46 protein-coding genes (1 of these 46 only partly in view) are annotated in these 54780 nt (G+C 70.8%); 19 read left to right on the top strand and 27 right to left on the bottom strand.

The genetic code is table 11. The features are described from left to right. From BM424_RS15720 to BM424_RS15705, 4 genes are all read right to left on the bottom strand, one after another. Window positions 1-126 (bottom strand): transposase (locus tag BM424_RS15720; RefSeq protein WP_139274076.1); only part of this gene is annotated, 126 nt, incomplete at its 3' end. Window positions 127-749: 623 nt separating this feature from the next. Continuing rightward, window positions 750-2336, bottom strand: coding sequence for a flavin-containing monooxygenase (locus BM424_RS15715; protein WP_093418162.1), 1587 nt, complete (start codon window positions 2334-2336; stop codon window positions 750-752). After that, complete coding sequence (locus BM424_RS15710; protein WP_093418160.1) at window positions 2333-3283, bottom strand: alpha/beta hydrolase; 951 nt, start codon at window positions 3281-3283, stop codon at window positions 2333-2335. The genes BM424_RS15715 and BM424_RS15710 overlap by 4 nt, the downstream gene beginning before the upstream one ends. Window positions 3284-3325: 42 nt before the next feature. Then, window positions 3326-4504 carry an LLM class flavin-dependent oxidoreductase gene (locus BM424_RS15705; RefSeq protein ID WP_093418157.1) on the bottom strand — a complete coding sequence of 393 codons (1179 nt, stop codon included), beginning with the start codon at window positions 4502-4504 and terminating at the stop codon, window positions 3326-3328. Window positions 4505-4639: 135 nt separating this feature from the next. Between BM424_RS15705 and BM424_RS15700 the strand changes: the two genes are divergently transcribed. The 3 genes from BM424_RS15700 (at window position 4640) to BM424_RS15695 (ending at window position 5927) form a co-directional block, all read left to right on the top strand. Continuing rightward, entirely contained in the window at window positions 4640-5434 is a 795-nt protein-coding gene (locus BM424_RS15700; protein WP_093418155.1) for a thioesterase family protein, read from the top strand. Between the two features lie 85 nt (window positions 5435-5519). Continuing rightward, complete coding sequence (locus tag BM424_RS28860) at window positions 5520-5720, top strand: Scr1 family TA system antitoxin-like transcriptional regulator (protein WP_342742623.1); 201 nt, start codon at window positions 5520-5522, stop codon at window positions 5718-5720. A 3-nt stretch (window positions 5721-5723) separates the two neighbouring features. Then, complete coding sequence (locus BM424_RS15695; RefSeq protein ID WP_093418152.1) at window positions 5724-5927, top strand: DUF397 domain-containing protein; 204 nt, start codon at window positions 5724-5726, stop codon at window positions 5925-5927. 61 nt (window positions 5928-5988) lie between these two features. Here the strand turns inward: BM424_RS15695 and BM424_RS28855 are convergent, their stop codons facing one another. From BM424_RS28855 to BM424_RS15670, 6 genes are all read right to left on the bottom strand, one after another. Next, window positions 5989-6153: a hypothetical protein gene (locus BM424_RS28855; RefSeq protein ID WP_175548083.1), complete on the bottom strand. Its 165-nt coding sequence runs from the start codon at window positions 6151-6153 to the stop codon at window positions 5989-5991. Between the two features lie 370 nt (window positions 6154-6523). After that, window positions 6524-8113 (bottom strand): L-lactate permease, encoded by a 1590-nt coding sequence (locus tag BM424_RS15690; RefSeq protein ID WP_093418150.1) that lies wholly within the window; start codon window positions 8111-8113, stop codon window positions 6524-6526. 130 nt (window positions 8114-8243) lie between these two features. Further along, window positions 8244-8834, bottom strand: a complete 591-nt coding sequence (locus BM424_RS15685) for a hypothetical protein (protein WP_139274075.1) — start codon at window positions 8832-8834, stop codon at window positions 8244-8246. A gap of 79 nt (window positions 8835-8913) precedes the next feature. Then, window positions 8914-9663 (bottom strand): GntR family transcriptional regulator, encoded by a 750-nt coding sequence (locus BM424_RS15680; RefSeq protein WP_093418145.1) that lies wholly within the window; start codon window positions 9661-9663, stop codon window positions 8914-8916. Window positions 9664-9727: 64 nt separating this feature from the next. After that, a complete protein-coding gene (locus BM424_RS15675) occupies window positions 9728-10885 on the bottom strand; it encodes an acyl-CoA dehydrogenase family protein (protein WP_093418142.1) in 1158 nt (385 codons plus the stop codon). Beyond that, window positions 10882-12090, bottom strand: coding sequence for an MmgE/PrpD family protein (locus tag BM424_RS15670; protein WP_093418140.1), 1209 nt, complete (start codon window positions 12088-12090; stop codon window positions 10882-10884). The genes BM424_RS15675 and BM424_RS15670 overlap by 4 nt, the downstream gene beginning before the upstream one ends. A 364-nt stretch (window positions 12091-12454) precedes the next feature. Here BM424_RS15670 and BM424_RS15665 point away from each other — a divergent pair, with 364 nt between their 5' ends. The 5 genes from BM424_RS15665 (at window position 12455) to fabG (ending at window position 16891) form a co-directional block, all read left to right on the top strand. Beyond that, window positions 12455-13570, top strand: coding sequence for an NDMA-dependent alcohol dehydrogenase (locus tag BM424_RS15665; protein ID WP_093418137.1), 1116 nt, complete (start codon window positions 12455-12457; stop codon window positions 13568-13570). Between the two features lie 12 nt (window positions 13571-13582). Next, complete coding sequence (locus tag BM424_RS15660; RefSeq protein WP_093418134.1) at window positions 13583-14401, top strand: N-acyl homoserine lactonase family protein; 819 nt, start codon at window positions 13583-13585, stop codon at window positions 14399-14401. A 55-nt stretch (window positions 14402-14456) separates the two neighbouring features. After that, the gene (locus BM424_RS15655) at window positions 14457-14885 is read left to right on the top strand and encodes a zinc ribbon domain-containing protein (RefSeq protein ID WP_093418132.1); all 429 of its coding nucleotides are present in this window, start codon (window positions 14457-14459) and stop codon (window positions 14883-14885) included. An 84-nt stretch (window positions 14886-14969) separates the two neighbouring features. After that, window positions 14970-16139, top strand: coding sequence for an acyl-CoA dehydrogenase family protein (locus tag BM424_RS15650; protein ID WP_175548112.1), 1170 nt, complete (start codon window positions 14970-14972; stop codon window positions 16137-16139). After that, window positions 16136-16891: a 3-oxoacyl-ACP reductase FabG gene (fabG, locus tag BM424_RS15645; protein WP_217649719.1), complete on the top strand. Its 756-nt coding sequence runs from the start codon at window positions 16136-16138 to the stop codon at window positions 16889-16891. Before BM424_RS15650 ends, fabG begins: the two co-directional genes overlap by 4 nt. Window positions 16892-16959: 68 nt before the next feature. On the opposite strand, the gene BM424_RS15640 is transcribed toward fabG, so the two are convergent. Beyond that, complete coding sequence (locus BM424_RS15640; RefSeq protein WP_245775873.1) at window positions 16960-18018, bottom strand: NsdA family TPR-like regulatory protein; 1059 nt, start codon at window positions 18016-18018, stop codon at window positions 16960-16962. Window positions 18019-18119: 101 nt separating this feature from the next. On the opposite strand from BM424_RS15640, the gene BM424_RS15635 reads away from it, so the two are divergent. Next, window positions 18120-18308, top strand: coding sequence for a hypothetical protein (locus BM424_RS15635; RefSeq protein ID WP_093418125.1), 189 nt, complete (start codon window positions 18120-18122; stop codon window positions 18306-18308). Next, window positions 18305-18502 (top strand): hypothetical protein, encoded by a 198-nt coding sequence (locus BM424_RS15630; protein WP_093418122.1) that lies wholly within the window; start codon window positions 18305-18307, stop codon window positions 18500-18502. The genes BM424_RS15635 and BM424_RS15630 overlap by 4 nt, the downstream gene beginning before the upstream one ends. Window positions 18503-18637: 135 nt before the next feature. On the opposite strand, the gene BM424_RS15625 is transcribed toward BM424_RS15630, so the two are convergent. Continuing rightward, window positions 18638-19441 carry a LuxR C-terminal-related transcriptional regulator gene (locus BM424_RS15625; protein ID WP_093418120.1) on the bottom strand — a complete coding sequence of 268 codons (804 nt, stop codon included), beginning with the start codon at window positions 19439-19441 and terminating at the stop codon, window positions 18638-18640. A 140-nt stretch (window positions 19442-19581) separates the two neighbouring features. On the opposite strand from BM424_RS15625, the gene BM424_RS15620 reads away from it, so the two are divergent. Next, window positions 19582-21273 carry an AMP-binding protein gene (locus tag BM424_RS15620; RefSeq protein WP_093418117.1) on the top strand — a complete coding sequence of 564 codons (1692 nt, stop codon included), beginning with the start codon at window positions 19582-19584 and terminating at the stop codon, window positions 21271-21273. A 96-nt stretch (window positions 21274-21369) separates the two neighbouring features. Here BM424_RS15620 and BM424_RS15615 read toward each other — a convergent pair whose 3' ends face one another. The 4 genes from BM424_RS15615 to BM424_RS15600 form a co-directional block, all read right to left on the bottom strand. Further along, window positions 21370-22347, bottom strand: a complete 978-nt coding sequence (locus tag BM424_RS15615; RefSeq protein WP_175548111.1) for a glutathione S-transferase family protein — start codon at window positions 22345-22347, stop codon at window positions 21370-21372. A gap of 41 nt (window positions 22348-22388) precedes the next feature. Beyond that, the gene (locus tag BM424_RS15610; RefSeq protein ID WP_217649718.1) at window positions 22389-25565 is read right to left on the bottom strand and encodes a carboxyl transferase domain-containing protein; all 3177 of its coding nucleotides are present in this window, start codon (window positions 25563-25565) and stop codon (window positions 22389-22391) included. Between the two features lie 63 nt (window positions 25566-25628). Beyond that, complete coding sequence (locus BM424_RS15605; RefSeq protein ID WP_093418112.1) at window positions 25629-26936, bottom strand: M1 family metallopeptidase; 1308 nt, start codon at window positions 26934-26936, stop codon at window positions 25629-25631. Next, the gene (locus BM424_RS15600; RefSeq protein WP_245775872.1) at window positions 26933-30817 is read right to left on the bottom strand and encodes a Pls/PosA family non-ribosomal peptide synthetase; all 3885 of its coding nucleotides are present in this window, start codon (window positions 30815-30817) and stop codon (window positions 26933-26935) included. The genes BM424_RS15605 and BM424_RS15600 overlap by 4 nt, the downstream gene beginning before the upstream one ends. Window positions 30818-31467: 650 nt before the next feature. Between BM424_RS15600 and BM424_RS15595 the strand changes: the two genes are divergently transcribed. Continuing rightward, entirely contained in the window at window positions 31468-32019 is a 552-nt protein-coding gene (locus BM424_RS15595; RefSeq protein ID WP_093418107.1) for a snapalysin family zinc-dependent metalloprotease, read from the top strand. 58 nt (window positions 32020-32077) lie between these two features. Here the strand turns inward: BM424_RS15595 and pptA are convergent, their stop codons facing one another. From pptA to BM424_RS15580, 3 genes are all read right to left on the bottom strand, one after another. Then, a complete protein-coding gene (pptA, locus tag BM424_RS15590; protein WP_093418104.1) occupies window positions 32078-32305 on the bottom strand; it encodes a tautomerase PptA in 228 nt (75 codons plus the stop codon). Between the two features lie 45 nt (window positions 32306-32350). After that, window positions 32351-33979: an AMP-binding protein gene (locus tag BM424_RS15585; protein WP_093418102.1), complete on the bottom strand. Its 1629-nt coding sequence runs from the start codon at window positions 33977-33979 to the stop codon at window positions 32351-32353. 98 nt (window positions 33980-34077) lie between these two features. Next, the gene (locus BM424_RS15580) at window positions 34078-34992 is read right to left on the bottom strand and encodes a helix-turn-helix transcriptional regulator (protein WP_093418099.1); all 915 of its coding nucleotides are present in this window, start codon (window positions 34990-34992) and stop codon (window positions 34078-34080) included. A 412-nt stretch (window positions 34993-35404) separates the two neighbouring features. Between BM424_RS15580 and BM424_RS15575 the strand changes: the two genes are divergently transcribed. Then, the gene (locus BM424_RS15575) at window positions 35405-37783 is read left to right on the top strand and encodes a molybdopterin cofactor-binding domain-containing protein (RefSeq protein WP_093418096.1); all 2379 of its coding nucleotides are present in this window, start codon (window positions 35405-35407) and stop codon (window positions 37781-37783) included. A gap of 11 nt (window positions 37784-37794) precedes the next feature. Continuing rightward, window positions 37795-38271: a (2Fe-2S)-binding protein gene (locus BM424_RS15570; RefSeq protein WP_093418094.1), complete on the top strand. Its 477-nt coding sequence runs from the start codon at window positions 37795-37797 to the stop codon at window positions 38269-38271. 430 nt (window positions 38272-38701) lie between these two features. Here BM424_RS15570 and fdhD read toward each other — a convergent pair whose 3' ends face one another. Both fdhD and BM424_RS15560 read right to left on the bottom strand, forming a co-directional pair. Then, entirely contained in the window at window positions 38702-39541 is an 840-nt protein-coding gene (fdhD, locus tag BM424_RS15565; RefSeq protein ID WP_093418317.1) for a formate dehydrogenase accessory sulfurtransferase FdhD, read from the bottom strand. A gap of 19 nt (window positions 39542-39560) precedes the next feature. Next, complete coding sequence (locus BM424_RS15560) at window positions 39561-41852, bottom strand: FdhF/YdeP family oxidoreductase (RefSeq protein ID WP_093418092.1); 2292 nt, start codon at window positions 41850-41852, stop codon at window positions 39561-39563. Window positions 41853-42206: 354 nt separating this feature from the next. Between BM424_RS15560 and BM424_RS15555 the strand changes: the two genes are divergently transcribed. Continuing rightward, window positions 42207-43412, top strand: a complete 1206-nt coding sequence (locus BM424_RS15555; RefSeq protein WP_093418315.1) for a molybdopterin molybdotransferase MoeA — start codon at window positions 42207-42209, stop codon at window positions 43410-43412. A 108-nt stretch (window positions 43413-43520) separates the two neighbouring features. On the opposite strand, the gene BM424_RS15550 is transcribed toward BM424_RS15555, so the two are convergent. Genes BM424_RS15550 through BM424_RS15535 form a run of 4 tightly spaced genes read right to left on the bottom strand, consistent with a single transcriptional unit; the run spans window position 43521 to window position 47835 of the window. Beyond that, complete coding sequence (locus BM424_RS15550; protein ID WP_093418089.1) at window positions 43521-44879, bottom strand: Nramp family divalent metal transporter; 1359 nt, start codon at window positions 44877-44879, stop codon at window positions 43521-43523. Between the two features lie 26 nt (window positions 44880-44905). Continuing rightward, window positions 44906-46057 carry a sialidase family protein gene (locus tag BM424_RS15545; RefSeq protein ID WP_093418312.1) on the bottom strand — a complete coding sequence of 384 codons (1152 nt, stop codon included), beginning with the start codon at window positions 46055-46057 and terminating at the stop codon, window positions 44906-44908. Window positions 46058-46062: 5 nt separating this feature from the next. Then, the gene (locus tag BM424_RS15540; RefSeq protein ID WP_093418087.1) at window positions 46063-46824 is read right to left on the bottom strand and encodes an HpcH/HpaI aldolase family protein; all 762 of its coding nucleotides are present in this window, start codon (window positions 46822-46824) and stop codon (window positions 46063-46065) included. 27 nt (window positions 46825-46851) lie between these two features. After that, complete coding sequence (locus BM424_RS15535; RefSeq protein ID WP_093418084.1) at window positions 46852-47835, bottom strand: aldo/keto reductase; 984 nt, start codon at window positions 47833-47835, stop codon at window positions 46852-46854. A 167-nt stretch (window positions 47836-48002) separates the two neighbouring features. Here BM424_RS15535 and BM424_RS15530 point away from each other — a divergent pair, with 167 nt between their 5' ends. From BM424_RS15530 to BM424_RS15515, 4 genes are all read left to right on the top strand, one after another. Next, a complete protein-coding gene (locus BM424_RS15530; RefSeq protein ID WP_217649717.1) occupies window positions 48003-49169 on the top strand; it encodes a four-carbon acid sugar kinase family protein in 1167 nt (388 codons plus the stop codon). Beyond that, window positions 49166-50158, top strand: a complete 993-nt coding sequence (gene pdxA / locus BM424_RS15525; RefSeq protein WP_093418081.1) for a 4-hydroxythreonine-4-phosphate dehydrogenase PdxA — start codon at window positions 49166-49168, stop codon at window positions 50156-50158. The genes BM424_RS15530 and pdxA overlap by 4 nt, the downstream gene beginning before the upstream one ends. 5 nt (window positions 50159-50163) lie before the next feature. After that, window positions 50164-50922, top strand: coding sequence for a DeoR/GlpR family DNA-binding transcription regulator (locus BM424_RS15520; protein WP_093418079.1), 759 nt, complete (start codon window positions 50164-50166; stop codon window positions 50920-50922). A gap of 313 nt (window positions 50923-51235) precedes the next feature. Further along, complete coding sequence (locus tag BM424_RS15515; RefSeq protein WP_245775871.1) at window positions 51236-52231, top strand: polyprenyl synthetase family protein; 996 nt, start codon at window positions 51236-51238, stop codon at window positions 52229-52231. 49 nt (window positions 52232-52280) lie between these two features. Here BM424_RS15515 and BM424_RS15510 read toward each other — a convergent pair whose 3' ends face one another. Together BM424_RS15510 and BM424_RS15505 are read right to left on the bottom strand one after the other, a co-directional pair. Beyond that, the gene (locus BM424_RS15510) at window positions 52281-53543 is read right to left on the bottom strand and encodes a family 43 glycosylhydrolase (RefSeq protein WP_093418076.1); all 1263 of its coding nucleotides are present in this window, start codon (window positions 53541-53543) and stop codon (window positions 52281-52283) included. Window positions 53544-53712: 169 nt separating this feature from the next. Continuing rightward, window positions 53713-54780: the 3' portion of a damage-control phosphatase ARMT1 family protein gene (locus tag BM424_RS15505; protein WP_217649716.1), read on the bottom strand. The gene runs 75 nt beyond the window's last position; 1068 of the gene's 1143 nt are visible here — the last part of the coding sequence; the start codon falls outside the window, past its right edge; it ends in the stop codon at window positions 53713-53715.

The following is a 54780-nucleotide window of genomic DNA, read 5'->3' as shown; positions in this document are numbered from 1 at the left end:
GACCACGTACAGGATCGCGTCAACGATCTCGCGGCGGCAGTGTTTGGTTCGACGTCCGCCTCGACCGGCCAGCCATCCTGGCGTCGGTAGCAGCGGCTCAATGACCGCCCACTGCGCCTCGCTCATGTCCGAGGGATAGCGACGTGACCTGCGTGAAGGGCGATGCGAGGTGGCCAGCAGGCAGCATTGCCCACCCCGCGCGTGAACCAGCGACGCATTCGGGCACGATGACACCTCGGGACTCCTCGGTAGAGCGGATGACTAGGCATCAACCGATCTACCAGGAGTCCCTTCTCATGCCCGCACCCACCCACCACCCAAGATCAAGTTCAGGAACAGGCTCTCACGAATCACGAAAAAGCGCCTCGATCTGGTGAGTTCACCAGCATTCTCCAGACCTACAGGGAGATCGCCAGCGAACGCCTGGTGATTCTTGGATGCGCAGGAGTCGGCAAAGCGGTCCTCGCGCACCGCCTCATGTGCGACATCCTCCGCGAGCTCGAACCCCGCGACGAGGCACCCCCACCGGCCCGATTCCCGTTCGTTTCAGGCTCAACGACTGGAATCCCGCGCAAGCGAAGCTACGGGACCAGGTCTGCCACGACAAGATCCGGCCACACCTCGCCCACCATCACAAGACCGGCTAGGCCGCGCCTCGTCAAATACCGCAGGTTTCGACCGGTCAAAAACTGCGGTATTTGACCGGTCAAAAACCCCGGTTTTCGTCTTGAGTGGCTCGATCGGGTGGATCAGGTGAGTTCGAAGCCGTGGTAGTGGGAGATGGCGATGCCGTCGCAGTACTGCTTGTAGGTGCCGACGCCGCCGGCGAAGGGCATGAAGATGCGCTTCTTGCCGGGGATGTTGGCGCCCATGTACCAGGAGGCCGCCCGGGGCATGAGGGTGAGGTCGGCGACGTCGTTGGTGGTGGTGACCCAGTTGTCCTCGGCCGCCTGGTCGGGTTCCATGCGCTCCAGGCCGTGCTCGCGCAGGTGTTGCAGGGCGTCGGTGATCCAGTCCACGTGGTACTCGATCGAGGTCATCATGTTCGACAGCACCGACGGGCTCTGCGGACCGGTGATGGTGAACAGGTTCGGGAACCCCGCCGACATCAACCCGAGGTAGGTGCGCGGACCGGCCGCCCACTTCTCGCGCAGCGTCGTCCCACCGCTGCGGATGTCGATGGCGTTGAGGGCGCCGGTCATGGCGTCGAATCCGGTGGCGAACACGATGACGTCCACCTCGTGCTCGGTGTCGCCGGCGACGATGCCGCGCTCGGTGATCCGCCGGATCGGTTCCTCGTTGATGTCCACGAGGGACACGGTGTCCCGGTTGAACGTCTCGAAGTAGCCGGTGTCGACGCACATCCGCTTCGTCCCGACCGGGTAGGTCGTGGGGCTGAGCTTGGCGGCGGTGACCGGGTCGTCGACCTTCGCCCGGATCCGGGCGCGCACGTACTCGCTGGCGGCCTCGTTGGCCTCGGCGTCGCGCAGCAGGTCCTGGAAGGTCTGGGTGTAGCACAATCCGCCTTCCAGCCAACGCCTTTCGAATTCCCGCTCGGCGGTCTCGGGATCGGTCTCGACGTACCAGCCGGCTTCTTCGTCACCGCACTGGCGGCCGGTCTTGGCCAGCCGGCTCAGCTCGCGGAACTCCGGGTAGTGCTCGCGCACCTCGCGCAGCCGTTCCCGGGCCGGTCCGTTGTGGGCCGGGATCGCGTACGACGGGGTGCGCTGGAACACCACCAGGCTCGCCACGACCGGCGCGATCGCGGTGATCGTCTGCAGCCCGGACGACCCGGTCCCGATGACGGCGACGCGCTTGCCGGACAGGTCCGCACCCTCGTGCGGCCAGCTCGACGTCCAGTACTGCTCGCCGCGGAAGTCCTCCCGTCCCGGGAACTCCGGTTTCGACGGCACCGACAGGCATCCGGTCGCCGCGATCACGAACCGCGCGGTGCTCGTCGTCCCGTCGTCGGTGGTCACCGTCCACCGGTTCGCCTCGTCGTCCCAGTCCAGCGCCTCGACCCGGGTGTTGAACGCGATGTCGCCGCGCAGGTCGTGGCGGTCGGCGACGTGCTGGGCGTAGGCGAGGATCTCCGGCTGGGCGGCGTAGATCTCGGTCCAGTCCCACTGCTGCTCCAGCTCCGGGTCGAACGAGTAGGAGTACTCGATCGACTCGATGTCGCAGCGCGCACCCGGGTAGCGGTTCCAGTACCAGGTCCCGCCGACGTCTCCCCCGGCCTCGACGCCGCGGACGTCGAAACCCGCCCGGCGCAACCGGTGCAGCTGGTACAGGCCCGCGAACCCGGCCCCGATGACGATCGCGTCGTGATCGGTCATGCCGACTCCTCCCCGAAGCGCGCGACGAATTCGTTGACGTGCTTGGCGACCAGCTCCAGCCCGGTCTCGGCGCCGGGCAGGATGTTGACCATCTGGAAGTAGCCGTGCATCTGCCCCTCGGCCTCCTCCAGCGCCACCGGGACCCCGGCGGCGCGCAGCGCTTCGGCGTAGGCGACGCCCTCGTCGTGCAGCGGGTCGAGCTCGGCGACGTAGACCAGCGCCGGTGGCAGTCCCTCGTGCGTCCCGGCGCGCAGCGGGGAGGCGTCCGGCCGCCGCCGCGCGCTCTCGTCGGGCAGGTAGTGACCCCAGAACCACAGCATCGAGTCCCTGCGCAGCATCAGCTGGTTCTCGGGCACGTGGTAGGACGGGCGGTCGAGGTCGCAGTCGGTCACCGGGTACACCAGCACCTGGTAGTCGATGCGCGGCCACGCCTTCTCCCGGGCGCGCAGGGTCATCACCGCGGCGATGTTGCCGCCCGCGCTGTCCCCGGCCACGATCAGCGGGGCGCCGGGTGGCGCGAGCTCGTCGGCGTGCTCGGCCGCCCAGGCCAGTCCGGTGAAGCTGTCGTCGATCGCGGCCGGGAAGGGGTGTTCCGGCGCCTTGCGGTAGTTGACGAGCACGACGGTGGAGTTCGTCAGGTTCGTCAGCTTCCGCGCGAGGTGGTCGTACTGCAGGTCGATGTCACCGATCACCCACCCGCCGCCGTGGAAGTAGATGAGCACGGCCTGCGGCTCACCCTCGGGCCGCAGCACGCGCACCCGGAACGAACCGCCGTCGCCGTCGAGCTTGAGGTTGCGCACCGACCCGACTTCCGGGCCGGGACCGCTGACCCCGGACAGGATCGGCCCGCTCATCCGGGCCACGGCCGGGGTCGACTCGTGCATCGGGGGGTCGCCGGATTCGGCGAGTTCGGCGAGGAAGGCTTGGGAGGCGGGTTCCAACGACATCGCGCGTTCTCCTTCGAACCTCGATCACGTCGGTGCGTCCGGTCAGCTGTCGGCGACTTCCTTGGCGTACTTCTCCGTCATGTGGTCGACCGCCGCGAGCTGCTGCTGGGCGTGCCCGCTGCGGGTGTCGCGGGCGCGCTGCTTGGCGCGCACGGTCGATTCGTGGTGGCTGATGCCCGGGCCCTGGAAGTGCGGCATGACGTCCTGGGCGATGAGCTCGTAGGAGCGCCGGGTGGCTTCGGGATTGGCCCACTCGTGCGCGAGCAGCAGCATCGCCCCGAACCCGCCGGACTGGTCGGCGAGCCGCTGCACCTGCGCGCGGGCGTCCTCGGGGGTGCCGATGGCACCGATGCCGGCCTCGTTGATGAAGTCGATCATCTCCCGGATGTTGGTGCCGTCCACTGCCATCTGCGGGAACGCCGCCACCTTCTGGAAGTAGGTGAACCACTGCTCGATGCCGTACTCGACGTCCTTGTAGGCCTGCTCGCGGGTTTCGGCGATGTGCATCAGGCCGACCAGCCGCCACCCGGATCGGTCCGGCGCGGGCTGGCCGAAGTGGGCGGCGCGTTCCTCGACCACGTTCCAGTGGTGGGCGAGCGCGTCGAAGCCCTCCTGGGTGAGCGTGGCTCCGATGGACAGCAGCCCGGTGCCGTGCCGCCCGGCCAGGCGCGGGCCGGTGGGCGAGGCGACGGCCGCGACGGCGATGTCGAAGCGGGGTTCGGTGTAGGGCCGCAGCTGCAGCTGGGCGTCGACGAGCTTGTGCGTCGGGGTCTGCTCGGTGACGGTCTCACCGGCCAACAGCCGCATGATGATGTCGAAGTTGATGTCGAGCAGTTCCCGCGTGTCGGTCGGGTTGAGCCCGATCATCGCCGAGTCGGTGGGCAGCGATCCCGGCCCCACGCCGAGCATCGAGCGACCCCTGGTCAGGTGATCGAGCATCACCATCCGGTCGGCCACCCACAGCGGGTTGTGGTAGCTGATCGAGGTCACGCCGGTGCCGAACTTGAGGTGGCGGGTGCGTTCGGCTGCGGCGGCGATGAAGATCTCCGGCGAGGCGATGATCTCGCTGCCCGCCGAGTGGTGCTCGCCGATCCAGGCCTCGTCGAAGCCGACGTGGTCGAGGTGCTCCATCAGCTTCAGGTCGCGCTGCATCGCCAGCGTCGGGTTCTGTCCCGCTGGGTGGAAGGGTGCGAGGAAGACCCCGAAGCGCATTCTGCTCATGACCGACTCCTTCGTCAGCGATCAACCCGACCTGCGTAATCCAGGTCACATCATCGGTTGTTCCAACGCAAGACGTCCGCCCGCGCGGATTCGCGCAGCATTCCGGAACTCGTCCGGACAGGTATTGTTCCGCGCATGCGTTCATTCGCCGAGGCAACGGCACTGTCCGAGCTCCGCGCGGGCGTTCACACCGCCGCGCTGGACAGCGAGTGGTCGATCGGGAAGAACCCGCACGGCGGCTACATGATGGCGCTGCTGACCAAGGCCGCGCTGCGGACCGCGCAGCGGTCGCACCCGCTGGCCGTCAGCGCCCACTTCCTGCGCTCGCCCGACGCCGGGGAGGTCGAGCTGCACACCGAACGGGTCAAGCGCGGGCGCCTGTTCAGCACCGCCCACGCCCGCCTGGTCCAGAACGGCAAGGTCTGCATCGAGGCCACCGTGACCGCCGGCGAGATCTCCGACGCCGCGCACCAGTGGGAAGCCGCGCAGCAACCCCCGATCAAACCGATCGACGAGTGCCCCGACCACCGGATGCCCACCGACGGCGGACTCCTCGGCCACCTCAACCTGCGCCTCGACCCGCACTCCACCGCGTTCCTGCGCGGCGAGACCGACGACGGCGAGGTGCGGGGCTGGATGGAGCTCACCGACGGCACCGACTTCGACCCGCTGACGCTCATCGTCGCCGTCGACATGCTGCCGCCGACGGTGTTCGGCCTCGGCCAGAGCGGCTGGTGCCCGACCGTCGAGCTCACCTACCAGCTGCGCGCCCTCCCGGCCCCCGGCCCGGTCGCGGGCTACACCCGCTGCGACGCGCTCAGCGCCGACGGCTGGTTCAACGAGGACGCCGCCGTCTACGACTCCCGAGGCCGCCTCGTCGCCCAGAGCCGCCAGCTCGCCCTCTCCGGCACGGCGCTGAAGAACCGCTGACTACTCCCCCGGCCGCCCGGACAGCACTCGCACGCACTCCAGGCACGACGGCGCCAGTATCCAGTCCATTTCGGACGGTTGAGCCATCGCAGGGCTGAGCTGCCCGTTCACGTTGCTCTGGATCGAGAAGGCGCGCACGACGATCGCCTACGTCGAAACCATCACGGGCGCGGACTACATCAAGTCCGTGGGCGCATATACCCTGGCGTTCGATCAAGCCGAAAACGATTCAGTCTCGCCGGACGACTCGCGAAAGCTGATCGAAAACTACCTGGGTAAGGACTAGTACGTGAGCAACCCGACCAACTCCCCGGCGTGGCGGAAGTCCAGTCGCAGCGGTGGCGCGCAGCAGTGCGTCGAGGTGGCCACCAACGTGCCCGGCTCGGCCTTCATCCGGGATTCGAAGCTGGGCGAGGACTCGCCCGTCTTACGCACGTCGCCGAAGAGCTTCGCGGCGTTCCTGGACGCGATCAAGGACGACCGCCTCAGCTGAGCCCCGACACGACGACGGCCCGCGATCGGATTCCGATCGCGGGCCGTCATGCGTCAGCGCCTCAGTCCTCATCGTCGGGCTTGGCGTGGTTCGGGACGCCGGGGTTCGGGTCCCGGGAGAGGTCGATCAGCGGGTCCACGCCGGCACCCTCGGGCCGGGCGTGGTTCGGGACGCCCGGGTTCGGGTCGCGCGAGAGATCGATCTCCGGGCGTTCGTTGTCGGACATGCATTCCCCCTGGTGGCCGGGAAGGCGCTCGCGGCGCCGGTTCTCACCGCCCCAGGATGCACGTTCCCGCCCAGCGGAGGTCAACCAGGTCCCGCGCTCACCGGCCCGGCACCCCTCGCGGACATCGCCTCACGGGCCGGACAGCGGTGATCACCCCATCGAGCGATGGTTTTTCGCTCGTGTTTTCGATTCCCGCCGTGCACAATGGGGAACATGCGTTCGACACCGCTGACCACCGCCAACCGCCCACTCATCCGGGAGGTGATCCCACGACCACGCACCGCAGACACCGATCTCTGAACCGCCAACGACATCCACGGCCCCGCGAGGGCTTGCTGCTTGACAACTTCAGAGTGGGAAAACCGGCCCGCTACGGCACCATCCAGGCGAGGACCGGCAGGGACTGCAGGTAAGCGAGCGCGCACATCGCCACCAGGAACACGACGCTCCACGGCAGGACCCGCCGGAAGATGTCGCCCTCCTTGCCGGACATGCCGACCGCACCCGCCGCGATGGCGAGGTTCTGCGGCGAGATCATCTTGCCGAGCACCCCGCCGGAACCGTTGGAGGCCGCGGCCAGGACCGGGTCGATGCCGACCTTGTTCGCGGCGGCGACCTGCAGCGCGCCGAACAGCGAGTTGGACGAGGTGTCCGAGCCGGTCACCGCGGTGCCCAGCCAACCCAGGATCGGGGCGATGAGGGCGAAGATCCCGCCCGCGCCCGCCATCCAGTTGCCCAGGGTGGCGGTCTGGCCGGAGGCGTTCATGACGTAGGCGATGGCCAGCACCGACATCACCGTGACGATCGGCCACTTCAACTGGACGTAGGTGCCCAGGTAGCGGTCGAGCGCGTCGCGGCCGCTGATGCGGATGGCGGCGATGCTCAGCAGTCCGGCGATCAGCAGCAGGCTGCCGGCGCTGGTGAGCCAGTTGAACTTGAACTCGGTGAGCGACAGCTCCTCGCCCGCCGCGTTGGCCACGTGCAGGCCCGGCCAGTTGAACTTCACCGTCACCGCGTCCAGCAAGTCGCTGACCGGGCCGATCTGCGCCACCACGAACACCGCGATGATGATCAGGTACGGGGCGTAGGCGCGGGCGATCACAGCACGGGAGTCGGCCTGCGCAGCGGCCTCGGACTCGGCGGCGCCCTGCGGGGTCCACACCTTGAGCAGCAGCACGGTCGCACCCGCGGCGACCAGCGATGCCACGATGTCAGCCAGCGGCACCGAGATGTAGTTCGCGGCGACGAACTGGGCCAGACCGAACGTGATGCCGCAGGTCAGAGTCGCGGGCAGGGTCTCGCGAACGCCCTTGAGGCCGTCGATGATGCCCACCAGCACGATCGGGACCACCACCGCCAGGATCGGGGTCTGGCGGCCCGTCATCGCGCCCAGCTCGGACAGCGGCAGGTCGGTGACGCTGGCCAGCGTCACCAGCGGCGAGGCCAGGGCGCCGAAGGCGACCGGGGCGGTGTTGGCGACCAGGGCGACGACCGCCGAGGTGATCGGCGAGAAGCCCAGCGCCAGCAGCATCACCGTGGTGATGGCGACCGGGGTGCCGAAGCCCGCGAGGGCTTCCAGCAGCGCGCCGAAGCAGAAGGCGATGATCACCGCCTGGATCCGGCGGTCACCGCTGACGCGGGAGAAGGTCCGCTGCAGGACGTCGAAATGCCCTGTCGTGACGGTCATGTTGTAGACCCAGATCGCGTTGATCACGATCCACAGGATCGGGAAGAACCCGAACGCCGCACCCAGCGTCGCCGACAGCAGCGCAGGGCCGACCGGCATCGGGTAGACCAGCACCGCGATCGCCAGCGAGACGACCAGGGCGATCAGCGAGGCCTTCCACGCCGCCATCCGGACCAGGCCCAGCAGGAGGAACAGCACCAGCAGCGGCAACGCGGCGGCCAGCGCACTCCATCCCAACGAGCCGAACAGCGGATCCAGGACCTGTTCGTACACAGCCACTCCCTCGGGGCATCGAACCGTTCCGGCGCAACATAACGGCCCGTTCACCCGAGTCGAGTCACACGACTACAACAAAACCCGGCGGATCCATCGTCCGTTTCGGCCCGCTCTGGGAGTGCTGGACTCAGAGCTTCTGCTGCAGGCCGTGACGGACCCGATGCCCGAGGCGCTCACCGATCTGCCGGGTGAAGTCGTCCGAGAGCTCGGGCCAGTTCCAGAACGTGAGCCCGACCCGGCCGAGAGCCAGAGCACCGTAGCCCCAACGCCAGTCGTTGAGGTGCGAGCTCTGCCCGCAGACGCGACACCCGACCTCGGCCGCACCGCCCTCGTCCCACCGCTGCGCTGCCGCGATCAGTGCGCGGATCTGCGGATCGTCCTCGTACTCCAGCGACTCCATGTCGAAATCGCCGAACACGCGGTCGCAGCGCGGGCACTCCGCTGGACCCGGCTCCCCTTGGCCCGGGTAGAACACCGTCCGGCCGACGTGGATCTCGACACCGTCCATGCCCGCCGGGTCGGCGTCGACCTCCCCGTCCTCCAGCGCGCGGGTGAAGTGGGAACCCGGCCGGTGTCCGGGAGTGCTGATGGCGCAGGGCGTTTCCTCCGGCACGATGATGCCCAGGTCGACGAGCCATCGCTTGAGCTTCTCGGCGGTCTCCGCCTCCTCGCTCTCACCGACCTCGACGTCAGCGATCCACTGGAAATGATCTCCCATGACCGGCGACACTACCGCCTGCCGCTCGTCGACCACCCGTGATGATCGAACCTGCCGGGGGAATAGGGGTTGGTTCGGGTCAGTGGGTGCTGCGGCGGAGCTTGACGCGGTAGGAGTACTGCTCGGGCAGGAAGTGGTTGATGGCCAGCTCGACCGGGTGCTGGTCGGTGGTCAGGTAGATGCGGTCCACGCGCAGCAGCGGATCGCCGATGGTGCAGCCCAGCGCGTCGGCCAGGGGTTTCTCCGCAGCGGCGGCGGTGATGCTCTGCTCGGCTTCGGCGATGGGGTTGGACAGCCGGGTGTCGAGCAGGCCGATGATGGTGGCGTCGCTGACCGCGCCCTTCTCGGTCAGCTCCGGCACGTCGGCGAGCACGGCGGCTGCGGCGGGGTGCAGGTGAACCGCGGTGTGGCAGAAGGCTTCTCCGTCGTGGGTGCGCCGGAACACCACGGTGTGCACGGCGTCGCTGTCGAGCCGGAGCCTGCTGGCGGCGTCGACGTCGACGCGGCGCCGCAACGGCCGCAGCACCTCCAGCTGGGTGTCCAGCGACAGGCCCATCAGGTCCTCGATGGACCCGAACTGGCGCAGGTACTGGCCGTCGCGGGGCGCGGCGAACGTGCCGCGCCCGGGCACCCGGTAGACCATGCCCTCGGCCACCAGGTCGTGGAAGGCGCGGCGCACGGTCTGCCTGCTGACCCGGTGCTCGGCGGCGAGCTCGGCCTCGGTGGGCAGCCGCGTGCCGTCGACGTAGCGGCGCTGCAGGATCGCCTCGCGCAGTTCGCGGGCGAGAACCTTGTACGCCGCTTCGCCGGTCTGGTCCTTGCTGCTCATCGCACCTCGCCGCACCCGTGGGATCACGGGCGATTGTGTCACCTGACGGCCCGTGGCGTCCGGATCACGCGTCGAGGCCGCCGCGGGCGATCAGCTGGGAGCTGATGACGTTGCGCTGGATCTCGTTGGTGCCCTCGCCGACGATCATCAGCGGCGCGTCCCGGAAGTAGCGCTCCACGTCGAACTCGGTGGAGTACCCGTAGCCGCCGTGCACCCGCACGGCGTTGAGCGCGATCTCCATCGCCGCCTCGGAGGCGAACAGCTTGGCCATGCCCGCTTCCATGTCGCAGCGCTCGCCGCTGTCGTAGCGCTCGGCGGCGTGCAGCACCAGCTGCCGGGCCGCGGTGTACTGGGTGGCCATGTCGGCGAGGTGGTTGCCGACGGACTGGTGCTTCCAGATCGGTTTGCCGAAGCTCTCGCGTTCCTGCGCGTAGCGCAGCGCGTCGTCGAGCGCGGCGCGCGCCACCCCGAGCGCGCGCGAGGCGACCTGGATGCGGCCGATCTCCAGGCCTTTCATCATCTGCGCGAACCCGCGCCCCTCCTCGCCGCCGAGCAGCGCGTCCGCCGGGGCCCGGTGGTCGGTGAACGACAGCTCGCAGCTCTCCACGCCCTTGTAGCCGAGCTTGGGCAGGTCGCGCGAGACGGTCAGGCCGGGGCCGTGCTCGACGAGGATGATGCTGATGCCCTTGTGCCGGGGTTCGGCGGCGGGATCGGTCTTGCACAGCAGGGCGATGAGCTGCGAGCGGCGGGCGTTGGTGATCCAGGTCTTGGATCCGTTGATCACGTAGTGGTCGCCGTCGCGGCGAGCGCTGGTGGTCAGCGCCTGCAGGTCGGAGCCGCCGCCGGGTTCGGTCAGTGCCATGGTCGCGCGGATCTCGCCGGTGGCCATCTTCGGCAGGTAGCGCTGCTTCTGCTCCTCGGTGCCGAAGGTGTGGAGGAGCTTGGAGACCACGGTGTGCCCGCCCATCGCCCCGGCCAGGCTCATCCAGCCGCGCGCCAGCTGTTCGGTGACCTGCGCGTAGCAGGGCGCCGACACCGCGACCTCGCCGTAGGGCTCGGGGATGGCCAGGCCGAAGATGCCGAGCCGCTTCATCTGCTCGATGAGCACCTCGGGGTAGTCGTTGGCGTGCTCCAGGTCCCGGGCGACCGGGCGCACGTCGCGGTCGACGAAGTCGCGGACGGTGTCGACGATCGCCTGCTCTTCTTCGCTGAGGGAGCTCACGCGGTTTCCTTCTTCTCGGTTCCGGGGAAGTGTTCGGCCAGCAGTGCCGACGCGCTCGTCCAGTCCACTTCGGACAGCAGTGCTTCAGCTCCGCAATCGGCGATCTTGGCGGCCAGGTCCGCCTCCGACGGTGGACGCCCGGGCGATCCCGGAGGCAGTTCCAGGGAGGCCTCGCGGCTCGTGCCGTCGCGCAGCCGGAGGCCGATCTCGACGCGGCCGTCGAGGAGCCAGTCACCGCCCGGGGTTTCGTCCACGGTCACCTGGCGCACGAGCCGCTGCGCCTCTGGCCTGGTCACGGCCTCGTCGGTGAAGCTCCCGAAACCGGGGTGCGGGTCCAGCAGGGCCGCCGCCACGGCGTACTCCATGCTGAACTTGCCCTGCAACCCGGTGTTCGGCCGGTGGTGGATGAGCGGCTGCACGGTCCCGGCGGGCGTGCGCACCCGGATCTCCTCCACGGCCGCGGCCTCGACGTCGGCGAGCTGTTCGCGCAGCGCGCTGATCGGGCGTTGCAGCGCGTAGCAGCAGGGGAACATCTTGATCGCCAGCCCACCCGGCACCGCCGGGCCGGTGACATCAACCCGGTCCGGGTCCCCTCCGACCAGCCGCAACCAGGCGTCCAGCGCCGTCGGGTCGGCGGTCGCGCCGGCGGCGGCCAGCCGGGCCGCGCGCACGCCCGCCTCGGCGGCGAAGCCGACCTGCAGCGATTTGCCGGAGGTGCCGAAGGCCCGCTGCACTCCCCCGGCGGCCGGAACGGCCAGCGCCATCGCCGTGGCCAACCGCTCGGCCGGCAGCCCGAGCACGATCCCGGCGCACACCGCGGCGGCCGGGGCGCCCGCCGTGCAGGTGGCGTGCCAGCCGCTGCTGTAGTGCGACCAGCCCAGCGCCACCCCGATCCGCGCCATCACGCCCGCCCCGGCCAGGTAGGCCCGGGCGTCGCCACCGGCCGCCAAAGTCGCAGGCACGCACACCACGCTGATGTGGGTGGTCGATTCCATGTGCAGGTCGTCGAAGTCCAGCACGTGCCCGACGGCGGCCCAGCGCGCCGCGTCCGGCAGCTCGGCGGAGAGCCGCACCAGCTCGTCGTCGCGGGCGGCCAGGGTGACGGCGAGGGTGTCCAGCAGCGACCGCCGCGCCAGCGCGAGGTCGTCGGGGTCCGGGTCGAGTTCGTGCGCCCACCGCGCCAGCGTCTCAGCGGTCGAGTCCATCCGCGCTCCCGATCGTGCGCAGCGCAGGCCGCGCGGGACGGCTTCCGGGCTCACCGAGCGCGGAAGAATGTACGGCCAATCGTGCGAGCCCGAACAACTCCTGTCAACGCCGAGCACGCGGGCCGAACTGCGTTGGCACAACTCGCTTTCGCGCTGCTACCTTGACACCCGACCAGGCCGGAGTGAAACTGACCGAGTTTTGGCCGTACATATCCGGGCGCGATCTCCGGTGTGCGTGCTTCGCTGAGCCGTCCAGCCGTCGATCCCGCCCGCCCAGCCGGTCTTCCCGGCGGGCCCGCGTGCGGGGCTGGACCCCGGATTCCTCCATCAGAGCTCGTTCCCTCCCGATCCGCAGAGGTGGCCGATGAAGTCCCGTGCTGCAGTCCTGGAAGAAGGAAGCAAAGAGTTCGAGATCGTCGAACTCGACGTCGACGAACCGCGCGTCGGCGAGGTGCAGATCAAGTTCACCGCCTCCGGGCTGTGCCACTCCGACCTGCACCTCACCGACGGCGTCTACGGCGATTCGCCGCGCTATCCGATCGTGGGCGGCCACGAGGGGGCCGGGATCATCGAGGCGGTCGGTCCCGGCGTGACCCACGTCGAGCCGGGCGATCACGTGGTGTGCAGCTTCATGCCGAGCTGCGGGGTGTGCCGCTACTGCGCCTCCGGGCATTCCAACCTGTGCAACCTCGGCGCGAACATCCTCAAGGGCCACATGCCCGACGGCACCTTCCGCTTCCACCGCGACGGCCGCGACCTGGGCGGGATGTGCATGCTCGGCACGTTCTCCGAGCGCGCCACGATCCCGGCCCGCTCCGCGGTGAAGGTCGACCCGTGGCTGCCGCTGGAGGTGGCGGTGCTGGCGGGCTGCGGCGTGCCGACCGGCTGGGGTTCGGCGGTCAACGCCGGTGGGGTGAAAGCCGGTGACACGGCGGTGATCTACGGCTCCGGCGGGGTCGGGATCAACTCCGTCCAGGGCGCGGCGTACGCGGGGGCCAAGTACGTGGTGGTCGTGGATCCGGTGGAGTTCAAGCGCACGACCGCGCTCGAACTGGGTGCGACCCACGTCTTCGCCGACGCCGACGAGGCCGCGGCCAAGGTCAACGAGCTGACCTGGGGCGAGGGCGCCGATCAGGCGATCCTGACGGTCGGGGTGATGGACGAGGTCGTGGTGCGGCAGGCGTTCGACATCGTCGGCAAGGGCGGCACGATCGTGGTCGTCGGGCAGGCCAACCCGGAGAACCTGACGATCCAGCTGCCGAGCGCGATGTTCACCCGCAACGAGAAGGTGATCCGGGGCGCGCAGTTCGGCTCGTGCAACCCGCAGTACGACATCGTCAAGCTGCTGCGGCTGTGGAACACCGGGCGGCTCAAGCTCGACGAGCTCATCACCAAGAACTACACCCTCGACAAGGTCAACGAGGGCTACGAGGACCTCAAGGCGGGCAAGCTCATCCGAGGCGTGATCGTGCACGAGTGAGGGAGGTTCGGCATGTCCGACAACGACAAGATCAAGGTCACCATCATCCCGACCGGAACGATGCACGCCGACCTGACGTGGCTGCTCATCGACCCGTCCCGGATGGCCAGCCAGGCCCAACCGTCCAAGCAGCGCGACTGGGTGCCGGTGCCCACCCACGTCGTCTACCTGGAGCACCCCAACGGGCAGAAGCTGATGTGGGACGCGGGCGTGCCGCGCGATTGGGAGGACCGCTGGGGCCCGACGGGCCTCGACCAGTTCTTCCCGGTGGACACCGTGCCCGAGGAGGAGTGGCTGGACTCCCGCCTCAAGCAGCTGAAGCTGGAACCCAACGACATCGACTACCTGGTCCTGTCGCACCTGCACATGGACCACGCGGCCAACGCGAAGTTCTGGCAGAGCGCGGGAACCAGGATCCTCGTCGACGAGCGGGAGAAGGAGGGCGCCTTCTCCTTCGACGGCTACAACAAGGGCGCCCACATCAAGTCCGACTACGACGGCCTGGAGCTCGACACGGTCCGCGGCGACACCGAGCTGCTGCCAGGCGTGACGCTGCTGAGCACGCCCGGCCACACCTGGGGCACGATGAGCCTGCAGGTCGACCTCGCCGACAGCGGAACGATGATCTTCGCCTCGGATGCCTTGTACCGCAAGGAGTCCTACGGCCCACCGGCGATCGGCGCAGGCATCGTCTACGACTCGGTGGCCTGGCTGGAGTCGGCCGAGAAGATCCGCGGCATCCAGGAGCGCACGAACGCCCAGGTGATCTACGGGCACGACCCGGAGCAGATCACCCAGCTCCGCACCGGACCCGGCAACTACTACACCTGACCCACCGTCCCGGCCGGTCCCGCGCGGGGCCGGCCGGTCTCCCGGAGGAGCAGCCATGCCGATGTACGACTACACCTGCACCTGCGGCACCACGTTCGAGCGCCGGGTCCCGTCGTGGTCCTCCCCCGCACCGCCCTGCCCGGACTGCGGCGCCGCGACCCGCCGCCGCCCGCCGTCCCCGGCGATGCACGGCCGAGCGGCCCCGCCCCCGGCGATGTCGGCGGCCCCGAAGTCCTGGGAAGGCCTCAACAACGGCGACCGGGACACGATCACCCACTGGCGCCGCGCGGCCGAAGCCCGCCGCGACTTCGAGTCCCGCCACCCGGAGCACCACACCCGCAAAGAGGCCATCGCGGCCCACGAAGGCCACTTCGAACGCAACCCCCTCACCTACCGAGAACTCGCCACCAGAGCCGCCACCACAGGCGACGCCAACAAAGCAGCCCACGAAGCCACCCAAGCCCGCAAAACCGGCGAACGATGACAAGCCCTCGGCGACCCGGCGCAGCCAGGACGCGTCCCGGGTTCTGCGTGGACTCCGGTTGATCCGTGAGCGACGGTGGTGGGTATGAGCACCGAAGTTCCCGATGATGTCTTCCGCGACGTCCTGGCGCAGGTCTCCGACTTCGTGCGCACCCGCGTGCTGCCGCGCGAGACCGAGATCATGAACACCGACGCGGTCCCCGCCGATCTGCGGGCGCAAGCAGCCGAGATGGGGCTGTTCGGCTACGCCATCCCCCAGGAGTGGGGCGGTCTGGGCCTGAACCTGGTGCAGGACGTGGAGCTGGCGATGCAGCTCGGCTACACCTCCCTGGCGCTGCGGTCGATGTTCGGCACCAACAACGGCATCGCGGGCCAGGTCCTGGTCGGTTTCGGCACCGACGAGCAGAAGGCCCGCTGGCTGCCGCGCATCGCCTCCGGTGAGGTCGTCGCGTCGTTCGCGCTCACCGAGCCCGGCGCCGGTTCCAACCCGGCGGGGCTGCGCACCACCGCCACGGCCGACGGGGACGGCTGGGTCATCGACGGCGGCAAGCAGTTCATCACCAACGCCACCGACGCCGGGCTGTTCGTGGTCTTCGCCCGGATGCGACCGGCCCCGGAATCCGGCAACGGCATCGCCGTGTTCCTGGTGCCGGGTGACACGCCCGGTATCGAGGTCAGCGCCCACGACGCGAAGATGGGCCAGGAGGGCTCGCGGACCGCGTCGGTGACGTTCTCACAGGTCCGGGTGGGACCGGAGTCGCTGGTGGGCTCCGACGGGGACGTCGGCTACCGCGCGGCCATGACCTCGTTGGCGCGGGGCCGCATCCACATCGCCGGGCTGGCCGTCGGGTGCGCGCAGCGGGCCCTGGACGAGTCGGTGTCCTACGCCGCCACCGCCACCCAGGGCGGGACCGCGATCGGCGACTTCCAGCTGGTGCAGGCCATGATCGCCGACCAGCAGACCGGGGTGATGGCCGGGCGAGCGCTCGCCCGCGACGCCGCCGTCAAGTACCTCACCGGCGAGGACCGCCGCATCGCCCCGTCGGCGGCGAAGCTCTACTGCACCGAGATGGCCGGAAAGGCCGCCGACCTGGCCGTGCAGATCCACGGCGGCACCGGCTACATGCGCGACGTCCCCGTCGAGCGGCTCTACCGCGACGTCCGCCTGCTGCGGCTCTACGAGGGCACCAGCGAGATCCAGCGCCTCATCATCGGCGGAGGCCTGGTCCGAGCCGAGAAGAAGCGCACGTCATGACCACTTCTGCGGAGGGGAACTCCATGCTGTCCGGACGCACCGCCGTCATCACCGGAGCCGCCCAGGGCATCGGGCTGGCCATCGCCCGCAGGTTCGCCTCGCACGGGGCTCGCGTCGTCATCGGCGACCTCGCCGAGGACACCGCCCACGACGCCGCCGAAACCCTGCCCACCGAGGCGTTCGGGATCCGCTGCGACGTCACCTCCGGCGAGGACGTGACTCGCCTGCTCGACGCCGCCACCAACCGCTTCGGCTCCCTCGACATCATGGTCAACAACGCCGGCATCACCCGCGACGCCACCATGCGCAAGATGACCGAGGACCAGTTCGACGAGGTCATCCGGGTGCACCTGCGCGGCTGCTGGAACGGCACCAGCCAGGCCGCGGGCATCATGCGTGAAACCGGCGGTGGTTCGATCATCAACATGTCGTCGATCTCCGGCAAGGTCGGTATGGTCGGCCAGACCAACTACTCGGCCGCCAAGGCGGGCATCGTCGGCCTCACCAAGGCCGCCGCCAAGGAGGTCGCGTTCAAGAACGTGCGGGTCAACGCCATCCAACCCGGCTTCATCGACACCCCGATGACCGAGGTCATGCCCGACCACGTCAAGGCCCAGAAGCTCGCCGAGATCCCGATGGGCCGCACCGGCACGACCGACGAAGTCGCCGACGTCGCCACCTTCCTCGCCAGCGACATGTCCAGCTACATGACGGGCACGGTCCTCGAAGTCACCGGAGGACGCCACATCTGACCTCCTTGTGTGGGCGCAGTTTTCATGAAAACTGCGCCCACCCACGAAAACATGTCGAGGAGGCTCGTTCACGCCTCGGCGAGGGTTCGGCGGCGGACGGCCCATTCCGAATTCGCCCACTCCACGGGCATTTCCGCCAGGCAAGCGCGGGCTGCTTCTCGTGCTGCCGCGCGGTCGCCGAGCGCGTCGAGCACGAAAGCGCGCTGCCCCAGGAAGAAGGCGGCGGTGTACCAGTAACCGGAGCTGGGCAGTTCCTCCTGCGGTGGGAGTTGGTCGATCAGACCGTCGGCTCGGGAAAGTGCGCGGGCGGCCTCACTCCGTTCACCGGAGCGGGCGAGGATCTCCGCGCGTTGGAAGCGGAGGTAGATCGACAGGCCACCGCCGACCCGGTCGTCTCTGGAGGCCGCCTCGGACAGCGCGGACGCTGCGGTCAGGTCGTCCTGCCGCATCGCCCGGTACGCCTGGAAGCTCAACGCGGTCGCCAACCGGTGCGCGTCGTCGGCTTCCAGAGCCAGCACCGCAGCTCGATCCAGGTGCGTCCTCGACGCGTCCCATCGCTGCATCGGGATGCTCAGCCATCCCTGGTACTGGTGGAGTTCGGAGAGCAGACCCACCGCACGACGACGCAAACCGGCCCGCGCACACCGAGCCATCCGCTCGGCGAGATCGGTCTGCGCTCTCACCGACGGCAGCACATCAGCGGCCGAGGTCTCGTCCTCCAAGCGCCGCACCGAGGCCAGCACCCCGGCCACGGCGTCCAGACCCGCGTCATCGACCCGCGCCGGATTCGTGGTGATCCCGATGAGGCGGTCGGTCTCCGCCCGGGTCATGACGCCTTCCGGATCGATCGCCGACGCGTTCGGCGGATCGGCGAAGCCGAGGTCGACGTCCGAACCCCCGAGAACCGATCGCAGCGCCGCGCGGTAGTCGCGGCCGGGACGCCGGACCGCGCCGCGCTCGAGCCGCGCCACGTAGTGCCCGTCGAGCGCTCCGGCTCGACCGGTGTGCTCGGCGAGCCACGCGTTCACGGCATCGGCGAGTTCCTGACGGGACAGTCCGGATCCCGGCACGCGAGGCGACGGCGTGCCCTCCCGGGCCTCGCGCAGGCGGTCGTTTCGTCCGTGCACCCGCTCAGACTCGCACCTCCCGCGTCCGTGCCCCAAGCTGCCCCGAGATGCCCCACCCGGATGCCCTACGCCGTGGCCGAGAGACGACCGACATCAGCGGCATGAACGACCTGGAGATGATCACGCGCCGCTGGCTTCCGGCACCGACCTTGCGAGACCTGGACGTGCATCTGGCCGCGTCGGGCACCACCACCGCCGTGTGCGGGACCCCGATCATGTGGGCTGCTCCCGGGCACCCCAGCACCCTGCGCCCCCGGTGCGACGACTGCGTCCGCAAGAGCCGCCGATGACGCCCGAACGCCGACTCGCCGTGCTCGTCCGCAAGACCCAGTGGCTCCTCGACGACATCGCCCACCGGCTCGCGGGACACCGCTGCACCCGAGCCGAGCGGGACTCCGCAGCCGAGGTCTTCGAAGAACTCGCGGCAGCGCTGCGCCAACAACAACTCCCGGGTGAGGTCGTCGACGGGGCGCGATCGGAGTGAGTGGTGGGTGGCGCAGTTTTCATGAAAACTTCGCGACCCACAGCACAACCGCAGCGTCATTCGTTCCGGGGTCGGTGGTTCGTGCGGGTGTTCGGGGTGGTCGTCAGAGGACAGTTTTAGTGATAACTACCCCGGTTACAGGAGGCCGGCTTTGCGGGCTTGGTGGACTGCTGCTGTGCGGTTGCGGACTCCGAGCTTGCGGGTGGCGTTGCGGAGGTAGGTCTTGACCGTCTCGGGGCTGAGGCCGAGGCGGGCGGCGATCTCGACGTTGGAGGCGCCGATGTCCACCAGGCGCAGGGCTTCGAGCTCGCGGGGCGCCAACGCGACCGCCGGGACCGGGGCATCGCCGCCGAGCCGGTGGTGGATGCGGGTGAGGCGGGCGCGGAGCCCGTCGTCGCCGGTTTCGGCGATGACCGCGGCGAGCTCGGCCAGGGGATCGTCCGCTGAATCCGGGTCCGGTACGTCCGGTTCCGGGCGCAGGCGGTCCTCGACGTCGCGGGCGAGCTGGGCCGCGGCGACCTCGGCGGTGCGCAGCGTGCGGTCGCCGACCGGGCGGTGATCGCGGGCCGCTCCGTAGAGGACTCCCCGGACCGACTCGCCGATCGTGATCGGCAGCGCGAACACCGACGTAAGCCGCTCCTGGCTGACCACGATCGGGTCATACTCGTGGGTGATGTCGGCGGTGCGGGCGTAGTCATCGACCCGGTGCGCGGCGCGGTCGCGCAGCACGCGGCCGCCCAGGCCGGTGCCCGGCCCGACCTCCAGGCCCCGCAGACCCGACCCGAACGTGCCCCGGAGCCGACCGATGACCAGGCGTTCCGGCGTCGTCGACGTGCCGCCGCCGAACACCACCGGGATGCCGGTCGAGCGCGCCAGCCAGCTCAGCCGCTCCGGCAGCAACCGATCGATCCACTCGGCCACCGCGACGTCGTCGTCCATGCGCCCTCCCCGCCGGTGCACCAAGCTGGAATACCCGGTGAGCACCCGATCTCGCTACCCCCATGAGTGGGTAGTGTCCGACCCGAACGTCGGTGCACCCTGCTCACCGACAGCGTCGTCGCACTCGAAGGGGAATCCGCATGGACGTCACCGGCGCCTACCGGGAAAGCCGCGACCAGCTCCTGGGGCTGCGCGGTGAGCACGCGCGGGCGGTCACCGAGTTCCGCTGGCCGGAGCTGGGCGACCGGTTCAACTGGGCGATCGACTGGTTCGACGCGATCGCGCGCGGCAACGACTCCCCCGCGCTGGTCATCGTCGAGGAGGACGGGTCCGAGCTGCGGCGCAGCTTCGCCGACATGGCCGCCGCCTCCGATCGCCTCGCCGCGTGGCTGTCCGACCGGGGCGTGCGCCGCGGCGACCCGGTGGTGCTCATGCTCGGCAACCAGGTCGAGCTGTGGGAGTCGATGCTGGCGATCATGAAGCTGGGCGCGGTCATCGTCCCGACCACGACCGCCGTCGGCCCCGCCGAGCTGACCGACCGGATCGCGCGCAGCGGCGCCGCGCACGTCATCGCCAACCCCGAGGACACCGGCAAGTTCGCGGAGGTTCCCGGCGACTACGGGCGGATCAGCGTCGGCCCGGCCGACGGGTGGGCCGACCTGCGCGAGGCCGCGTCGCTGCCGGCGTCGCCGGTGGACCACCCGGGCACGGCTCCGGGCGACCCGCTGCTGTACTACTTCACCTCCGGGACGACCTCGCGGCCCAAGCTCGTCGAGCACACCCAGATCTCCTACCCCGTCGGGCACCTGTCCACGATGTACTTCCTGGGGCTCAAGCCCGGCGACGTGCACCTCAACATCTCCTCGCCCGGTTGGGCCAAGCACGCCTGGTCGTGCTTCTTCGCGCCGTGGATCGCCGAGGCCACGATCTTGGTGGTCAACTACCGCCGCTTCGACCCGGCGATGCTGCTCGGGCGGCTGCGGGAGCAGGAGGTCACGACGTTCTGCGCGCCGCCGACGGTGTGGCGGATGCTCATCAACTCCGACCTCGGCGAGCGGCCCGGCACGCTGCGCGAGGTCATCGGGGCGGGCGAGCCGCTCAACCCGGAGGTCATCGACCAGGTCCAGCGCGCGTGGGGCCTGACGCTGCGCGACGGGTTCGGCCAGACCGAGACCAGCGCGCAGGTCGCCAACACGCCGGGCTCGGAGGTGCGGCCCGGTTCGATGGGCCGCGCGCTGCCGGGCGTGCCGGTGGTGCTGGTCGACCCGGCCACGGGTCGGCCGGTGGAGGGCACCGGTGAGGGCGAGATCTGCCTGGACCTCGCGCAGAACCCGCTGTCGCTGATGACCGGCTACCGCGACGACTCCGAGCGCAACGACGCGGCGATGGCCGACGGCTACTACCACACCGGGGACGTCGCCACGATCGACTCGGACGGCTACATCACCTACGTCGGCCGCACCGACGACGTGTTCAAGGCCAGCGACTACAAGATCAGCCCGTTCGAGCTGGAGTCGGTGCTCATCGAGCACCCGGCGGTCGCCGAGGCGGCCGTGGTCCCGGCACCGGACCCGGTGCGGCTCGCGGTGCCCAAGGCCTACATCGCGCTCGCCCCCGGGCACGAGGCCGACGAGACCACGGCGTTCGAGATCCTGCGCTACGCGCGCGAGCACCTCGCCCCGTACCAGCGGGTGCGGCGGGTGGAGTTCTTCGAGCTGCCGAAGACGATCTCGGGCAAGATCCGCCGGGTCGAGCTGCGCGCCCGCGAAGAGGACGAGGGCACCCAACCGACGGAGTGGCGCGACGACCAGTTCCCCGACCTCAAGGGCTGAGCCCTGGGCAGTGGGACGGTTTTAGCCATAATCACCCATGATCAATGTCCGTTTTGCCCGGACAATTTGGGCTAAAACCGTCCCGCTGCCGGTCCCTCACCCCAAGCCCGGAACCCGCTCGGACTCCGGTGGCGGCCCGGGTGGGGTGCCGTTGCCGAAGGGGCGGCCTCCCAGGCGGTCCCGGCCGTGGGGTTGCAGGAGGTCGGAGAGGTCCGGGCCGGCCGGGATGATGCCGCTCGGGTTGAGGTTGCGGTGCACCACGTAGTAGTGCTCCTTGATCTGCGGGAAGTGGATCGTGTCGCCGAAACCCGGTGTCTGGAACAGGTCTCGCGTGTAGTCCCGCAGCACCGGCATCTCGGTGAGCTTGTGCCGGTTGCACTTGAAGTGCCCGTGGTAGACGGCGTCGAAGCGGACCAGCGTCGGGAACAGGTGCACGTCGGCCTCGGTGATGGTGTCGCCGACGAGGTAGCGCTGCCCGGACAGCCGTTCGGCGAGCAGGTCCATCGCCTCGAACAGCTCCGAGAAGGCCTTCTCGTGGGCGTCCTGGGACCCGGCGAACCCGGTCTTGTAGACGCCGTTGTTGACCCGGAACACCAGGTCGTCGACCTCGTCGATCTCGGCGCGCAGGTCCTCCGGGTACAGCTCGGGCGCACCGGGCCGGTGGTGCTCGCGCCACTCGGTGGAGAAGTCGAGGGTGATCTGCGGGAAGTCATTGGTGACGACCTGGCCGGTGGGGATGTCGACGATCGCCGGGACCGTGATCCCCTTGTCGTAGTCGGGGAAGCGCGCCAGGAACGCCTCCTGCAACCTCTCGATGCCCAGCACCGGGTCGCGCCCGCCCGGGTCGAGGTCGAAGCGCCAGCTGCGCTGGTCGTGGGTGGGCCCGGCGATGCCCATCGACAGCACGGGCTCCAGCCCGAGCAGCCGTCGCACGATCACCGCCCGGTTCGCCCACGGGCAGGCCCGCGCCACCACCAGCCGGTAGCGCCCGGGCTCCACCGGGTAGCCGTCCCGCCCGTCCGCGGTGATGCGGGTGTCGATGTAGTTCATGTCCCGTTTGAATTCACCGGCCATGCCCACGATCGTCCACCGCCGGTCCGGACGGCGCCACACTCTCAGGGGCGTGTCCCGAACGAGGGACGCCCGGTCAGCGAGGGCAGCACCCGGTAGGCGTCGCGCACCCAGTCGCACAGCAGCGGCCTGCTCTCGCGGGGATCGATGATGTCCTGCACGCCGAAGCGCTCGGCGGTGCGGAACGGCGAGGTCAGCTCGGCGAGCTCGCGGGCGATCCGCTCCACCTCGGCGGCCGGGTCGGCCGATGCGGAGATCTGCGCCCGGAAGGCGGCTTCGACACCGCCCTGGGTGGGCAGCGAGCCCCAGTCGCCGGACGGCCACGCCCAGCTGCGCGACGCGCGGTGCCGGTTGATGATCCCCGCCCCGCCGACGCCGTACACGCGACGCACGATGATCTCGGCCTGCGGGACCCGCGCCTGGTAGACGGCGGTCAGGGCGCGGGCGCCGTGCCGGATGGTGGCCCGCCGCTCGGCCTCGCCGCCGATGCTCATGCCCGCCTGGTCGGTGAGGCTGACCAGCGGCAGGTGGAACGTCTCGCACAGGTCCACCAGCCGGGTGATGGCCAACGCGCCTTCGACCGACATCGTCGCCCCGGCCGCGGGGTCGGCGGCGATGACGCCGACCGGGTGACCGTCGAGCCGGGCGAGGGCGGTGCGCGTGCCGTCGCCGTACTCGGCGTAGCGGAACACCGATCCCGCGTCGAAGATCGCCTCCAGCACCGGTTCGATCGCGTACGGCCGTCGCGGGTTGCGCGGTACCGCCGACAGCAGCGACTCCTCGCGGCGTTCGGGAGGGTCGGCCGGTTCGGCCACCGGCGGGGTCTCGAACGCGCTGGTCGGCAGGTAGGACAGGAACCGCCGCACCACGTCGAACGCCTCGGTCTCGTCGGCCACCACGCGCTCGACGGTGCCGTTGCCGCGGTGCACCTCGACGCCGCCGAGCTGCTCCTTGGTCAGGTCCTCCCCCGTCGCGGCCCGCACCACCGGCGGGCCCGCGGTGAACAGCTGCCCGACGCCGGAGACCAGCACCGACAGGTGCGACATGACCAGCCGCGCCGCCCCGAGCCCGACCGTCGGCCCGAGGCAGGCCGCGACGACGGGCACGACGGAGAGGTTGTCGACGACCGCATCCCACCCGGGGTTGACCGGGACGTAGGTGTAGCCGGCGTCGCGGATCATCTTGACGCTGCCACCGCCGCTGGCGCCGTCGAGCAGCCGCACCACCGGCAGGCGGATCTCGTGGGCGTGCTGCTCGGCGAAGATCTGCTTGTCGTGCACGGCGCCGTCGCCGGAACCGCCGCGCACGGTGAAGTCGTCGACGCCGAGCACGACCTTGCGGCCGTCGATGCGCGCGGTGCCCGCGACGAAGTTGGCGGGCACCACGTGCCCGGTGGCGTCGGAGAAGCCGGTCAGCGCGCCGATCTCGCGGAAGCTGCCCGCGTCGGCGAGGGCGTCGATGCGCTCGCGGGCGGTCAGCCGCCCGGAATCGCGCTGGCGGCGCACCTTCTCGGCTCCGCCCATCTCCAGGGCGAGGGCGCGGCGCCGTTCGATCTCGGCGACCTCGGGCGCCCAGTCCTCCTCGACGGGTTCCGGAACCCGCGCCTCGTCGTGCTCGGACGGCGTGCCGCGCAGCAGCGTCGTCCCCTCCCCCACGACCTCGCCGGGCGCCACCAGCACCTGCTCGACGGTCAGCGCCGTCGCGGCGCGCACGACGTGCTCCATCTTCATTGCCTCGAGCACCACCACGGCGGTCCCGGCGGCGACGGTCGCGCCTGGCTCGGCCTCGACGGCGAGGACCGTTCCCGCCATCGGCGCCACCACCTCCTCAGATGCGGCGGCGGGTTCGTCCGGGGCGGGCAGCGAGGCCACGTACCGGTCCAGAAGGCTCGTGTCCCAGCGGTTTTCGGTGAACTCCGCGCTGCGGACGAGTCCGCGCAACAGGTCCAGGTTGCTGGGCACGCCCTCGATGCGGAACGCGTCCAGGGCCGCGCGGGTGCGGGCGGTGGCGGCGGTGAAGTCCTCGGCGTGGCAGATCACCTTGGCCACCAACGAGTCGTACTGCGGGCTGATGTTCTGCCCGGTGCGGCCGCAGGTGTCGACCCGCACGCCGGGCCCGGTCGGCGGGTCGAACGCGCTGATCGCACCGCTGCTCGGCCGCGCGAGGCCGTCGGCGCCGAGGGTTTCCAGGTTGACGCGGGACTGGATCGCCGTGCCGCGCGGTCGCGGCGGCTCGGTCAGCCCGAGCTCCTCGAGCGTCGCACCACCGGCCAGGCGCAGTTGCGCCTTGACCAGGTCGACACCGGTGATCTCCTCCGTCACCGTGTGCTCGACCTGCAACCTCGGGTTGGCCTCGATGAAGAAGAACTCCTCGCCGTCGACGAGGAACTCGACCGTGCCCGCGCCGCCGTAGTCGACGTCGCGGGTCAGCCGCAGCGCCGCCACCAGCAGTTCCTCCCGCATCGGCGGGGAGAGCCGGGGGCTCGGGGCGACCTCGACGAGCTTCTGGTGGCGACGCTGGATCGTGCAGTCCCGCTCCCCGCAGTGCTGCACCGCGCCGGTGCCGTCGCCGAGGACCTGCACCTCGATGTGCTGCGACGCCGCCAGCAGGCGTTCGACGTAGAGCTCGCCGCTGCCGAACGCCGTCGTGGCCTCCGACCGGCACCGCTCGAACGCCTCGGGCAGCTCGGCGGCCTCGCGCACCTCGCGCATGCCGCGTCCACCGCCGCCGGCCAGGGCTTTGAGCATGACCGGACCGTGCTCGGCGAAGAACTCCCGGGCCTGGTCGAGGGTGGTCGGGCCGTCTGTCCCCGGCAGCACCGGCACGCCCAGCGAGCGGGCGAGGGAGCGGGCGGCGGACTTGTCACCGAAGACGTCGAGGACTTCCGGCCGGGGCCCGACGAAGGTCAGCCCGGCCTTGGCGCAGCGACGCGCGAAACCCGCGTTCTCGCTGAGGAATCCGTACCCCGGGTGGATCATCACGCAGCCGGACGCGAGGGCCGCGGCGACGAGCGCCTCCCCATCGAGGTACGCGGCGACGCCGGTCCCGGGCAGCGGCACGGCCTCGTCGGCCGCGGCGACGTGGGCCGCGTCGGCGTCGTCGGCCGGGTGGACGGCGACCGAGCGCCACCCGAGCTCGGCGATCGCGCGCGCCACGCGCACCGCGATCTCACCGCGATTGGCCACCAGAACGCCGCTCATCCCGCCCCGTTCGTCGTCCACCACCGGCGCAAGCACGCTAACGACGCGTCACAGCGCTGACAAGCGGCCCAACAGACGAGTGGGTCAGCGCGGGAGGGGCGGCAGCTCGGCGGTGTGCAGCCAGGCGGTGAACGCGTCGTCCGGGGCGCCGAACTCCGCGGCGAGCGCCGTGAAGTCCTCTGTGGACACGACGTCGTGGCGGTGGTCGGTGCACCAGCGGCGGAGCAGCGCGAAGAACGGCTCCTCGCCCAGCTCGTGGCGCAGGGCGTGCAGGGTCAGCGCGCCGCGCTTGTAGACCTGCGGGTCGAACATGCGGTCCACGCCCGGGTCGGCGATCGCCAGGTCGCCCTCGATCCGGGAGTGCCAGTCCGCGGCGTGCTCGGCCGCGCTCGGGCCGCCGGAGCGCTCCGACCACAGCCACTCGGCGTAGGTCGCGAAGCCCTCGTTGAGCCAGATGTGCCGCCAGTCGGCGAGACCCACGCTGTTGCCGCACCACTGGTGTGCGAGCTCGTGCACCACGAGCCGTTCGTGGGTGCGCTGCCCGTCGAGGTGGTTCGCGCCGAAGATCGACATGCCCTGCGCCTCGACCGGGTCGTCGAGGTCGTCGTCGGTGACCACCACGACGTACTCGCCGAACGGGTAGGGCCCGAAAAGCTCCCGCAGGAAGTCCATGATCTGCCCGTGGCGGCCGAAGTCGTGCGCGAAGGTCCGGGTCAGCCGCGCCGGGACCGCCGCGCGCTGCGGCACCGCACCGGTGGCGAGCTCGACCTCGTCGTAGAGGCCGACCTGCACGCTCATCAGGTACGTCGAGGTCGGTTCGGGCCGCTCGAAGACGTGCGTGGTGGTGCTGCCGCGCCGCTGCTGCGACAGCGGGTTGCCGGTCACCTGCACCGAGAACGGCGAGGCCGTGGTGAACGAGACCCGGTAGGTCGCCTTGTCGGCCGGGTGGTCGTTGCACGGGAACCACGACGGGGCGCCGATCGGCTGAGCCGCGACCATCGAGCCCTCGGTCAGCTCCTCCCACCCGATCTCGCCCCACCGGCCGCCGATCGGCGCCGGGGTGCCCGAATACCGGACTTCCACGCGGAACTCGGCGCCGTCGGCGACAGGTCGCTGCGGGCGGATGCGCAGCTTGCCGCCGCTGTGGGTGAACTTCGCGGGCTTGCCGTCGACCTGCACGCGGCGCACCCGGAGGTCACCGAGGTCGAGGCTGAACCGCAGCAGCGGCTGCGTCGCGGTGGCGGTGATGGTGGCCTGCCCGCCGAGCCGGTTGGGCCCCACCTGGTAGTCCAGGTCGAGGTCGTAGTGGGTGACGCGGTAGCCGCCGTTGCCGTGCTCGGGCAGGTAGGAGTCGGTCGATCGATCCGCACCCGGCGCCGGATCCGTGCTCACCGATCGCGTCCCTTCCCGTTCGTCCAGACCGTGATGGGGTTGCCGAGCCAGCGGGTGCGGGCCGGAACCTCGTCGCCGCGGGTGACCAGCGAACCGGGTCCGATGGTGGTGTCGGAGCCGATGCTCGCGCCGGGCAGCACGATCCCGTGCGGCCCCAGGGTAGCGCCGGCCTCCAGGGTGACCTCGTCGAGCCGCATGACGCGGTCGTGGAACAGGTGGGTCTGCACCACGCAGCCGCGGTTGACGGTCGCGCCGTCGCCGAGCCGCACCAGGTCGGCCTCGGGCAGCCAGTAGGTCTCCAGCCACACGCCGCGGCCGATCTTCGCGCCCATGCTGCGCTGCCACAGCGTCAGCAGCGGGGTGCCCGCGACCGAGCCGATCAGCCACGGCACCGCCAGGACCTCGACGAACATGTCGGCCAGCTCGGTGCGCCACACGAACGAGCACCACAGCGGGCGCTCCCCGTCCCGGTACCGGCCGACCAGCAGCCACTTCACGGCGGTGGTCACCGCGCAGGCCAGCACGCCCGCGCCCAGCACCACCGGCCCGGCCAGCAGCGCGGCGCCGAGCAGCCCGAGGCTCGCGTGCAGCTGCGCCAGCGCGAACAGCACCAGCACCAGCAACCCGGCGTGGATCAGCACCGGCACCAGGCGGAACAGCTCGACGACGGCGCGGGCGAGCTTGAGCCGCAGCGGCGGGGCGAAGGTGCGGCTGCGGTCGGCGGTGTCGACCGAGCGGCGCAGCGGCATCGGCGGCATGCCCAGCCACGACGAGCCCTTCTTGGCCTTGCGGGGCGTCGAGGACAGCACGCCGACGAGGCCGCGCTTGGGCACCCGGCGTCCCGCGGCGGTCATGCCGGAGTTGCCGAGGAACGCCTGCTTGCCGATGCGGGCGGGCGCCACGTGCAGCCAGCCGCCGCCGAGCTCGTAGGCGGCGACCATCGTGTCGTCGGCGAGGAACGCGCCGTCGGCGACGTTGGTCATCTTCGGCAGCGCCAGCACCGTGGAGGCCTCCACGTCGCGGCCGACCTTGGCGCCCAGCAGCCGCAGCCACACCGGCGTGATCAGGCTCGCGTAGAGCGGGAACAGGCCCACTCGCGCCATGTCCATCAGCCGCTCGGTGGTCCACGCCTGCCAGGCCACCCGGCCGTGGACGGGGTGGTGGCCCTCGCGCAGACCGATGCTCAGCGCCCGAACGCACACCAGCACCAGCAGCGCGTAGCCCAGGAAGTAGGTGAGACCGGCCAGCGGCACGACCGGCAGCGTCCGCAGCAGCGCGGTGCCCAGGTCCGGTGATCCGGCCAGGGCGCGGCCGAGCAGGACCACGCCCGGTGTCGCGGCGACCAGCGGCAGCGCCGCGAGCAGCATCGACGACAGGCCGTAGAACGCCACCCAGGTCCGCGACCGGGGCGGGCGGCCGGTGGGCCAGTTCGGGCCGGACTTGGCGACCCGGCTGGCCGGGGAGCCCGACCAGCGCTGACCGGCGGGCACCGAGCCGTGCACGGTGGATCCGGCGGCGATCTCGGCGCGCTTGCCGATGCGGGCGCCGGGCAGCAGGGTGCTGCGCGCGCCGACGCGTGCCCCGGCGCCGACGCGGATCTTGCCGATGCGCACCCGGTCGCCGTCGACCCAGTAGCCGGAGAGGTCGACCTCGGGTTCCACCGCCGCGCCCTTGCCGATCTTGAGCAGGCCGGTGATCGGCGGCGGCGAGTGCAGGTCGACGTCGTCGGCGACCTGGGCGCCCAGCGCCCGCGCGTAGAACGCGGTCCAGGACGCGCCGGAAACCCCGGTGGCGCCGGAGAACTCGGCGAGCTGCTGCGCGGCCCACAGTCTCAAGTGGACTCCGCCGCCGCGCGGGTAGCTGCCGGGGCGCACCCCGTCGAGCAGGAGGCGCGCGCCGACGGCCGAGATCGTGATGCGCCCGGCGGGGGTGAACAGCACCGCCCACGCCCCGGCGATCCACCACCACGACACCGCGGGCAGGAAGTCCACGGCGCCGATCCAGGTGAGCACGTTGCCGAGGGCGGCGAGCGCGGTCAGCCACCGCAGGCCGACCAGCGAGAACATCGGCAGCAGGACGAGCAGCTGCAGCAGCCCGGTGCGGCGCGGCGTGGGGGTGACCTCGTGCTGCGGGTTGTCGGTGGCCGCGTCCAGCGCGTCGAGGTGCGCGGCGAGCCCGCCGAGGGTGGGTTCCTGGTAGATGTCGGCGACCGACACCTGCGGGTGGCGGGTGCGGATGCGGGCGATGAGCTGCGCGGCGGTGAGGCTGCCGCCGCCGTGGGCGAAGAAGTCGGCGGCGGGGTCGGCGACCTCGATGCCGAGGATCTCCGCCCAGCCCTCGGCCAGCCACGACTCGGTGGCCGACAGGGTTCCGCCGGGGCCGGTGTTGGGCAGCGGCCACGGCAGGGCGGCGCGGTCGACCTTGCCGGAGGTGCGGGTGGGCAGGTCGTCGATGGCGGCCAGCAGCGGCACCAGCGCGGCGGGCAGGCGCTCCTGCAGCTGCCGCACGGAGGCGTCGTGGTCGAACTCCGCGCCGCTGGGCACGACGTAGCCGACGAGGACCTGGTTGCCCGCCGCGGTGGTCTGCACCGCGGCGGCGGCCCCGGCGACGTGCGGCAGCGCGGCCAGCGCCGCGTCGACCTCGCCGAGCTCGATCCGCCTGCCGCCGAGCTTGACCTGCTCGTCGGCGCGGCCGACGAACAGCAGGCCCTCGGGTTCGGCGCGCACCACGTCACCGCTGCGGTAGGCCCGGTCCCAGCCGAGGGAGGGCAGCGGGGCGAACTTCTCGGCGTCCTTGGCGGCGTCGAGGTAGCGGGCCAGGCCCGCGCCGCCGATGACGAGCTCACCGGTCTCGCCCATGCCGACCGGCCGCCCGGCCTCGTCGACGACGGCCAGCTGCCAGCCGGCCAGCGGCAGGCCGATGCGGACCTGCTCGTCGCCGCTGAGCTGCGCGGCGCAGGCCACCACGGTGGCCTCGGTCGGCCCGTAGGTGTTCCAGACCTCGCGGCCTTCGACGTCGAGCCGTTCGGCGAGCTCCTGCGAGCAGGCCTCGCCGCCGAGGATGAGCAGCCGCACGTCCTCCAGGGCCTCGACCGGCCACAGCGCGGCCAGGGTGGGGACGGTGGAGACGACGGTGATGCGCTGGGCGACCAGCCAGGGGCCGAGGTCGACGCCGGTGCGCACGAGGGCGCGTGGCGCGGGCACCAGGCAGCCGCCGTGCCGCCACGCCAGCCACATCTCCTCGCAGGAGGCGTCGAAGGCCACCGACAGCCCGGCCAGCACCCGGTCACCGGGGCCGATGGGTTCGTCGGTGAGGAACAGGCGGGCTTCGGCGTCGACGAACGCGGCGGCCGAGGCGTGGCTGACGGCCACGCCCTTGGGCTTGCCGGTGGAGCCGGAGGTGAAGATGATCCAGGCGTCGTCGTCCGGGGTGGGCGCGCGCAGGTCTCCGCCGGGCGCGCGGCGCAGGTCGAGGGCGTTTCCGCCGGTCAGGACGGCGCACACGTCGGCTTCGCCGAACACCAGCTCGGCGCGGTCGTCGGGGTCGTCGGCGTCCACCGGCACGTAGGCCGCGCCCGCGGCCAGCACGCCCAGGATCGAGACGTAGAGCTCGGCGGCGCCGGAGGGGATGCGGATGCCGACCCTGTCACCTGCACCGATGCCGGATTCGGCGAGTCGGCGGCGCACCGCGTCGACCTCGCCGGTCAGGCGGCGGTAGGTCAGCGCGCCGGTGCCGTCGTCGATCGCGGCGGCGTCGGGATGGCGCTTCGCGGTGGCGTGCAGGACGTCGACGAGGGTGCGGGGGCCGGCGGCGCGCTCGGACCAGTAGACGGCGCTGGTCGAGGTCTCCTGCAGGGATTCCCGTGCCGTGGTCAGCGTCACCGGGTCCGCCGTTTCGCCGGGTGCGCGGTCCTCGAGCTGGGTGCGGCCACGGTGTCCCTCTCCTGTCGTCTCCGGCGCGTGCTCCGAACGAGCCACGCGCGGCGGACTGTTCAGCCTACGATCTCCCGGTGATCGATGCCGCATCACACGCCTGACCACGTGCGGGTCATCACACTCCAGGGACATCGCGTGACCCCGCGTGAACCCCGCACCACGAACCGGAAGCCGCCCTGCGCACTTCAACCGCACGAGCCCGAAAACCCCTCCCCCGCAGAACTCTTGGATCACCGCAACGAACCCAAGGCCGCTCGAACTCCGAACTTGGCCGAAGCAACGGCGACGTTCGACGGAGACCGCGCGAAATCGTGCGCGTCGCCGCGTCTCCGGAGTGGTGGTCGCGGGGCGCTCGGTCGTCGCCAGGGGACGGTTTTTCCTCGAATTGACCGGACAAAAGGGATATTGATCATGGGTGATTCGAGGAAAAACTGTCCCCTGGCGAGCACCGGGAAAGCCGGGATCCACTTCGGACGGTGAGAGCGCCTGACCTGGCGGTTATCCGCCAGTGTCCGGATCGGGGCGGCGATCCTGCCTAGCCTCGCCGTCGTCGCCCGCCACACCCCGGCGGGCGGCGCCGAGAGTGAGGAGCCGAGATGCCCAGGTTTTCCACGTCCACCGCGCTCGCCGGCGCGGCGACGGCGCTGCTGCTGGTCACGGGAGCGCCGCTGGCCGGCGCGGCCGTCGGCGACACCGCCGAGCCGCACGTCGTCACCTACGACGCCAGCCAGGCGCAGGAGTTCCAGGCCGCCATCGACGAGGCCACCGCCACCTGGAACTCCCAGGTCACCAACGTGAAGTTCGAGAAGGCCACCGACGGCCAGGCCGACCTCACGGTCCTCGCCGACGACGGCTGGCCGCGCGCCCAGACCGACTCGCTGGGCTCGGGCACGGTGTGGATGGGCCGCGAGGCCGTCAACGAGGGCCACCACATCCCCCGCATCGCCACCCACGAGATCGGCCACATCCTCGGCCTGCCGGACAACCGCACCGGCGTCTGCGAGGACCTCATGTCGGGCGCGAGCGCGGGCACCGACTGCGCCAACGACCTCCCCAACGAGGCGGAGAAGGCCGAGGTCGAGCAGAACTTCGCCGAGGGCACCGAGATCGCCCCGCAGCTGTTCACCGAAGCCCCGGCCACCCGCTAGGAGCCCGGGAGCGCGCGGACCAGCGGGTTCGCGCGCTCCACCTCCCCAGCCCCCGGACTCAGAGGTAATCCGGGCGCTTGATCAGCAGCTCGGGCCGCCCGGCGATCTCGGGCTGCACGACGGTGTCGTTCCAGACGTCCTTCTCCACCGGCTCCAGACTGATCGACACAGCCCCGTCACGGGTGCCCAGGTGCTCGATTAGCGCAGCGGTGATCGACTCAGCGAGCGAGCTCTTCTGCTCCTCGCTGACCTCCTTCGGGAAGAACTTGACGTTCACGTGCGGCATCGCGGACTCCTCGACCTCGTGGCAGTGCGACCCGACCGTAGCCGCTCAGCCGAGGTCGAGGATGTCCCGGGCGCGCTCGCGCATCTCGACCTTGCGGACCTTGCCGGTCACCGTCATCGGGAAGTCGTCGACGACGTGCACGTAGCGAGGGATCTTGTAGTGGGCGAGCTTGCCGGTGCAGAACTCGCGCAGCGCCTCGGCGGTCAGCTCGGGAGCCCCTTCGCGCAGCCGCACCCAGGCCATGAGCTCCTCGCCGTAGCGGTCGTCGGGAACGCCGATGACCTGCGCGTCCAGCACGTCCGGGTGGGTGTAGAGGAACTCCTCGATCTCGCGCGGGTAGACGTTCTCGCCGCCGCGGATCACCATGTCCTTGATCCGGCCGGTGATCGAGACGTAGCCGTCGGAGTCCATCACAGCCAGGTCGCCGGTGTGCATCCAGCGGGCCGAGTCGATGACCTCGGCCGTCTTCTCCGGCTGCTCCCAGTAGCCCAGCATCACCGAGTACCCGCGCGTGCACAGCTCCCCCGGTTCGCCGCGCGGCACGGTCAGCCCGGTGGTCGGGTCGACGATCTTGACCTCCAGGTGCGGGCCCACCCGGCCCACGGTGGACACCCGGCGCTCCAGCGAGTCGTCGGCGCGGGTCTGCGTCGACACCGGCGAGGTCTCGGTCATGCCGTAGCAGATCGCCACCTCCGACATGCCCATCCGGTCGATGACCTGCTTCATCACCTCCACCGGGCACGGCGAGCCCGCCATGATGCCGGTGCGCAGCGAGGACAGGTCGAACGACTCGAACTCCGGGTGGTCGAGCTCGGCGATGAACATCGTCGGCACCCCGTACAGCGACGTGCAGCGCTCGGCCGCCACCGCCGCCAGCGCCGTGCCCGGGTCGAAGCCCTCCGACGGGATCACCATCGCCGACCCGTGCGAGGTGCAGGCGAGGTTGCCCATCACCATGCCGAAGCAGTGGTAGAACGGCGGCACGATCGCCACCCGGTCCGCCTCGGTGTAGCCGCACAGCTCGCCGACGAAGAACCCGTTGTTGAGGATGTTGTGGTGCGACAGCGTCGCGCCCTTCGGGAATCCCGTGGTGCCCGAGGTGTACTGGATGTTGATCGCGTCGTCGGCCGACAGCGTCTCGGCCACCTGGCGCAGCCGGTTCCGGTCGCCCGCGCGCCCGTTCTCCAGCAGCTGCAACCATTCCGGGTCGTCGAAGAGCACGACCTGTTCCAGCGCAGGGCATTTCGGCCGCGCCTCGGCGATCATGCCCGCGTAGTCGGAGGTCTTGAACGAGCGCGCCGCCACCAGCATCCGGATGCCGGCCTGGTTGAGCACGTACTCCAGCTCGTGCAGCCGGTAGGCGGGGTTGATGTTGACCAGGATCGCGCCGATCTTGGCCGTCGCGTACTGGGTCAGGGTCCACTCGGCGCGGTTCGGCCCCCAGATGCCGACCCGGTCGCCCTTGGTGATCCCGGCGTCGAGCAGCCCCAGGGCGACCGCGTCGACCTCGGCGTCGAACTCCCGGTAGGTCCACCGCCGCCCCGTGGAGTGCTCGATCAGCGCATCGCGGTCCGGCACGCGCTCGACGGTGCGCCGCAGGTTGTCGCCGATGGTGTCGCCCAGCAGCGGCGTGTCAGAGGTACCGGACGAATAGGAAATCTCGACCGCGGTCACGGCGTCCTCCCGGGCAGGTGGCGTGTGCTGGTGACCACACACCGTAGAGACCTCGCCCGAGCCGCGTTACACCCGAATTGGGGTACCACCCGTCCGAGTCACGGCAGCAGCCACGCGGACCGGGCGCGCACCACGGCCTCGTGCCGGGTGTGGGCGCCGAGCCTGCGCATCGCCGTGCGCAGGTAGGCCTTCACCGTCTCCGGCGACAGCGACAACCGCTCGGCCACCTCGGCGTTGGTGCAGCCCAGCGCGACCTGGGCGAGCACGTCGATCTCCCGGCGCGACAGGCGGAATTCGGGCGGCGGCTGGGTCTCGCCCGAGCGCAGGTCGGCGAGGCGCTGCGCGACCTCGTACATCCGGCCGCGCAGCGCGGAGTCCTCGACCGAGCCCGCGAGCGCGCACAGGTCGGAGTGGACGGAGCGCAGCTCCTCCAGCTTCGCGACGTCGGGCATCTCGGGCCGACTGGACGCCGCGATCGTCTCGGCCGTCGACAGCCTCCGGTCGACCTCGTCGCGCACCGCCAGCTCGGCGGCCAGCCGCCGCCCGGCCGCCACCAGCGAGTCCCGCGCCCGGTCGCCGACGCCGACGCGCTCCCGGATCGCGCCGTAGAGCACGGCGCGGCACCTGCCGCGCACCCGCACCGGAACCGCCAGCACCGCCGAGAGCCGCTCGGCCTTGACCGGGCCGTCGTAGTCGTGGGTGATGTGGCGGGCGGCGCCGTAGTCGGCCACCCCGATCGGCCTGCCGAACGCCAGGGCCTGCCCGCCGAGGCCCTTGCCCTCGCGGACCTCCAGGTTGTGCAGGCGCTGGGTCAGGGCTCCGAAGTGCTCGGTGAGCCGGACGCCGCCGTCGGCGACCTCCCCGCCGAAGGCGACCGGGAACTCCAGATCGGTTGCCACCGAACGCAATTCGGCGCGCAGCGCGTCCCGGTCGTCCGGGCGACGGCGGTTGCCCGCCCCGCGGGACGCGGTCGCCCGGGCCACGGCGCCGTTGCCGTTTCCGCTGCCGGTCATAGTGTCCGTCCTCCATCGGCTGATCGGCGCGTTCCGGTCCGCCTCCCCGTCCCGCGCCGAAGACACCTGCCACTCCGACGTGGCATCGAGTTGCAACACTATACCGGCCATTTGGCGGCTGAACCGATTCTCCGCGTGCGCGAACCGCAGCGGTTTCGCCGCCACTACCCCCGTCCGGGGGCGACTGTTCGGGTGGAGTTGCGGCCACGCCCCGTGATCGGGGTTCGGAAGTGGTGCCCGCTGACCACCGGAGATCCGATTCCGCCCGCCGCGCGCGGTTCGCCGCGAGATCACCACCCCATCTCGGGGGTATGTGAGCGGTCGTTCACTCCTGCACCATGACTCGCCAACCGACCCGCACGACGAAAACCACCACGCCCGAACCGACCGCTTCGTCGAAAGGTTGAGCCCCATGCGATCTTCTCGCGCGGACACCGCGGCTCCGGACCCCGGCGCCACCGCTCCCACCCGACGCCGCTTCCTCGGATACCTGCTGGCGGCACCGACCCTCGTCGCGGCGGCCGAACTCGGCGGCGCCTCGCTGTTCGGGCCGTCCGCGCACGCCGCCGAGACCGGCGCCGGCTTACCCCCGACCCCGCAGGTCGCCGACCACGTCGACCTCACCGACGGGCTGGTCTACGCGGCCAGACCCACCGCCAACCTCATCGCCGTGCAGCTCAACGAGGACGGCTCGGCGTCGTTCGCGCTGCACCGCACCGAGGTCGGCCAGGGCCTGACCACCGCGATCGCGATGCTCATCGCCGAAGAGCTCGAACTGCCCCTGGAGAAGGTGCACATCACCCTCGCCGACGCCCGCCCGGAGCTGGTGTTCAACCAGCTCACCGGTGGTTCGGCGTCGATCAGCGCGCTGTACTGGCCGGTGCGCACCGCCGCCGCGGTCGCCAAGGGCAGGCTGCTGGAGGCCGCGTCGCACGTGCTCGGCGAGCAGACCGACCTGCTCACCGCCAAGCTCGGCACGATCACCTCCGCCGCGGGCAACGCCATCCCCTACGGCGACCTGGTGCACCGGGCCGCCAGCGACACGACGCGGCAGGTCGAGGCGACGCTCAAGCCGGAGTCGGAGTTCACCGTCGTCGGCAAGCCGACCCGGCGCATCGACGCGCTGGAAGCCGTCACCGGGCGCAAGAAGTTCACCACCGACCTGCAGGTGCCCGACGCGAAACCGACGATGGTGTGCAGGCCGCCGACGATCAACGGCACCGTGCGCGGCGCCAAGAACCTCGACGAGGTGCGCCGGATGCCCGGCATCACCGACGTCGTGGAGATCAGCAGCGGAGTCGCGGTGCGCGGCGAGACGTTCGGGCAGTGCATCGACGCGGTCAACGCGCTCGACGTGTCGTGGGGCCCGGGCCCGGTCGATGACGAGTCCGACGACACCGTGGAGCGCAAGCTCAAGGCCGCCACTCCCCCGCCGGTGATCCCGCCGACCCCGGCGACCAAGACGCTGGAGCGGCAGTACACCTTCAGCTTCGTCAACGGCAGCGCCCTGGGCGTGAACTCGGCGATCGCCGACGTGCGGTCCGACCGGGCGGAGATCTGGTCGACGGTGAAGGTGCCGATCGTCGCGCAGGCCGCCATCGCCTCCGAGCTCGGGCTCGCGCAGGAGCAGGTCACCGTGCACGTGGTTCCCGGCGGCGGGTCGTTCGGCCGGTGCCTGTTCCACGACGCCGCGTCCGAGGCCGCCGAGATCTCCAAGAAGATCGGCAAACCGGTGAAGCTGATGTGGCACCGCGCCGACGACTGCAGGCAGGGCCGCGTGCACCCGATGTCGGTGGGCACGATCCGCGCGTCGTTCACCGACGACGTGATCAGCCTGGAGCAGCACCTGGCCAACGTGCGCACCGACTTCAGCCACGGCTTCGGCGAGGCGCTGACCTCCACCGCGACGCGGCTGCCGCTGGGCGGCTACTCGGTCTCGGAGGTCATCTTCACGCTGACCACGCCGTCGCTGTACAACTTCGGCGTCACCAAGACGCTGCTGACCGAGACCCACCAGTCGCCGGCGAACAACCAGAAGCGCGGCGGGTTCAACACCGGCAGCACCCGCAACGTGTACTCGCCGGACGTGGCCACCACGCGGGAGCTGTTCGTCGACGAGCTCGCCGAGGCGATGGGCATGGACCCGTACAGCTTCCGGCGCAAGTACGTCAAGAACGAGAACCTGCTCAAGGTCCTCGACAAGGCCGCCGAAGTCGGCGGATGGGGTCAGCCGACGCCGGAGGGCGTCGGGCACGGCATCGCGCTGCACCACGAGTACAAGAACACGATGGCCTGCTTCGTGGAGATCGACTGCCGGCCCGAGACCGTCAACCGCCCGGTTCGCAACGGCGTGACGGGACCGCGCGTGACGCGCGGCGTGCTGGTGGCGCTGCCCGGGCACATCGTGGTCAACCCGCTGGGCCTGGAGGCGATGATGCAGGGCGGCTTCATCGACGGCTTCGCCCAGGCGCTCACCGCCAGCGTGCACCTCGACAAGGGCGCCATCGCCGAGGCCAGCTGGGACAACTTCTTCTACTGCAGGCAGTGGAACCTGCCGTTCGAGTTCACCCCGGTCATCCTGCCCGCCGAGGAGAGCGAAATGCCCTCCGGCGGCGGGGAGATGGGCGTCGCGCCGGCGTTCGCGGCCACCGCCTGCGCCTACCGCGCGGCGACCGGGACCACGCCGACGCACTTCCCGATCAACCACAAGGACCCGCTCGCCTTCGAGCCCTACCCGCACGTGCCGCCGCTGCCGCCGTCGCCCACCAACGGCCTGGACTACAGCTACTGAGGAGACGACACATGCCTGAGCACACCTTCAAGCTGAACGGGAAGCAGATCACGGTCGAGGCCGAGGACGACGTGCGGCTACTGTGGGTCATCCGCGACCTGCTGGGCGTCACCGGGCCGAAGTACGGCTGCGGGATCAACGTCTGCAAGGCCTGCACCTGCCACATCAACGGCAAGGCGTTCAACCCCTGCTCGGTGCAGGTCAAGGACGTCGGTCCGGGCGACGAGATCACCACGATCGAAGGGCTCCCAGACACCGTCGGAGAGGAGCTGCACCCGATGCAGGAGGCGTGGCTGGACCACGACGTCGTCCAGTGCGGCTACTGCCAGCCGGGTCAGATCATGGCCGCGGTGGCCAAGGTGAAGCAGGCCCGCGCCGAGGGCCACGAGATCACCGACGCCGACATCGAGGAGATCCGCAACGTCTGCCGCTGCGGCACCTACTTCCGCATCCGCGAGGCCATCAAGGACGGCGCCACTCGCATGTGACCCACCCCCGTCGACAACCCCTGCATTCCTCCCGCGAATGCAAAGGTTCTCGACATCCGTCACCCCAACGGGTTGGTAAGAGCGAAGTTTTCATGAAAACTTCCCCCACCCCACCCACAGAACTCCCCACCCCACCCACACGACTCCGGTTCGTGGGGGAGGGAAGTTTTCATGAAAACTTCCCTCCCCCACGGACACCGGACCATCGTCGGTGACCGTGAGTTGTCGACGTCCGTCACCTCGACGTGTGGGGGGAGGAACGTTTTCATGAAAACTGCGCGGTCTCCCGACGTGGGGATCACGGTGGGTGAGCGCGAATGCCGGGGTTTTCGGTGCGACGAATGCCGGGGTTTTCGACGGATCGAATGTTGGGGTTTTTGTCGGGGCGAATGTTGGGGTTTTCGTCGGGAGGGGTGGAGGGGTGGGATGGTCAGGCTGGTTGGGGGGATTGCTGGAGGCGGTGGGTGCCGGTGTAGATGTTCATGGAGTCGCCTCGGAGGAAGCCCGTGAGGGTGAGACCCGCGTCGGCGGCGAGTTCCACCGCGAGGGAGGACGGGGCGGAAACCGCTGCGAGGGCGGGGATTCCGGCCATGATGGCCTTCTGGACGAGTTCGAAGGACGCGCGGCCGCTGACCATCAGGATCGTCTCGCGCAGCGGGAGCCGGTTCGAGCGGACCGCGTCGCCGATGACCTTGTCGACCGCGTTGTGCCTGCCGACGTCCTCCCGGACGCCGAGGAGCTCACCGCCGGCGGTGAACAGTCCCGCGGCGTGCAGGCCGCCGGTGCTGTCGAAGACCTTCTGCGCCTCGCGCAGCTTGTCCGGCAGCTCGGCCAGCACGTCGGCGTCGAGCCGCAGCGGGTCGTCGCCGACCTGCCAGGTGGAGGTGGTGCGCACCGCGTCCAGGCTCGCCTTCCCGCACAGCCCGCACGACGACGTCGTGTAGAAGTTGCGCTCCAGCGACGCGTCCGGGGCCGCCACGCCGGAGGCCAGCAGCACGTCGACGACGTTGTAGGTGTTGCTCCCGTCCTCGGCGGTGCCCAGGCAGTACCGGATGCCGGCGATGTCGGACTCGCTGCGCACCACGCCCTCGCTGACCAGGAACCCGGCCGCCAGGTCGAAGTCATGGCCCGGGGTGCGCATGGTGATCGTCAGCGGTTTCCCGCCGACGCGGATCTCCATCGGTTCCTCGGCGGCGAGGGTGTCCGGCCGCTGCGACCGCTTGTCCCCGCGGATGCGCAGCACCGGACGCCGCACCGTCACTCGTCCCATCGCGACCACCTCTCCCGGTTCAGGACTGCTGGGCCACCGGTTCCAGCCGGACGATGACGCCCTTGGACGTCGGCGTGTTGCTGACGTCGGCGACGCTGTCCAGCGGGACCAGCACGTTGGTCTCCGGGTAGTAGGCGGCGGCCGAGCCGCGCGCCGCCGGGTAGGACACGACGGTGAAGCTCGGCGCGCGCCGCTCGACGCCGTCGTGCCAGACGCTGACCAGGTCCACCTCGGCGCGGTCGGTCAGCCCCAGCTCCGCGATGTCGTCGGGGTTGACCAGCACGACCCGGCGCGCGTTGTGGATGCCGCGGTAGCGGTCGTCCATCGCGTACGGGATGGTGTTCCACTGGTCGTGCGAGCGCAGCGACTGCAGCACCAGGTAGCCCTCGGGCGCGTCGAGCCACTCGAACTCGTTGGTGGAGAACTCGGCCTTGCCGCTGGCGGTGCGGAACTCGCCGCGGTTGACCGGGTTGGGCAGCCGGAACCCGGCCGGGTCGGCCACCCGCCGGTTGAAGTCCTCGAAATCGGGCACCACGCGCGAGATCCGGTCGCGGATCGCGTCGTAGTTCTCCTCGAAGGACTCCCACGGGATCTCCGGCGAGTCGCCGAGCACGCGCCGCGCCAGCCGCGACAGGATCGACACCTCGCTCAGCAGCGACTCCGAGGCGGGCTCCAACCGGCCGAAGGAGGCGTGCACCATGCTCATTGAGTCCTCGACGGTGACGAACTGCTCGACGCCGTTCTGCACGTCGCGGTCGCTGCGCCCCAAAGTCGGCAGGATCAGCGCGGTTTCGCCGCACACGGTGTGGGACCGGTTGAGCTTGGTGGAGATGTGCGCGGTCATCCGGCACTGCCGCAGCGCCTTCTCGGTGACCTCGCTGTCCGGGGTGGCGCGCACGAAGTTGCCCGCCACGCCGAGGAAGAACCGGGCGCGGCCGTCGAGCATGGCGCGGATCGAGTCGACCGAGTCGAGACCGTGCTCGCTGGGCGGGGTGAAGCCGAACTCGGCCTCGATCGAGTCGAGGAACGACTGCGGCATCCGTTCCCAGATGCCCATCGTGCGGTCGCCCTGCACGTTGCTGTGCCCGCGCACCGGGCACACGCCCGCGCCGGGCTTGCCGAGATTGCCCCGCAGCATCAGGAAGTTGACGATCTCGCGGATGGTGGCCACGCCGTGCTTCTGCTGGGTCAGGCCCATCGCCCAGCAGGCGATGACGCTGTTGCTGGCCAGCACCCGGTCGCGCACCTGCTCGATCTCGGCGCGGGTGAGGCCGGTCGCGGCGTGCACCTGGTCCCAGGAGAGCTCGCGGGCCCGGCGGGCGAACTCCTCGAAGCCGTTGGTGTGGGTGCGGATGAACTCGTGGTCGAGCACGGTGCCGGGGTTGGCGTCCTCGGCTTCCAGCAGCAGCAGGTTCAGGGCCTTGAACAGCGACAGGTCACCGCCGGGGCGGATCTGCAGGAACTGGTCGGCGATCTCGGTGCCGCGACCCAGCACGCCGCGGACCTTCTGCGGGTTCTTGAACCGCATCAGCCCGGCCTCGGGCAGCGGGTTGACCGCGACGACCTCGCCGCCGTTGCGCTTGGCGATCTCCAGCGCCGACAGCATCCGCGGGTGGTTGGTGCCCGGGTTCTGGCCGATCACGAAGATCAGGTCGGACTGGTGGAGGTCGTCGAGGCTGACGCTGCCCTTGCCGACGCCGAGGGTCTGCTGCATGGCCGAGCCGCTGGACTCGTGGCACATGTTGGAGCAGTCGGGCAGGTTGTTGGTGCCGTAGGCGCGGGCGAACAGCTGCAGCAGGAACGCGGCCTCGTTGCTGAGCCTGCCGGAGGTGTAGAACAGCGCCTCGTTCGGGGAGTCGAGGGAGCGCAGTTCGCCGGCGATCAGGTCGAGGGCCTCGTCCCAGCCGATCGGCTCGTAGAAGTCGGAGTCCGAGCGCTTGATCATCGGCTCGGTGAGGCGGCCCTGCTGGTTGAGCCAGTAGTCGGACTTCTCGTCCAGTTCGGACACCGAGTGCTGCCGGAAGAACTCGCGGGTGACCCGCTTGGAGGTCGCCTCGTCGTTGACGTGCTTGGCGCCGTTCTCGCAGTACTCGTTCATCGGGCGGTGGTTCGGGTCGGGGTCCGGCCACGCGCAACCGGGGCAGTCGATCCCCTTGCCCTGGTTGAGGTTGAGCAGCGTCAGCGCGGTGCGCTTCGGGGAGGTCTGGCTCAGCGAGTACTGGATCGCGTGAGCGACGGCGGGGGCGCCGGTGGCCCACTTCTTGGGCGGCGTGACTTTCAGGTCGTCGCTCGGGTCTTGCATCACGCTCATGCTGTGGCCGTTCCCCTGTTCGTGCTTCGCGCGCCGGTGCGCCGCAAGCGGAATCGTTGCGAACATCAGCTTTGGCCTCGGCGGGGGCGAAGTCAAAGAACCGCCGCCTATGGGTTGATAAACAGCGCTTTGCACAAGACCCGAGAACCCTCTTGATCGATCAAAACCCCAGTTCATGGACGCATCGGCAGAACCGCGAAGAGACTTGAAGCGGCACTGAGTGTGCCCAGGATCACGTCGAATGGCGACACGCCAATTGTTCCGCTGAAAATGGGAACCGCGATAGTTCCGAGTTATGGGTTCTTCGGCGAATTCGATTTGACTTCTCGCGCCTCCGGTTCAATCATGCCGGGCATGGCGAGCACGTCCGCCGGCAACGCGGCTCCGGTCGTGGAACCGCACTCCTCCGTCCTGAGCTGGGATCGGGCACGAGCCACCGCCCGGGACGCCGGCGAGGCCCTGCCGGTCGAGACCCGGCCGCTGCACAACGCCCACGGCCGCGCCCTGGCCGCACCCCTGATCGCGCGCACCGACCTGCCCTCGTTCGACACCTCGGCGATGGACGGCTGGGCGGTGTCCGGCCCGGGACCGTGGCGGCTCACCGGCGGCGAGGTCCTCGCGGGTGACGCCCCGAGCCCGCTGGCCACCGGGGACGCCGTCGGCATCGCCACCGGCGCTCCGCTGCCGCCCGGAGCGACCTCGGTGCTGCGCCACGAGCACGGCCGCGTCGACGGCGAGCGGCTGACCGACCTGGTCGGCGGCCGCACCGACGGGCAGGACGTGCGCCCGCGCGGGCGGGAGTGCGCGGAAGGCGACGTGCTGCTCCCGGCGGGCACCGCGATCACCCCGGCGGTGCTCGGCATGGCCGCCGCCGCGGGCTACGACCGGCTGGAGGTGCACCAGCGCCCGAGCGTGGAGCTGCTGGTGCTGGGCGATGAGCTGCTGGACTCCGGGACGCCCCGGGACGGGCGGGTCCGGGACGCGCTGAGCCCCATGCTGCAGCCGTGGCTGCGGACCCGCGCCGAGGTCATCGGCTGCCGGCGGCTGCCCGACGAGCTCGACGCGCTGCGCGAGGCGATCGCGGCGTCCACCGCCGACGTCGTGATCACGACCGGGAGCACCGCCGCCGGACCGGTGGACCACCTGCACACCGCGCTCGGCGAGCTGGGCGCTCGGCTGCTCGTCGACTCCGTGGCCGTGCGCCCCGGACACCCGATGCTGCTCGCCGCACTCCCGGACGGGGGTCGGCTGGTCGGGTTGCCGGGCAACCCGCTGGCCGCCGTCGCCGGCGTCGTGACGCTCGCGATGCCGCTGCTCGACCGGCTCGGGGGTCACTCCGCGGTCGAGGACCGGACCGCGCGCGCCGGGGATCTGCTGCCGCATCCGGAGAGCACCCGGCTGGTTCCGGTGCAGGTCCGGGACGGGGTGGCTCAGCCGCTGGCGTTCGGAGGACCCGCGATGCTGCGGGGGCTCACGCTGGCCGACGGGCTCGCTGTGCTTCCTCCTTCGGAGGGTCCGCCGCCCGAGGACGTCGTGCTCCTGCCGTTGGGTTGGGGTTGAGGGGTTTCGCTGTGGTTTCTTCTTTGCTGTTTTGCTTGGTGCGGGGGCAGTTTTAGTCATAACTGTCGTGCCAGGGCACTGACAGTTATGACTAAAACTGCCCTGGCGTCACCCCACGATGCTGAGGATGAGTTCGTAGGTGGCCCAGAGGCCGACGGCGCCGATGGCGACGAGGATCGCCGTCTCCCACCACTTGTTGGCGTGCCCTTCGAGCATGAAGGAGCGCTTCGTGGTCATGACGATGAGACCCACGATGATCATCGGGACGGTGAGGACGTTGACCGAGTTGCCGAGCAGCGTGATGATCACCATCCCGGGCATGCCGGGCAGCGAGAACACGATCGGGACCGTCATGATCACCGTGAGGATGATCCAGAACAGCCGGTCGTAGGAGAAGGCGTCCTTGTCCTCCACCTCGGTCAGGTCCCGCCGGGCGCGCAGCCGCGCCAACCGCTCGGGACGGGACTTGTGCAGCGACTCCACGAACATCCGCACAAACACCCGGGGCTGGGTGACGATGTTGTTGAACACCGTGAAGAAGATCGCCAGCCACATGATCGGCGGACCGGCCGGGCCGATGGCCTTCTCCATCATGCTCGCCAGCCCGTCGGCCGAGGACACGCTCTCGCCGGTGCCGTGCAGGGTTTCGGCCGCCACGACCCACACCGCCAGCACGAGACCGAACATCACGAGACTGCCGAAGCGCAGGTCCAGCCGCTGCAACTTGAGGAAAGCCGGTCCGCGCCACCCCTTCTCGTGCATCAGGTACGGGTAGAGCAGGTTCGCGGCCGAACCGCCCACGGCGCCGATGAGCCCGACCGCGGTGCTGGCCGCGGTGATGTAGCCCAGGTCCCCCGGCGGCATCTCGAACAGCAGACCGCCGAACAGCTTCCCCACGTCGAGGCCGGTGCCGAACAGCGCCAGCAGGAAGCACAGCACCAGCACGGCCATCGTGATCTGGGCGACGATCTCCAGGCCCCGGAAGTGCCCCTCGCGCCGCGACGCCAGCGCGTAGGCCACCACGGTCGTGAACACCGCCCACAGCGGGATGCCCCAGCTGCCCAGCGGCAGCACCGGCCGGAACAGCGCGTCGAGGGCCGTGGCCGCCGCCAGCGTCAGGAACGAGACGTAGACGAAGCCGAGCACGCAGGTGGTGGCCCCGATGAACATCGGGAATCCCTTCCACACCCGGCCGTAGCCGTCCAGGATCGTCTCGTCGCCGACGGCGTTGCACAGCTGGTACTTCGACATCGACGAGACGATGAAGTACCGGGAGAAGGTGGCGATCAGCAGCGTCCAGATCAGCGCGTAGCCGAAGGCGGAGCCGGAGACCGACGCGCTGATGAAGTCGCCCGTGCCCAGCCAGGACATCACCACGACGATGCCCGGCCCCATGTTCCGCAGGAATCCCGCCCAGGTGTCGGGTGGACGCGGCGCCGCGGTGGTCGCCTTGAGTTCACTAGCCATGTTTGCTCCGTTGCACTGGCAGGACGTCAGCCGCCGATCCACTCCGCGGTCACGCGAACGTGCTTGATGGCGCGGCGGAAGTGGGTGAAGGCGACGTGCACGTCACCGTCGGCGGTCTGGGTGATGGAGGGGTAGGACAGCTCTCGGTTGAGGCCGTCGCGGGAGTTGTTGGTCAGGCAGTAGCCGTCGCCGACCTCCACATCGCGGCGCACCGGCCAGCTGCGACCGCCGTCGGCCGACAGCGCCACCGTCAGCGGGGCGCGCGGCGCGCCCCAGAAGGCGGTTCCCGGCGGTTGTTCCTGCACCGCAGCGGGTTCGGCGAGCGAGTCGCCGTCGATCTCGTCGTAGAGCGAGGCGCGGCGCTCGGTGGCGTCGGCGGCGCTGCTGTGGTTGTAGGCCAGCGCCAGCGTGCCGTCGCGCAGCACCGTGACCTGGATGGAGGAGTTGTTGTTGGGCAGCTCGGTCGGCTCGGGTTCGCTCCAGGTGATGCCGTCGGCGGAGCGGCTGGCGTGGATCGCGTCGGCCTGGCGCCTGCGGAACAGCGCGAGCAGCCCGCCTTCGGCCAGCGGCACCACGTTCATGTGCACGCAGCCGGTGCTGCCCGGCACCTCGTGGTGCGACCAGGTGGCGCCCCGGTCGTCGGAGACGAGCACCGCGCTGGTGTCGTCGTCCCCGCGCCAGCGGCCGGTTTCGGGCTTGACGCAGTGGAACACCGGCAGCAGCCACCGGCCGTCGTCGAGCACGACGACGGGCTGGCGGACGAACACGCCGCCGGTGTCGGAGGCGGGCACCAGGGTGCGCGGCGCGCTCCAGGTGCGGCCCTCGTCGGTGGAGGTGATCAGCCGGACCTCGGCGGTGTCCTGGTTGCCGGAGTGCTGCGCGGTGTAGAGCAGCCACAGCTCACCGTCGGGCGTGGGGAACAGCACCGGGTTCTGCTCGGAGCGCTCGGCGTCGGCCGAGACCTGCACGGGCCGGCTCCAGCGGCCTTCGGCGTCGAGGCGGGCGAACCAGATGTTGATGTCCGACAGCCCTTCCTGCGTCCCGGCGAACCAGGCGCAGGCGAGTTCGCCGCTGGGCAGCGGCATGAGGTTCGCCGCGTGCGACTGCGCGGTCCCGGAGCTGAGGTGGGTTTCGCTGCGGTGCGGTGCGACCTCGCGCAGGACCCCGTCGGTGATCATGTCGGTCACGGCTTCACCGCCGCCAGGTGCTCGCCGGCCACGCGCTCCAGGTGCGTCAGGTCGCTGGCGACGCTGGCGAAGGTGTAGCCCTGCTCCAGCCTGCGCGCGGCGGTGGCGCCGTCGGGCGTGTGGATGCCCGCGGCGATCCCGGCTTCGGCGGCGGCCCGCTGGACCTCGGCCACGGCCTGCTCGAACTCCTCGGCCACGGCCGGGTCGCCCGGGAACGCGCCGCCGACGGCCAGGCACAGGTCGGACGGGCCGACGTAGACGCCGTCGATGCCCTCGGTCGCGCAGATCTCGCGGACGTTGGCCAGGCCCTGCGGGGTTTCGATCATCGCCAGCAGCACCACGGACTCGTCGGCCTCGGCCGGGCGCGGCCCGATCCGCAGGCCCGAGCGCATCGGACCGTAGGAGCGGCGGCCGCGGGGCGGGTAGCGGGTGGCCTCGACGGCGGCGCGGGCGTCGGCGGCGGTGTCGACCAGCGGCACGATGACGCCGCTGGAACCGGCGTCGAGCGCGTGGCCGATGGCGGCCGGGTCGTTGGCCTCGACCCTGGTCAGCCCGACCGAGGCGCCTCCGGCGTCGATGGCCATCATGGCGCCCAGCAGCCCCGAGTAGCCGAGCAGGCCGTGCTGGGCGTCGACCGCGACGTAGTCGTAGCCCAGGCGTGCGATGCGTTCGGTGCCGATCGGGTTGTCGAGCACGATCCAGTAGCCGACGACCTTCTCGCGGGCGCGCAGCTTGCGCGCGAATTCCGCTGCGGACACGGTGGTTCCCCTCTTCTTCAGGTGAGATCAGCGGTTGTAGGCCGGCATCGGGCCGCGCAGGAACGCGCCGACCTCGTCGCAGGCGTCCACGACGTCGGCGGGCAGCTCCCCGGCGCCCAGCGCCGCGATGTTGGCTTCGAGCTGCTCGACCTTCGAGCCGCCGAGCAGCAGCGCGGAGGTCACCGGCTTGCCCATCGCCCAGCGCAGCGCCAGGTCGACCAGCGGGATCCCGGCGTCGTCGGCGATCGAGGCGAGGCGGGCGATGGCGTCGAAGAGCCGCTCGTCCCAGTAGCGCTCGCGGTACATCGCGGCGAGCCGGGAGTCGGCGAAGCGCCCGGAGGACGGGTCGCGCTCGAAGCGGTGCCTGCCGGTGAGCAGTCCGCCCGCGAGCGGGTTGTAGACGACCGTGCGCAGCCCGCTGCTCCGGGCGAACTCGACGTACTCCTCCTCGACGCGGCGGGCCAGCAGGTTGTAGAGCTGCTGGGCGACGACCGGTCGCGGGACGCCCACCTGGTCGGCGGCGTGGCGGAGCTCGGCGATCTGCCAGGCGGCGAAGTTGGAGACGCCCCAGGCACCGATCTTCCCCTCGGCGATGAGCTCGGCGAGCGTGGCGAGGGTGTCGGCGATCGGCGTCGCGCGGTCGGGCTGGTGCAGGTAGAACAGGTCGACGCGCTCGACGCCGAGCCGCGCGAGGCTGCCGTCGAGGCTCGCGCGCAGGCCCTTCGGGGACAGCGGCGGGTGCTCGCCCGCGTCCGGGTGCGGCATGCCGGCCTTGGTGGCCAGCGAGACGCGGTCGCGGCGGGCGGGCAGCAGCTCGCCGAGGATGCGCTCGGTGTCACCGCCCGCGTAGCCGTTGGCGGTGTCGATCGCGTTGATGCCCGCGTCGAGCGCGGTGTCGAGCATCCTCGCGGCGGTCGCGGCGTCCGCGGTGTCGCCGAACGTCATCGTCCCGAGCACGAGGGACGACAGGGGCACCTCGACGCCGGGCACCTCCCAACGCGGAACGGTCATGCGGGAACTCCTCGGGGGAACGGCGGTGGCCACCCGGCCTCGTTGCGGAGCTCACGATGGCAGGATTGCGCGTTTCGCGCAATAGCCGTAGCGCGAAACGCGCAAACCAGTTAGCGTGGTGCGCACTCCGCCGCACCGGCCGGCGGGACCGCGACGAGGAGCTGAGCGTGCTGACCGAGGGACTGTTCGCGCTGGCGGACGACTTGTCCGGCGCGGTGGAGACCGCCGCGTGCCTGCGCCCCCTCGGCCGCTCCGCCACGGTCGAACTGCGCGGACCGCATTTCGCTCCACTTGCGCACAACGCGCAAACAGTGGTCGTGGCGGACCTCGATCACCGCGCGCTCCCGGCCGCCGAGGCGGGTCGGCTGGCCCGCGAGGCGTTGCGCGAGCAGGACGGGTGCCCGGTGTTCGTCAAGATCGACTCGCTGCTGCGCGGGCCGGTGGCGGCGGTGCTGGCAGCCGCGGCGGAACGGCCGCTGGTCGTGGCACCGGCGCTGCCCGCGCTGGGCCGGACCGCGACCGGCGGCGTCGCGCACGTGCGCGGAGTCCCGCTGCACCTCTCGAAGGCGTGGCAGGCCGAAGACCTCGCCCCGCCGCGCAGCATCGCCGAGGCGCTGGCGCCGCTCCCCTGCCGCAGCATCCCGCTGGACACCGTCCGCTCGGACGCGCTGGCCACCGCGATCGCGGACTCCCTTGCCGCACAAGAGGTTCCGATCTGCGACGGCGAGACCGACTCCGATCTCGACGCGGTGGTCGCCGCGACCCCGGACGGTGCGAGGCTCGCCGGTTCCGGTGGTCTGGCCGCCGCGCTCGGCCGCACCGGCACGCACCCGGTTTCCGAAACCCCGCCCCCGCCAACGGGAAATCCGCTGCTGATGGTGGTCGGCACGGCCTCGCCCACCGCCGCCGAGCAGCTGCGCCTCGCCGCGCTGCGCGGAACGCGCGTCCTCGGCCACCACGACGCGTCGGGCGCGCTCGCCGCGCTGGACCACGGCCCGGTCGCGCTGCGCATCGGCCCCTCCGAACCGCTCGCCCCGGAGCGCTCCCGGGAACTGGCCCGCGACCTGGCCACCACCGCCGCGCGCCTCGTCGCACGCCACCCGGACCCGGTGGACCTGGTGCTCACCGGCGGGGAGACCGCCCGGCTGGTGCTCGACGCGCTCGGCGTGCGCTCGCTGACCCCGGTCGGTCAGGTCCACCACGGCGCGGTCGTCTGCCGCACGCCGGAGGGCACCTCGGTGGTGACCCGTCCCGGCAGCTTCGGCGAGGCCGACAGCCTCGCCCGCATCGTCGAACACCTCCGTCCCGCAGGAAGCGAAAGGTTGTCCCCATGAACAGTCCCACCCCCGTGATCGCCGTGACGATGGGCGACGGCGCCGGAGTCGGCCCCGAGGTCACCGTCGGCGCGCTCCTCGACCCCGACGTCGCCGGCCGCTGCCGCCCCGTCGTCATCGGCGACGCGGCCCGGCTGCGCCGAGCCGCCGAGATCCTGGGTGCCGAAACCGAGATCGTCGCGGTCGACTCGATCGACGACGCGGTGTTCGCCCCGGGCCGGATCAACGTCGTCGACCTCGGTCTGCTGCCCGCCGACCTGCCCTGGGGCGAGGTGTCGCCGGTGGCCGGGGACGCCGCCTTCCACTACATCCGGGTGGCCAGCGAGCTGGCGACCAGCGGTGCCGCCCAGGCCATCTGCACCGCGCCGCTGAACAAGGAGGCGCTGCACACGGCCGGGCACATCTTCCCGGGCCACACCGAGCTCCTCGCGCACCTGACCGGCACCGAGGAGGTGTCGATGATGCTCGCGGCGCCGACGATGAAGGTCATCCACGTGACCACCCACGTCGGGCTCCTCGACGCCGTCGCCAAGATCGAACCCGGGCTGGTGGAGCGCACCGTGCGCCGCGGGTACCGGACGCTGCGCGACTCCGGCGTGGAGTCCCCGCGCATCGGCGTCTGCGGGATCAACCCGCACGCGGGCGAGAACGGGCTGTTCGGCTACGGCGAGGAGGACTCCAAGATCGTCCCCGCGCTGGAGAACCTGCGCGCCGACGGCATCGACGCGCAGGGCCCGCTGCCGGCCGACACCGCGTTCTTCCTGGCCACCCGCGGCGAGTACGACCTGATCGTGGCGATGTACCACGACCAGGGCCACGGGCCGGTGAAGGTGCTGGGCATCGAGACCGGCGTGAACATCACCGTCGGGCTGCCGGTCATCCGCACCTCGGTCGATCACGGCACGGCCTTCGACATCGCGGGCACGGGCAAGGCCAGCGCCGACAGCATGGTCGAAGCCCTCCGGCAGGCCGCGAACCTCTGCGGATGAGCGGGATGGCACGCGGAGCACGGGAACGGCGGGACGCGATCCTCGCCCTGGCCGAGGGTTCCGGGCTGGCCAGCGTCGAGGAGCTGTCGCGGGCGTTCGGGGTGACGGCCTCGACGATCCGGCGGGACCTGGCCCAGCTGGAGGCGGCGGGCCGCCTCGCCCGCACCTACGGCGGGGCCATCCCGGTGCAGCATGAGGCCCCGCTTGGCCAGCGCAACGGTGAGGCCACCGACGCCAAGCGCACCATCGCGCGCTGGGCGGCCGAGCAGGTGCGCCCGGGTGAGACGGTGCTGCTCGACTCGGGCAGCACCACCACCGCCCTGGCCCGCGAGCTGGCGCACCGCAGCGATCTGACGGTCGTCACCACCTCGATCACGGTGCTGCACGAGCTGGCTCACGCGGACCTGCGGGTCGAGTGCCTGGGTGGTGCGCTGCGTCCGCTGAGCCAGGGCTTCGTCGGGCCGCTGACCGAGGCCGCCCTGGAGCGGCGGACCTTCGACCGCGCGTTCCTCGGCGCCGACGGCGTCACCGCCGAGCACGGCATCTGCGAGGCGGACCTGGAGCAGACCCGCCTCAAGGAGCTCATGGCGCGGCGCGCCGATCGGGTCTACGTGCTGGTGCACGCCGACAAGCTCGGCCGCCGCCCGTTCCGCGCCCAGGCCCCGCTCGGCTCCGACTGGACCCTGGTCACCGACCCCGCAGCGGACGCGGCCACCACGGCCCACTTCCACGCCCGAGGCCTGGATCTGGTCGTGGCGTCGTAGATCCGACACTTCTTTTCCCAGAATTCCGGGAAAACACCGATTCATCCACGGCGGACTGATTGTTCGACCCCGAGTCGGTTCCGGGTTCTTCAGGGTCACCCCTGAGATTTACCCGGTGATGGCGGGGATTCGTTGACAGCGCACGAGATTCCGAATCAAGATCTCCAACAGGCTTCTCGCCTGGGGGAACTACGCGAACTCGCCCCGCCCGATTTCGGGCGGGCACCGCGCACGCGCGCTTTCGACGAACGGAGATCGGCCTGTGCTCACCATTCACCACCCGCCCGTGAACGAGGGGACGTCACGGATTCCGTTGCGCGACAAGCGATGTGATCCGGGTGAGGGCCGATTCACCCCGGAACTCGTCGAAGCGCTCCGCCGGGAGTTGGACGAGCGGTGGTCCGCCGCGGCCGACCGCACCGAGCAGATGGCCGGGCACGCGCTGCTGGCCCCGGGCAAGATGCTGCGGCCGGTCCTGCTGCTGACCTCGGCGGAGGCCACCGGCGCGGACAGCGCCCCGCTGCTGCCCGCCGCGCTGGCGGTCGAGTACCTGCACGTGGCGACGCTGGTGCACGACGACATCATCGACGACGACGAGCTGCGCCGGGGCCGCCCGACCGTGCACGCCCGCTACGGCACGCCCAATGCGCTGGTCACCGGCGACTACCTGATCCTGACGATGGTCACCGCGCTCTCCGAGTGCCCGGCTTCGCCCGCCGCCGTGCTGGAGGCCGCGCGGGTGCTGGCCGGGGCGGGCGCCGACGTGTGCCGGGGCCAGGTGCGGGAGTCGGCGATGGCGGGCGATCCGACCCGCCCGGTCGCCGACTACCTGGAGATGGCGGCGCTCAAGACCGGCGCGCTGTTCCGGGGAGCCTGCCGCGCCGGGGCGATCCTGGCCGGCGCCTCGCCCGAGCACACCGACGCGGTGACCCGCTACGCCGAGCACCTCGGGCTGGGTTTCCAGATCTACGACGACCTGCTGCCCTACCTGGGCGAGCACACCGGCAAGCCCGCCACCAGCGACGTCGCCAACCTCCGCCCGACGCACCCGGTGCTGGTGGGCTACGACCGCGCGGACAGCACCGGCAAGGCCCGCTTCACCGAGGCGCTGTCCGGCACTCTCCCGGCACCCGAGGCGCACCGGCTGATGCGCGAGCTGCTGGAGACGACCGGCGCGCTGGAGCTCAGCCGTTCCCGCGCAACCGAGGAGATCACCGCAGCCCGCGACAGCCTCGCGGGATTACCCGGGACCGAGGCGGTCGAACGGATGCGGACGATCGCCGACCTGTCCGTCGACCGGAGCAGGTGAGCCCGAACCGTCCTGGTCCCGCTCGGACCAGGACGGTTCGGGCCCGCGCTCACGCCCGGCGCTGCACGTACACCCGATTCCCGGTCGGGCCGGTCCACTCCATGCGCACGATGCCGGCCACGGCGGCGTTCTCCTTGCGGCCGGGCGTGCTCCAGTACCCGGCGGCGGGATTGCGGAAGAACGTCGCCCACAACGCCCCGTCGGCGTCGACGAACAGGTTGTTGTGCCCGGCGCCGATCCCCGCGGTCCAGCGCTTCGAGTACGGGCCCTCGAACCGGTCGGCGACCGCGATCACCGCGTCGTACTGGAACTTGGTGCCGTCGGGGGTGTAGGCCTGCCGCCCGTTCGGCCCCTTCATGTTCCACACGGACTGCACGAGCCAGTACTTGCCCTGGTACTTGGTCACGTACGCGCCCTCGATGTAGGGCTCGGGATCGTAGCGCTGCTGCTGGAACAGGGGCAGGTTCGTCTTGGGGACGATGTCCTCCATGTCGTCCTGGAACTCGGCGTAGAGATCGTTGTGCAGCACCAGCCACGCCCTGTCGCCTTCGGTGTAGAGGCCGCCGTCGATGTGGTAGTACCGCTCGGGATCCACACCGTCGGGAGCTCCGGGGTTGAGGTCGCCGAAGGGCTTCTCCAGGTTCCCGGTCACCACCCGGTACGGCCCGGCCAGGCCGCCTTCGCTGCGCAGCATGAACGACCCGACCTTCCGCGACGAGTCACCCATGCACGCCACGATGAACCAGGTCCCCCGGAAGTGGTGGACCTCCGGCGCCCACGCGGCACCGCCCTTGTTCTCGCCCTCGCCCCAGTAGGTCTGCCACGGGGCGACGACGGTCCGGCCGGGTTCGTTCTCGGTGACGAACTCCGGCGACCACACCTTGCCCTTCTCGGCATCGGGACGAATCCCCGTGGTGTCCACCAACTTCCAAGGACCGTCGAGGGACGCGGCGGTCCACACGAAGATCCCGTCGTTGTAGGCGTTCGCCGCCTCCGCGCCGTCGGGACGGGTGGTCCCGGTGGCGACGTAGACGGACTCGCCGTCGACGACGAAGTGGTTGACGTAGGTGTCGCGGATCCACACCCGGCCCAGTTCCTCGTCGCGCGGCCGCAGTTCGAGGTCGAGGACCCGCGAGTTGTCGTCCCGCATCTTCAGGTCGTCGCGCTGGTCGGCGGTCCCGTAGGGCTCCAACTCCGGCCAGTTCGGCGGGTAGTCCTGCGCCGACGCGATCCCGGGCAGGACGGTCGCCGCCCCCAGCGCCCCGACGCCTCCGATCAACGCCGAACGGCGGTTCACCTGCGCATCGAACATGGTTGTCTCCCCAGTTCTCCGATGTCGCGATCGACGTTCCCCCATCGACCGCGAGATCGACGCTACCGCGATCTCGGCGCAGCGGAACGGGATTCCGCCATCCGAGGCAGGATCGCTTCGCGGCGGGAGATCCCGAGGTTGCCCGGAGGTGACCGGCGGCACACCGGGATCAGCGGGTTTGGACCAGGGCGTGGGATCCCCGGGTGCGCCAGGCCTCGCCTTCGGCGTCGAGCGCCGAAACGGTGTCGGCGTCGAGGCCGACGACGACCTCGGACTTGAGGACCCGCAGCGCGGCCACCGGACCCGGGAAGTGCGCCACCGCGTCGGCGAACGGGCGGGTCGCGGGCCAGTGGCGGTCGCCGACGAGCCTGCGGTAGTTGAGGTCGCCCTTGAAGATCGTGACCGAGGCCGCGGCGAACTCGGCGCGCAGGTCGCCGGGCATCTCGGCGTACTCCTTCGGCGCGCAGAAGAACGGGTGCGAGCGCACCGCGATCCGCCCTTCCCGCAACGAGTCCTGGACGCGGCGCCCGATCTCGCCTGCTTCGCCGGGGAGGCCGGTGAGGTGGTGCAGGACTTCGAGCACGTCGGTGGGCGTCGCGTCGGAGACGTAGTAGGGCGTCGGCTTGACGTGCAGCACGATGCGCTCGGCCCGGCCGGTGGTCAGCAGCCGGTCGACGAGCACCAGGTCGGCGGCGAGCTCGCCGGCGGCGTTGTCGGCGACCAGGTGCACCTCGCCGGGCTCGCCGAACAGCGCCCAGAACTCCTCGGGTGAGCCGGTGACCAGGCCCGATGTGGTGCCGCTGGCGTCGGTGGACAGCTGGAACGCCAGGTCTGCCTGGTTGCCCCACACGGCTGCCCGCACCGCGGCGGCGTCGCGTTCGGCGTCGTCGAGCCGCGGCAGCGCGTCGAGGGCCTTGAGCGTGTCGGCGGTGGCGGCGTTGTGCAGCTCGGCCCGCTTCATCGGCGCGAACGGGTCGACGCCGCGCCACGGTCCGGAGGAGAAGAACCCGGTCGCGGCGAGGAGCTTCCGGAAGAAGTAGCTCTCGGCGAACAGGAACGAGGTCTGCGACCAGGGCTTTCCGATCTCGTCGGCGATCCAGGCGTGCCACACGTCGTGATCCGGAGCGTCGTCGTCCAGCGGCGTGACGACTCCGCGCGTGGACTCCTCCAGCAGCGCGGCCAGGCCGTCGCGCACGTCGGGCCCGAACGGGTGGGCCGCGCACAGCCGCTCGATCAT

The organism is Saccharopolyspora flava, from assembly GCF_900116135.1.
GTDB lineage: Bacteria > Actinomycetota > Actinomycetes > Mycobacteriales > Pseudonocardiaceae > Saccharopolyspora > Saccharopolyspora flava.
The sequence above is the reverse complement of the archived record's forward strand: the minus strand, read 5'-3'. Positions and strand labels throughout refer to the sequence as shown.

Coding starts and splice junctions, on each gene's coding strand:
- BM424_RS15715 (WP_093418162.1), bottom strand. CDS start 2,336: ATGACCGATCACGACGCGATCGTCATCGGGGCCGGGTTCGCGGGCCTG.
- BM424_RS15710 (WP_093418160.1), bottom strand. CDS start 3,283: ATGTCGTTGGAACCCGCCTCCCAAGCCTTCCTCGCCGAACTCGCCGAA.
- BM424_RS15705 (WP_093418157.1), bottom strand. CDS start 4,504: ATGAGCAGAATGCGCTTCGGGGTCTTCCTCGCACCCTTCCACCCAGCG.
- BM424_RS15700 (WP_093418155.1), top strand. CDS start 4,640: ATGCGTTCATTCGCCGAGGCAACGGCACTGTCCGAGCTCCGCGCGGGC.
- BM424_RS28855 (WP_175548083.1), bottom strand. CDS start 6,153: ATGTCCGACAACGAACGCCCGGAGATCGATCTCTCGCGCGACCCGAAC.
- BM424_RS15685 (WP_139274075.1), bottom strand. CDS start 8,834: ATGGGAGATCATTTCCAGTGGATCGCTGACGTCGAGGTCGGTGAGAGC.
- BM424_RS15680 (WP_093418145.1), bottom strand. CDS start 9,663: ATGAGCAGCAAGGACCAGACCGGCGAAGCGGCGTACAAGGTTCTCGCC.
- BM424_RS15670 (WP_093418140.1), bottom strand. CDS start 12,090: ATGGACTCGACCGCTGAGACGCTGGCGCGGTGGGCGCACGAACTCGAC.
- BM424_RS15665 (WP_093418137.1), top strand. CDS start 12,455: ATGAAGTCCCGTGCTGCAGTCCTGGAAGAAGGAAGCAAAGAGTTCGAG.
- BM424_RS15660 (WP_093418134.1), top strand. CDS start 13,583: ATGTCCGACAACGACAAGATCAAGGTCACCATCATCCCGACCGGAACG.
- BM424_RS15655 (WP_093418132.1), top strand. CDS start 14,457: ATGCCGATGTACGACTACACCTGCACCTGCGGCACCACGTTCGAGCGC.
- BM424_RS15650 (WP_175548112.1), top strand. CDS start 14,970: ATGAGCACCGAAGTTCCCGATGATGTCTTCCGCGACGTCCTGGCGCAG.
- fabG (WP_217649719.1), top strand. CDS start 16,136: ATGACCACTTCTGCGGAGGGGAACTCCATGCTGTCCGGACGCACCGCC.
- BM424_RS15635 (WP_093418125.1), top strand. CDS start 18,120: ATGAACGACCTGGAGATGATCACGCGCCGCTGGCTTCCGGCACCGACC.
- BM424_RS15630 (WP_093418122.1), top strand. CDS start 18,305: ATGACGCCCGAACGCCGACTCGCCGTGCTCGTCCGCAAGACCCAGTGG.
- BM424_RS15625 (WP_093418120.1), bottom strand. CDS start 19,441: ATGGACGACGACGTCGCGGTGGCCGAGTGGATCGATCGGTTGCTGCCG.
- BM424_RS15620 (WP_093418117.1), top strand. CDS start 19,582: ATGGACGTCACCGGCGCCTACCGGGAAAGCCGCGACCAGCTCCTGGGG.
- BM424_RS15615 (WP_175548111.1), bottom strand. CDS start 22,347: ATGGCCGGTGAATTCAAACGGGACATGAACTACATCGACACCCGCATC.
- BM424_RS15595 (WP_093418107.1), top strand. CDS start 31,468: ATGCCCAGGTTTTCCACGTCCACCGCGCTCGCCGGCGCGGCGACGGCG.
- pptA (WP_093418104.1), bottom strand. CDS start 32,305: ATGCCGCACGTGAACGTCAAGTTCTTCCCGAAGGAGGTCAGCGAGGAG.
- BM424_RS15580 (WP_093418099.1), bottom strand. CDS start 34,992: ATGACCGGCAGCGGAAACGGCAACGGCGCCGTGGCCCGGGCGACCGCG.
- BM424_RS15575 (WP_093418096.1), top strand. CDS start 35,405: ATGCGATCTTCTCGCGCGGACACCGCGGCTCCGGACCCCGGCGCCACC.
- BM424_RS15570 (WP_093418094.1), top strand. CDS start 37,795: ATGCCTGAGCACACCTTCAAGCTGAACGGGAAGCAGATCACGGTCGAG.
- fdhD (WP_093418317.1), bottom strand. CDS start 39,541: ATGGGACGAGTGACGGTGCGGCGTCCGGTGCTGCGCATCCGCGGGGAC.
- BM424_RS15560 (WP_093418092.1), bottom strand. CDS start 41,852: ATGAGCGTGATGCAAGACCCGAGCGACGACCTGAAAGTCACGCCGCCC.
- BM424_RS15555 (WP_093418315.1), top strand. CDS start 42,207: ATGGCGAGCACGTCCGCCGGCAACGCGGCTCCGGTCGTGGAACCGCAC.
- BM424_RS15550 (WP_093418089.1), bottom strand. CDS start 44,879: ATGGCTAGTGAACTCAAGGCGACCACCGCGGCGCCGCGTCCACCCGAC.
- BM424_RS15545 (WP_093418312.1), bottom strand. CDS start 46,057: ATGATCACCGACGGGGTCCTGCGCGAGGTCGCACCGCACCGCAGCGAA.
- BM424_RS15535 (WP_093418084.1), bottom strand. CDS start 47,835: ATGACCGTTCCGCGTTGGGAGGTGCCCGGCGTCGAGGTGCCCCTGTCG.
- pdxA (WP_093418081.1), top strand. CDS start 49,166: ATGAACAGTCCCACCCCCGTGATCGCCGTGACGATGGGCGACGGCGCC.
- BM424_RS15520 (WP_093418079.1), top strand. CDS start 50,164: ATGGCACGCGGAGCACGGGAACGGCGGGACGCGATCCTCGCCCTGGCC.
- BM424_RS15510 (WP_093418076.1), bottom strand. CDS start 53,543: ATGTTCGATGCGCAGGTGAACCGCCGTTCGGCGTTGATCGGAGGCGTC.